Annotated in this window: 52 protein-coding genes, 1 tRNA gene and 4 pseudogenes (2 of these 57 running past the window's edge); 32 read left to right on the top strand and 25 right to left on the bottom strand. The window is 54.3% G+C overall.

Features of this window, described 5'->3' with window-relative positions; all coding sequences use genetic code 11:
• Positions 1 to 1,030: the 3' portion of a cell division protein gene (locus tag DAQ1742_RS06045; protein ID WP_035343202.1), read on the top strand. The gene continues 221 nt to the left of window position 1, outside the view; 1,030 of the gene's 1,251 nt are visible here — the last part of the coding sequence; its start codon lies beyond the left edge, outside the window; its stop codon occupies positions 1,028 to 1,030.
• Positions 1,031 to 1,125: 95 nt separating this feature from the next.
• Here DAQ1742_RS06045 and fabB read toward each other — a convergent pair whose 3' ends face one another.
• Positions 1,126 to 2,346: a beta-ketoacyl-ACP synthase I gene (gene fabB, locus DAQ1742_RS06040; RefSeq protein ID WP_035343205.1), complete on the bottom strand. Its 1,221-nt coding sequence runs from the start codon at positions 2,344 to 2,346 to the stop codon at positions 1,126 to 1,128.
• A gap of 159 nt (positions 2,347 to 2,505) precedes the next feature.
• On the opposite strand from fabB, the gene mnmC reads away from it, so the two are divergent.
• Positions 2,506 to 4,524 (top strand): bifunctional tRNA (5-methylaminomethyl-2-thiouridine)(34)-methyltransferase MnmD/FAD-dependent 5-carboxymethylaminomethyl-2-thiouridine(34) oxidoreductase MnmC, encoded by a 2,019-nt coding sequence (mnmC, locus tag DAQ1742_RS06035; RefSeq protein WP_035343206.1) that lies wholly within the window; start codon positions 2,506 to 2,508, stop codon positions 4,522 to 4,524.
• Positions 4,525 to 4,611: 87 nt separating this feature from the next.
• On the top strand, positions 4,612 to 4,818 hold the full coding sequence (locus tag DAQ1742_RS06030) for an AzlD domain-containing protein (RefSeq protein WP_051124095.1): 207 nt from the start codon (positions 4,612 to 4,614) through the stop codon (positions 4,816 to 4,818).
• Between the two features lie 115 nt (positions 4,819 to 4,933).
• Here DAQ1742_RS06030 and DAQ1742_RS06025 read toward each other — a convergent pair whose 3' ends face one another.
• The 4 genes from DAQ1742_RS06025 to DAQ1742_RS06010 all read right to left on the bottom strand — a co-directional run bounded on the left by DAQ1742_RS06025 (position 4,934) and on the right by DAQ1742_RS06010 (position 8,221).
• Positions 4,934 to 5,359, bottom strand: a complete 426-nt coding sequence (locus DAQ1742_RS06025; RefSeq protein WP_035343208.1) for an organic hydroperoxide resistance protein — start codon at positions 5,357 to 5,359, stop codon at positions 4,934 to 4,936.
• Positions 5,360 to 5,428: 69 nt separating this feature from the next.
• Positions 5,429 to 6,058 (bottom strand): glutathione S-transferase family protein, encoded by a 630-nt coding sequence (locus DAQ1742_RS06020; RefSeq protein ID WP_035343210.1) that lies wholly within the window; start codon positions 6,056 to 6,058, stop codon positions 5,429 to 5,431.
• Between the two features lie 26 nt (positions 6,059 to 6,084).
• Positions 6,085 to 6,762 carry a type 1 glutamine amidotransferase domain-containing protein gene (locus DAQ1742_RS06015; RefSeq protein ID WP_035343212.1) on the bottom strand — a complete coding sequence of 226 codons (678 nt, stop codon included), beginning with the start codon at positions 6,760 to 6,762 and terminating at the stop codon, positions 6,085 to 6,087.
• 40 nt (positions 6,763 to 6,802) lie between these two features.
• Entirely contained in the window at positions 6,803 to 8,221 is a 1,419-nt protein-coding gene (locus DAQ1742_RS06010; protein ID WP_035343214.1) for a coniferyl aldehyde dehydrogenase, read from the bottom strand.
• A gap of 316 nt (positions 8,222 to 8,537) precedes the next feature.
• Here DAQ1742_RS06010 and DAQ1742_RS06005 point away from each other — a divergent pair, with 316 nt between their 5' ends.
• The gene (locus tag DAQ1742_RS06005) at positions 8,538 to 9,443 is read left to right on the top strand and encodes a LysR family transcriptional regulator (protein WP_035343216.1); all 906 of its coding nucleotides are present in this window, start codon (positions 8,538 to 8,540) and stop codon (positions 9,441 to 9,443) included.
• A gap of 104 nt (positions 9,444 to 9,547) precedes the next feature.
• Here the strand turns inward: DAQ1742_RS06005 and DAQ1742_RS06000 are convergent, their stop codons facing one another.
• The 6 genes from DAQ1742_RS06000 to prmB all read right to left on the bottom strand — a co-directional run bounded on the left by DAQ1742_RS06000 (position 9,548) and on the right by prmB (position 14,323).
• A complete protein-coding gene (locus DAQ1742_RS06000; RefSeq protein ID WP_035343218.1) occupies positions 9,548 to 9,823 on the bottom strand; it encodes a YfcL family protein in 276 nt (91 codons plus the stop codon).
• Positions 9,824 to 9,876: 53 nt separating this feature from the next.
• The gene (locus DAQ1742_RS05995) at positions 9,877 to 10,455 is read right to left on the bottom strand and encodes an elongation factor P hydroxylase (RefSeq protein ID WP_035343220.1); all 579 of its coding nucleotides are present in this window, start codon (positions 10,453 to 10,455) and stop codon (positions 9,877 to 9,879) included.
• A complete protein-coding gene (locus DAQ1742_RS05990) occupies positions 10,455 to 11,255 on the bottom strand; it encodes a sulfite exporter TauE/SafE family protein (protein WP_035343222.1) in 801 nt (266 codons plus the stop codon). Before DAQ1742_RS05990 ends, DAQ1742_RS05995 begins: the two co-directional genes overlap by 1 nt.
• Positions 11,256 to 11,258: 3 nt before the next feature.
• Positions 11,259 to 12,089, bottom strand: coding sequence for a penicillin-insensitive murein endopeptidase (gene mepA / locus DAQ1742_RS05985; protein WP_035343224.1), 831 nt, complete (start codon positions 12,087 to 12,089; stop codon positions 11,259 to 11,261).
• 97 nt (positions 12,090 to 12,186) lie between these two features.
• Entirely contained in the window at positions 12,187 to 13,272 is a 1,086-nt protein-coding gene (gene aroC / locus DAQ1742_RS05980; RefSeq protein WP_035343225.1) for a chorismate synthase, read from the bottom strand.
• Between the two features lie 118 nt (positions 13,273 to 13,390).
• Positions 13,391 to 14,323 (bottom strand): 50S ribosomal protein L3 N(5)-glutamine methyltransferase, encoded by a 933-nt coding sequence (prmB, locus tag DAQ1742_RS05975; protein WP_035343227.1) that lies wholly within the window; start codon positions 14,321 to 14,323, stop codon positions 13,391 to 13,393.
• 188 nt (positions 14,324 to 14,511) lie between these two features.
• Between prmB and smrB the strand changes: the two genes are divergently transcribed.
• Entirely contained in the window at positions 14,512 to 15,057 is a 546-nt protein-coding gene (smrB, locus tag DAQ1742_RS05970; protein WP_035343229.1) for an endonuclease SmrB, read from the top strand.
• Positions 15,058 to 15,116: 59 nt separating this feature from the next.
• Here smrB and sixA read toward each other — a convergent pair whose 3' ends face one another.
• From sixA to DAQ1742_RS05950, 4 genes are all read right to left on the bottom strand, one after another.
• Positions 15,117 to 15,599: a phosphohistidine phosphatase SixA gene (gene sixA, locus DAQ1742_RS05965; RefSeq protein ID WP_035343231.1), complete on the bottom strand. Its 483-nt coding sequence runs from the start codon at positions 15,597 to 15,599 to the stop codon at positions 15,117 to 15,119.
• Positions 15,600 to 16,291: 692 nt separating this feature from the next.
• The gene (fadJ, locus tag DAQ1742_RS05960) at positions 16,292 to 18,502 is read right to left on the bottom strand and encodes a fatty acid oxidation complex subunit alpha FadJ (protein ID WP_035343233.1); all 2,211 of its coding nucleotides are present in this window, start codon (positions 18,500 to 18,502) and stop codon (positions 16,292 to 16,294) included.
• Positions 18,499 to 19,818: an acetyl-CoA C-acyltransferase FadI gene (gene fadI / locus DAQ1742_RS05955; RefSeq protein ID WP_035343235.1), complete on the bottom strand. Its 1,320-nt coding sequence runs from the start codon at positions 19,816 to 19,818 to the stop codon at positions 18,499 to 18,501. Before fadI ends, fadJ begins: the two co-directional genes overlap by 4 nt.
• Positions 19,819 to 20,023: 205 nt before the next feature.
• A complete protein-coding gene (locus tag DAQ1742_RS05950) occupies positions 20,024 to 20,320 on the bottom strand; it encodes a YfcZ/YiiS family protein (RefSeq protein ID WP_074384648.1) in 297 nt (98 codons plus the stop codon).
• 379 nt (positions 20,321 to 20,699) lie between these two features.
• On the opposite strand from DAQ1742_RS05950, the gene fadL reads away from it, so the two are divergent.
• Positions 20,700 to 21,965, top strand: coding sequence for a long-chain fatty acid transporter FadL (gene fadL / locus DAQ1742_RS05945; RefSeq protein WP_035343237.1), 1,266 nt, complete (start codon positions 20,700 to 20,702; stop codon positions 21,963 to 21,965).
• Between the two features lie 183 nt (positions 21,966 to 22,148).
• Here fadL and mlaA read toward each other — a convergent pair whose 3' ends face one another.
• Entirely contained in the window at positions 22,149 to 22,910 is a 762-nt protein-coding gene (gene mlaA / locus DAQ1742_RS05940; protein WP_180706253.1) for a phospholipid-binding lipoprotein MlaA, read from the bottom strand.
• Positions 22,911 to 23,232: 322 nt separating this feature from the next.
• Here mlaA and DAQ1742_RS05935 point away from each other — a divergent pair.
• The 20 genes and pseudogenes from DAQ1742_RS05935 to DAQ1742_RS05855 all read left to right on the top strand — a co-directional run.
• Positions 23,233 to 23,307, top strand: a tRNA-Arg gene (locus tag DAQ1742_RS05935).
• A 164-nt stretch (positions 23,308 to 23,471) separates the two neighbouring features.
• Positions 23,472 to 24,686, top strand: a complete 1,215-nt coding sequence (locus DAQ1742_RS05930; RefSeq protein ID WP_035343240.1) for a tyrosine-type recombinase/integrase — start codon at positions 23,472 to 23,474, stop codon at positions 24,684 to 24,686.
• Positions 24,687 to 24,833: 147 nt separating this feature from the next.
• A complete protein-coding gene (locus DAQ1742_RS05925; protein ID WP_027711506.1) occupies positions 24,834 to 25,670 on the top strand; it encodes a DUF6387 family protein in 837 nt (278 codons plus the stop codon).
• Between the two features lie 207 nt (positions 25,671 to 25,877).
• Complete coding sequence (locus DAQ1742_RS05920) at positions 25,878 to 26,075, top strand: helix-turn-helix transcriptional regulator (protein WP_035343246.1); 198 nt, start codon at positions 25,878 to 25,880, stop codon at positions 26,073 to 26,075.
• The gene (locus DAQ1742_RS05915; RefSeq protein WP_067487180.1) at positions 26,072 to 26,518 is read left to right on the top strand and encodes a hypothetical protein; all 447 of its coding nucleotides are present in this window, start codon (positions 26,072 to 26,074) and stop codon (positions 26,516 to 26,518) included. Before DAQ1742_RS05920 ends, DAQ1742_RS05915 begins: the two co-directional genes overlap by 4 nt.
• A 14-nt stretch (positions 26,519 to 26,532) precedes the next feature.
• Positions 26,533 to 27,375, top strand: coding sequence for an antA/AntB antirepressor family protein (locus DAQ1742_RS05910; protein ID WP_035343249.1), 843 nt, complete (start codon positions 26,533 to 26,535; stop codon positions 27,373 to 27,375).
• Positions 27,368 to 27,706: pseudogene (locus DAQ1742_RS20775) on the top strand (ash family protein); the annotation flags it as partial. The gene DAQ1742_RS05910 and the pseudogene DAQ1742_RS20775, both read left to right, overlap by 8 nt.
• A 23-nt stretch (positions 27,707 to 27,729) precedes the next feature.
• Positions 27,730 to 27,927 carry a host cell division inhibitor Icd-like protein gene (locus tag DAQ1742_RS20480; protein WP_035343254.1) on the top strand — a complete coding sequence of 66 codons (198 nt, stop codon included), beginning with the start codon at positions 27,730 to 27,732 and terminating at the stop codon, positions 27,925 to 27,927.
• Positions 27,920 to 28,108, top strand: coding sequence for a hypothetical protein (locus tag DAQ1742_RS05900; RefSeq protein ID WP_035343257.1), 189 nt, complete (start codon positions 27,920 to 27,922; stop codon positions 28,106 to 28,108). The genes DAQ1742_RS20480 and DAQ1742_RS05900 overlap by 8 nt, the downstream gene beginning before the upstream one ends.
• Complete coding sequence (locus tag DAQ1742_RS05895; RefSeq protein WP_035343260.1) at positions 28,101 to 28,304, top strand: hypothetical protein; 204 nt, start codon at positions 28,101 to 28,103, stop codon at positions 28,302 to 28,304. The genes DAQ1742_RS05900 and DAQ1742_RS05895 overlap by 8 nt, the downstream gene beginning before the upstream one ends.
• Entirely contained in the window at positions 28,301 to 28,930 is a 630-nt protein-coding gene (locus DAQ1742_RS05890) for a hypothetical protein (protein ID WP_035343262.1), read from the top strand. The genes DAQ1742_RS05895 and DAQ1742_RS05890 overlap by 4 nt, the downstream gene beginning before the upstream one ends.
• A gap of 10 nt (positions 28,931 to 28,940) precedes the next feature.
• Complete coding sequence (locus DAQ1742_RS20850; RefSeq protein WP_408609431.1) at positions 28,941 to 29,165, top strand: hypothetical protein; 225 nt, start codon at positions 28,941 to 28,943, stop codon at positions 29,163 to 29,165.
• On the top strand, positions 29,063 to 31,624 hold the full coding sequence (locus DAQ1742_RS05885) for a TOPRIM and DUF927 domain-containing protein (protein WP_408609430.1): 2,562 nt from the start codon (positions 29,063 to 29,065) through the stop codon (positions 31,622 to 31,624). Before DAQ1742_RS20850 ends, DAQ1742_RS05885 begins: the two co-directional genes overlap by 103 nt.
• A 444-nt stretch (positions 31,625 to 32,068) precedes the next feature.
• Positions 32,069 to 32,494, top strand: a complete 426-nt coding sequence (locus DAQ1742_RS05880; protein WP_035343264.1) for a single-stranded DNA-binding protein — start codon at positions 32,069 to 32,071, stop codon at positions 32,492 to 32,494.
• A 160-nt stretch (positions 32,495 to 32,654) separates the two neighbouring features.
• Positions 32,655 to 33,568, top strand: a pseudogene (locus DAQ1742_RS05875) (helix-turn-helix domain-containing protein).
• Positions 33,569 to 33,611: 43 nt separating this feature from the next.
• Positions 33,612 to 34,271 carry a hypothetical protein gene (locus DAQ1742_RS20475; RefSeq protein WP_035343266.1) on the top strand — a complete coding sequence of 220 codons (660 nt, stop codon included), beginning with the start codon at positions 33,612 to 33,614 and terminating at the stop codon, positions 34,269 to 34,271.
• A gap of 57 nt (positions 34,272 to 34,328) precedes the next feature.
• Positions 34,329 to 35,399 (top strand): hypothetical protein, encoded by a 1,071-nt coding sequence (locus tag DAQ1742_RS05865; protein ID WP_232046596.1) that lies wholly within the window; start codon positions 34,329 to 34,331, stop codon positions 35,397 to 35,399.
• Positions 35,400 to 35,669: 270 nt separating this feature from the next.
• Entirely contained in the window at positions 35,670 to 36,062 is a 393-nt protein-coding gene (locus tag DAQ1742_RS05860; RefSeq protein WP_051124096.1) for a hypothetical protein, read from the top strand.
• Positions 36,063 to 36,125: 63 nt separating this feature from the next.
• Positions 36,126 to 36,212 (top strand): annotated as a pseudogene (locus DAQ1742_RS20470) (putative metallopeptidase); the annotation flags it as partial.
• 31 nt (positions 36,213 to 36,243) lie between these two features.
• Positions 36,244 to 36,363, top strand: a pseudogene (locus tag DAQ1742_RS05855) (DUF2280 domain-containing protein); the annotation flags it as partial.
• 328 nt (positions 36,364 to 36,691) lie between these two features.
• Here DAQ1742_RS05855 and DAQ1742_RS05850 read toward each other — a convergent pair.
• Positions 36,692 to 37,132 (bottom strand): toxin YdaT family protein, encoded by a 441-nt coding sequence (locus DAQ1742_RS05850; RefSeq protein WP_035346220.1) that lies wholly within the window; start codon positions 37,130 to 37,132, stop codon positions 36,692 to 36,694.
• Positions 37,133 to 37,230: 98 nt separating this feature from the next.
• Between DAQ1742_RS05850 and DAQ1742_RS05845 the strand changes: the two genes are divergently transcribed.
• Positions 37,231 to 37,569 (top strand): DUF4224 domain-containing protein, encoded by a 339-nt coding sequence (locus DAQ1742_RS05845; RefSeq protein ID WP_232046594.1) that lies wholly within the window; start codon positions 37,231 to 37,233, stop codon positions 37,567 to 37,569.
• A 916-nt stretch (positions 37,570 to 38,485) separates the two neighbouring features.
• On the opposite strand, the gene DAQ1742_RS05840 is transcribed toward DAQ1742_RS05845, so the two are convergent.
• Positions 38,486 to 39,277 (bottom strand): NPP1 family protein, encoded by a 792-nt coding sequence (locus tag DAQ1742_RS05840; protein WP_035343270.1) that lies wholly within the window; start codon positions 39,275 to 39,277, stop codon positions 38,486 to 38,488.
• Positions 39,278 to 39,916: 639 nt separating this feature from the next.
• Between DAQ1742_RS05840 and DAQ1742_RS05835 the strand changes: the two genes are divergently transcribed.
• Positions 39,917 to 40,726 carry a 5'-nucleotidase, lipoprotein e(P4) family gene (locus DAQ1742_RS05835; protein ID WP_035343276.1) on the top strand — a complete coding sequence of 270 codons (810 nt, stop codon included), beginning with the start codon at positions 39,917 to 39,919 and terminating at the stop codon, positions 40,724 to 40,726.
• A 121-nt stretch (positions 40,727 to 40,847) separates the two neighbouring features.
• On the opposite strand, the gene DAQ1742_RS05830 is transcribed toward DAQ1742_RS05835, so the two are convergent.
• Together DAQ1742_RS05830 and DAQ1742_RS05825 are read right to left on the bottom strand one after the other, a co-directional pair.
• Positions 40,848 to 42,740: an Svx/AvrXca family virulence/avirulence protein gene (locus DAQ1742_RS05830; protein ID WP_035343278.1), complete on the bottom strand. Its 1,893-nt coding sequence runs from the start codon at positions 42,738 to 42,740 to the stop codon at positions 40,848 to 40,850.
• Positions 42,741 to 42,881: 141 nt separating this feature from the next.
• Complete coding sequence (locus DAQ1742_RS05825; RefSeq protein ID WP_035343279.1) at positions 42,882 to 44,738, bottom strand: Svx/AvrXca family virulence/avirulence protein; 1,857 nt, start codon at positions 44,736 to 44,738, stop codon at positions 42,882 to 42,884.
• Positions 44,739 to 45,203: 465 nt separating this feature from the next.
• On the opposite strand from DAQ1742_RS05825, the gene fepB reads away from it, so the two are divergent.
• Positions 45,204 to 46,265 (top strand): Fe2+-enterobactin ABC transporter substrate-binding protein, encoded by a 1,062-nt coding sequence (fepB, locus tag DAQ1742_RS05820; RefSeq protein ID WP_371327834.1) that lies wholly within the window; start codon positions 45,204 to 45,206, stop codon positions 46,263 to 46,265.
• 19 nt (positions 46,266 to 46,284) lie between these two features.
• On the opposite strand, the gene entS is transcribed toward fepB, so the two are convergent.
• Entirely contained in the window at positions 46,285 to 47,556 is a 1,272-nt protein-coding gene (entS, locus tag DAQ1742_RS05815; RefSeq protein WP_035343282.1) for an enterobactin transporter EntS, read from the bottom strand.
• Between the two features lie 220 nt (positions 47,557 to 47,776).
• On the opposite strand from entS, the gene fepD reads away from it, so the two are divergent.
• The 3 genes from fepD to DAQ1742_RS05800 all read left to right on the top strand — a co-directional run bounded on the left by fepD (position 47,777) and on the right by DAQ1742_RS05800 (position 50,734).
• Entirely contained in the window at positions 47,777 to 48,805 is a 1,029-nt protein-coding gene (fepD, locus tag DAQ1742_RS05810; protein ID WP_051124097.1) for a Fe(3+)-siderophore ABC transporter permease, read from the top strand.
• A 9-nt stretch (positions 48,806 to 48,814) separates the two neighbouring features.
• On the top strand, positions 48,815 to 49,864 hold the full coding sequence (gene fepG / locus DAQ1742_RS05805) for an iron-enterobactin ABC transporter permease (RefSeq protein WP_035343284.1): 1,050 nt from the start codon (positions 48,815 to 48,817) through the stop codon (positions 49,862 to 49,864).
• Positions 49,865 to 49,936: 72 nt separating this feature from the next.
• Positions 49,937 to 50,734 carry an ABC transporter ATP-binding protein gene (locus DAQ1742_RS05800; protein WP_035343286.1) on the top strand — a complete coding sequence of 266 codons (798 nt, stop codon included), beginning with the start codon at positions 49,937 to 49,939 and terminating at the stop codon, positions 50,732 to 50,734.
• A 107-nt stretch (positions 50,735 to 50,841) separates the two neighbouring features.
• Here DAQ1742_RS05800 and DAQ1742_RS05795 read toward each other — a convergent pair whose 3' ends face one another.
• The 4 genes from DAQ1742_RS05795 to DAQ1742_RS05780 form a co-directional block, all read right to left on the bottom strand.
• Positions 50,842 to 51,516 (bottom strand): hypothetical protein, encoded by a 675-nt coding sequence (locus tag DAQ1742_RS05795; RefSeq protein WP_035343288.1) that lies wholly within the window; start codon positions 51,514 to 51,516, stop codon positions 50,842 to 50,844.
• Positions 51,517 to 51,665: 149 nt separating this feature from the next.
• Complete coding sequence (locus DAQ1742_RS20935) at positions 51,666 to 51,806, bottom strand: 2Fe-2S iron-sulfur cluster-binding protein (RefSeq protein WP_456298323.1); 141 nt, start codon at positions 51,804 to 51,806, stop codon at positions 51,666 to 51,668.
• An 877-nt stretch (positions 51,807 to 52,683) separates the two neighbouring features.
• Entirely contained in the window at positions 52,684 to 52,926 is a 243-nt protein-coding gene (locus DAQ1742_RS05785; protein WP_035343290.1) for a hypothetical protein, read from the bottom strand.
• Positions 52,927 to 53,248: 322 nt separating this feature from the next.
• Positions 53,249 to 57,671 carry the 3' portion of an amino acid adenylation domain-containing protein gene (locus DAQ1742_RS05780; protein ID WP_035343297.1) on the bottom strand. 4,112 nt of this gene lie beyond the right edge of the window, so the window shows 4,423 of its 8,535 coding nt (coding positions 4,113-8,535); the start codon falls outside the window, past its right edge; it ends in the stop codon at positions 53,249 to 53,251.

The raw sequence follows: 57,671 nt of genomic DNA, 5'->3' as shown, positions 1-57,671 counted from the left end.
GGAACTGCGCGCCAGCCAGTTTACCGCCGCAGAACAAGGGTTGCAGAACCGCCTGTCTGGCGCACAAGGTGCTCAGGATACCCGGCAACTGTTACAACAGCTTACCGGGTTACTGGCCCAGGGGAATAACCGTCAGGCTGCCAGCGATTTTATCCGCCAGCAATTTGGCCACACGGTACTCAGTTCGCTAACACCGTCACAGCTCAGGCTGGTGGTGACGTTATTGCAAAACGGGTCATTACCGCAGGCCAGCACGCTAGTTTCCGGCACGCCGCTGGCGGACTCGCGCAACGCGCTGACGGGAAATACAGGCCCTGCCACCGGGGTATCCAACCCGCTGCTACCGCTTGAAACGCTCACCAACGGGACTTCGCCTGCCGGAACACAAAGCGCCTCACTACTCCCGCCGCCATTGCCGCAAAACCTGCAACAACTGGCGGCAGGGCTACAAAACAGCGCCCTGCCAGATGCACGCTATAGCACACAGAGCGCGGCATCAGGCCGGGTCTTGTTGCCTGCTGAACATAACCTGCTCAACCAACAGGTCGCGCGGCTGGTCGCGCTTACTGGCGAATCACCGGCAAAAGTCTGGCAAACGTTAATGGCGATGCAGGGATTAAAAACCGGTGAGCCTATGCCTGCCAAAAACTTTCAGACATTGAGTCAGTTTCTGACTACCCAGAGTTTTCTATTGCAACAACACACACCGCAAACCCTGCATAATATACAGGCCGCGCTAAAACACCCGGCCGACCCACAGGAACAGCAACTGTTGCAGGATTTCACCCGCACCCTGAGCATCACGCCACAAGCGCCGCTGACGCCAACACAAATGACCGAGGTTGTCACTTTTCTCTACCGCCGCCGCCTCCAGCAGCTTCAGGACTCAGCCGCAACACCCGCGCAGCCGTTCATCAACCCATTGATAGCTGCACTGCCGTTCGAATGGCATAAATTTGCGACCAAACCTATCGGCCTGGCGCTCAGTGCCCTATTGATCGTCGCATTGCTGTTGTGGATTTTGCTGTAAAGGATGGGGAATGACGCGAGGCATGCCTGATACCAGGGCAAAAAAATACCGGAGACAGGCTCCGGTATTCTGATAACTCGGGTGAGTCGTTTTCGTTACTGTGCGTATTTACGCATTACCAGTACGGCGTTAGTGCCACCAAAGCCGAAACCGTTAGACATCACTGTCGTCAGCTCGCGCTCGGTCGGCTCCGTCACCACGTTCATGCCCACGGCTTGCTCGTCGAGTGTCTCGACGTTGATGCTCGGTGCAATGAAGCCATGCTCCAGCATCAGCAGCGAGTAAATCGCTTCCTGAACACCGGCTGCGCCAAGGGAGTGGCCAGTCATCGCTTTGGTAGAAGAAATAGGCGGAACATTGTCACCAAACACCTGACGAATCGCCCACAGCTCTTTTACGTCACCGACCGGCGTTGAGGTGCCGTGGGTGTTGATGTAATCAACCGGCGTATCCACGTCTTGCAGCGCCAGCTTCATGCAGCGCACCGCGCCTTCGCCGGACGGAGCCACCATGTCCGCGCCATCAGAGGTCGCGCCATAGCCAACCACTTCCGCGTAGATGTGCGCGCCGCGCGCCAGCGCGTGCTCCAGCTCTTCCACCACCACCATACCGCCGCCGCCTGCGATGACGAAACCGTCGCGATCGGCATCATAGGTACGGGAAGCCCGCTCTGGCGTGTCGTTGTATTTGGTCGATAACGCGCCCATGGCGTCAAATTCACACGCCAGCTCCCAGCACAGCTCTTCGCCGCCACCGGCAAACACGATGTCCTGTTTGCCCATCTGGATTTGCTCGACCGCATTACCGATACAGTGTGCAGACGTCGCGCAAGCTGAACTGATGGAGTAGTTAACACCATGAATTTTGAACGGCGTCGCCAGACAGGCAGAAACACCCGATGCCATCGCCTTTGTCACCACATACGGGCCGACGGCTTTGAGGCCACGCGGGCTGCGCATCGCATCAGCGCCAAACACCTGAAAGCGTGGGGAACCGCCGCCAGAGCCGACAATCAACCCGACGCGCGGGTTGTTCTGGTAAGTTTCCTCTGCCAGCCCGGAATCTTTGACGGCTTCTTCCATACACAGATAGGCGTAGATAGAGGCATCGCTCATGAAACGTACCACTTTACGCTCAATCAGACCTGCTGTATCCAGCTTGACGTTACCCCAGACGTGGCTACGCATACCGGAATCTTTCAGCTCTTCCGAGAAAGTAATGCCTGAGCGTCCTTCACGCAGGGATGCCAGCACTTCCTCTTTGTTATTACCGATACTGGACAGGATCCCCAGACCCGTAATCACCGCACGTTTCATTCAATACCTCATTGCGCTTATAGACGTTGTATTTAGCACCGCACTTTAGCGTACAGATGTAAGCTGAACAAGTCCGATCAGACTAACTTTTCTCAAATTTGCGACTTAATAAACCGCCCGCTAAAATCGCGCCACCGCCTGAATAATGAGTTATTTGCCGTGACAACCCCCTCTATCCAGCACGCAGCACTGAGCTGGAACGCTCAGGGTACACCTGTATCGCAACAGTTTGATGACGTTTATTTCTCCAATCAGGACGGTATGGCGGAAACCCGCTATGTCTTCCTGCAAGGAAATAACCTGCCTGAGCGTTTTACCCATCACGATGCCGCCGTCTTCACCGTCGCGGAAACGGGCTTTGGCACCGGGTTGAATTTCCTGATTTTGTGGCAGGCATTCGAGCAATTTCACCAGCAACAGCCGGATGCCAGCCTGCAACGCCTGCATTTCATCAGCTTTGAAAAATTCCCGCTGTGCCAGCGCGATCTGGCGGCGGCACACGCACAGTGGCCAATGCTGTCGGCCGAGGCCGAAGAATTGCGCCAGCAATGGCCACAGCCGCTGCCGGGCTGCCATCGACTGATTCTGGCGCACGGGCGCATCACGCTGGATATCTGGTTTGGTGATATCAATGCGCTGCTGCCAACGCTCGACCCGAGCCTGAACCGACGCATTGATGCCTGGTTTCTCGATGGCTTTGCCCCGGCCAAAAACCCGGATATGTGGTCTGAGGCGCTCTTTGAGGCGATGGTGCGGCTATGTCGCCCCGGCGGCACCTTCGCCACCTTCACCGCCGCGGGTTTTGTGCGCCGGGGGTTGCAACAGGCTGGTTTTGAGGTCAGAAAAAGCAAAGGATTTGGGCAGAAGCGGGAAATGTTATGCGGCACCGTGCGCCCCGGCGCAAAACCGGCGCATCCCTCGCCCTGGTATGCCCGCGGGCCAGCCAGTCAGCCACAGGACATTGCGATTATCGGCGGAGGGATTGCCGCGGTGCTCACGGCTCTGGCATTACTCCGGCGCGGGGCTCACGTCACGCTGTATTGTGGCGATGATAACGTCGGTCAGGGCGCATCGGGCAACCGGCAAGGCGCGCTATACCCGTTACTCAATGACCGGCATGATGCGCTGTCTGGTTTTTTCGCCACCGCCTTTGATTTCGCCCGCCGCTACTATCATGCGCTCGGTGCCCAAGGCGTCGTGTTCGAGCATGACTGGTGCGGCGTCAGCCAATTAGCCTTTGATGACAAAAGTGCGCGCAAAATAGCCCAGATCCTGGCAGGCAACTGGCCGCACTCGCTGGTTTACCCGGCCGATGGGGCGCAGCTAAGCGCGCACTGTGGCATCGCGTTGCATACCGCCGGGGTGGTTTACCCGCAAGGCGGCTGGCTATGCCCGGCCGAGCTGTGCACCTCGGCGCTGGCGCTCGCCTGCCAGCAGGGGCTTCAGGCCCACCTATCCACGCCGATTGTTGCACTGGATGCCAGCGATAAAGGCTGGTTACTCACACAGGCCGATGGCACGGTCACACGTCATGCCACGGTGGTTTTGGCTAATGGCCATCAGATTAATCACTGGAAACAAACCAGCCACTTGCCAACCTATGCGGTACGCGGGCAGGTCAGCCATGTGCCAGAGAGCGCGGCATTATCGTCACTGCGTCAGGTATTGTGCTACGACGGCTACCTGACACCCGCCAGCCCGCGCCATCGCACGCATTGTATCGGTGCCAGCTATCACCGGGGCGATACCGCGACCGATTACCGCGACGCTGACCAACAGCAAAATCGCCAGCGCCTGATAGACTGCCTGCCGCAGAGCGACTGGCCTGCCGGTATCGACATTAGTGCGCAGCAAGCACGCTGTGGCGTGCGCTGTGCTATTCGCGATCACCTGCCATTAATTGGTCAGGTGCCGGATTACGCACAGACCGTGGCCTGCTATCAAGACCTGCCCGCCCAGCGTGATGCAGGCCTTGAGGTGGCAAGCGCCCCGGCGTGGCCAAACCTGTACCTGATTGGCGCATTAGGGTCACGCGGCCTGTGCTCTGCGCCGCTGGCGGCGGAGATTCTGGCATCACAGATTTTCTCGGAGCCCTTACCGCTGGATGCCAGTACGCTGGCCGCGCTGCATCCGCACCGGTTTTGGGTAAGAAAATGGCTCAAAGGTAAAGCACTATAAAGGTAAAGCACCATAGTGAAATACCGTATGACGTAACGCTGTTCAGATTAAGACCGGGCGGATGAATACCGCCCTGGTACCACAGCAATGTTCTACCAACGCATGTTCAGGAGCGCACCCGGCATCACTCCGGGGGATTTGCTACAGCAGCAGACGCTGCGGCCTTTTCCTAAAACCCCCTATTTATGGGGTGCCATCGCCAGTGTGGTGATAGCGTGGTGGATTCGCCAGACCTTGCTGGCGGTGGTGACAAGCCTGGGCGTCTTTTACCTGCTTTGCCTGGGCTTGCTGTAGCGGGAAGGCAGACGGCGAGCGCGTTAAAACGCTATACCCAGTGGCAGACAAACGCCCGGGATGTACTGAAACATCACCGGGCGTTGTTGCCGATAACGGGTTATCCGGCTGCGGCTTACAGCACCGTCAACGTCACGTCGATATTGCCGCGAGTCGCGTTGGAATAAGGGCAAACCTGATGCGCTTTTTCAACCAGCGCTTCGGCCTGCGCCTTGTCCATACCCGGAATGGTAATACGCAATTCGACTTCAATACCATAACCACTACCTGACTGGCCGATCCCCACCAGGCCTTCTACCACCGTCGCGGCGGGCACCAGCACTTTCTCTTTCGATGCCACCAGCTTCAGCGCGCCAGTAAAACAAGCGGCATAACCGGCTGCAAATAACTGTTCGGGGTTAGTGCCCGACCCACCTAGCCCACCCAGTTCACGCGGTGTGCTAAATTTTAAATCCAGATGCGTGTCATCTGAGGTCGCATGTCCGTCACGACCACCGGTTACCGAGGCCTGTGCGCGATAAAGCACTTTTTCAACCGCCATACTGTGACTCCTTCAATAGGGTTAGATACCGCATGTATATCATCTGACATCAATCAAACCGGGCTCCCGTTATGCGGGAAGGGCATCCAGTTGTTGTGCCTTTTGCCAGCTTGGGATAGCGGCCATCCGCTGTGCATAACGCAGAATATGCGGATACTGTAGCCCGGGGTTAAACCGCTCTGTCACCAGGCTGACCACGAAACCGAGCATAAAATCGGCTCCTGTCAGGTGCTGGCCCACCATAAATTCCCGTGTAGCCAGGTAGTCATTAAGGTAGGTAAACACCTTGTCGAACTCCACCTCGGCATAGGTATCGAGGAAATTCAGCGTCTGACCGGTATTTTTCTCAAACTGGTTAAATATTTTCAGCAAGGCAGGCAACATGGCCGAGCTTTCTGCAAAATGGATCCATTGCAGATATTCCATGTAACACGCATCCTGCTCATCGGGTGCCAAATGCGGCGCATATTTTTTGATGATGTACTCAACAATCGCGCCTGATTCAGCAATCACCTTGCCATCAATCTCCACCACCGGCGATTTTCCCAGCGGGTGAATCGCCTTGAGCGCGGCTGGAGCCAAATGCGTGCTCGCATCACGCTGATAACGCACTATCTCGTAAGGTAACTGCGCTTCTTCCAGCAACCAGAGAATGCGCATAGAACGCGAGTCATTCAGGTGATGTAGTCTGATGCCCATTGTGCCTGTTTCCTTTTCTCAGCCGATTAAGCCAGTTGTTTTAACAATGCCTTGGCAACCACTTCCGAACTGGCCGGGTTCTGGCCAGTAACCAGTTTGCCATCTTCAACCAGGTACGGGTGCCAGTCCGGGCCTTTCGAGTACACGCCACCGAGTTTCTGGAACTCGTCTTCAATCAGGAACGGCACCACATCGGTTAACTCCACGGCAGCTTCTTCCGAGTTGGTGAAGCCGGTCACACGACGGCCTTTAATCAACGGCTCGCCATTGGCCGCTTTCACATGGCGCAAGACACCCGGTGCGTGGCAAACGAAACCAATCGGTTTTCCGGCGCGCTCAAAGGCTTCAATCAGTGCAATAGAAATCGGTGATTCCGCCAGATCCCACAGCGGGCCATGCCCACCCGGATAAAACACCGTGTCAAAATCTTCCATACGCACGCTATCGAGTTTCACGGTGGTCGCCAGCGCCTGTTGGGCAGCCAGGTCAGCCTTGAAGCGATGGGTCAGCTCGGTTTGAAAGTCGGGCAAATCGCTTTTCGGGTCTAACGGCGGCTGGCCGCCAGCCGGTGATGCCAACACCACCTCAGCGCCTGCATCAGTAAACACATAATACGGGGCCGCGAACTCTTCCAGCCAAAAACCGGTTTTCTTGCCTGTGTTGCCCAACTGGTCGTGAGATGTTAATACCATTAATACTTTCATTGTCATTCTCCTCGAGTCACCCCTGTCGGGTGACGTCACATTAGCCGTTAAGAAACGCTTCAAGCTGGGATAATTTGTCATTATAGGGCGCACGCAAACGCAGGTTTAACGTTCCCTCTTCATTTTGCACCACCACTGGTTTGGCATGGCTGAAACGGCGGAAACCGTGAATGCCGTGATAAGCGCCCATACCGGATGCGCCAACCCCACCAAAGGGCAGTGCTTCAATACTGGCGTGGGTCATCACATCATTGATGACCAGCGCACCGGATGTGGTGCGTTCAGCAAACGCCGTTTGCTGCGCCGCTTGTTGGCCAAAGTAGTACGCGGCCAGCGGGCGCGGATGCGCATTGATATAGGCAATCGCTTCATCCAGTGAGGCCGTGGTGCGCACCGGCAGTAACGGGCCAAAAATCTCTTCCTGCATAATCTGCATATCATCGCTGACATTCAGCACCAGATGCGGCGCAATTTTGCGTGAACCCGCATCAAAATCCGGCTCGCCTTGAGGGGCCAGGCTCACCAGCGTCGCGCCACGGCTGGCGGCATCATTGAGCAGGCCGATTAAGCGTTCATAGTGGCGCGCGGTAATAATCGATGTGTAGTCCGGGTTACGCTGCAACGTCGGGAACGCCCCGGCCATAAAGGTTTTGCTGGCATGAATAAAGTCATCGATTTTTTCCTGCGCCAGCATCACGTAGTCTGGCGACAGGCAAATCTGCCCGGCATTGAAGGTTTTCACCGTTAACGTCCGTTGTGCCGCCAGGCCAATATCGGCATCGTTATCGATAACCACCGGCGATTTACCGCCCAGTTCCAGTGTGACCGGTACCAGGTTCTCAGCGGCAGCGCGCATCACATGGCGACCAACGCCGGAGCTACCGGTAAACACCAGATGATCAAACGGCAGGCTACTGAACGCGGCACCGATAGCGGCATCGCCCAACACCACTTCCAGTTCGAGCGGGTCAAAATAACGGGCAATCAGCTCGGCCAGCAGTTCTGAGGTAGCGGGCGTTAACTCAGAAGGTTTCAGCATTGCCGTATTACCGGCGGCAAACACCCCCGCCAGCGGCGCAAAGGCCAGATTAATCGGGAAATTCCAAGGGCTTATCACCCCAACCACGCCAAGCGGCTGTTGCTGAATCCAGGCCTGCATTCCCGGCACCGGGCTCTCAACCTGTTCTGGCTGCATCCACTGCGCAACGTGCTCGGCTGAATGCTCAAGCGCCCGCACGGTAGTCGCCATATCGGCCACCAGCGACTGGTACACGCTACGATGACCAAAATCCGCATCCATCGCCTGGCTCAGTGAGACATAATTTTCACGAATCAGCCGGGCACTACGCAGCAGCCTGTCACGGCGCAGTGCCGCATCAGCCGGGCCATGTGCAACGTGGGCATTTTTCATGGTCTGCAATATCGCTTTTAAATCATTGTGCGTTTGCGCTAATGGCATGGTGATGACTCCTCAAATATCGTATGACGTCTTTCATCGCTAACGCGAAAGTGGAAAGCGCATCGCTACATTCATTGCCCACAATCATCTCAGCACAGGCGAACAATGTCGTTTTCGCCCTGATGATGGCATCATCCTATGGTGTGCAATGCCCTGTGAGATCAGTATTATTCGATATAAATTTTCTTTATATCCTGCAATCGACTTTTCTCGTCGCAAGCAGTTATGCTTTGATGGAGTGCACTTTACTCGTGTTAATTGGTTGTGACCAACTAGCATACTTAGGTATAGATATAAAAATAATTATGGGTAAGCTATGTCTATTGCCAGACTGAGAACCTTTATTGAGGTATACCGCCAGCGCTCTATCAGCGGCGCTGCGCGAACGCTAAACCTGACCCAACCGGCGGTATCGCAGCACATAGCCGGTCTGGAGATGTCAATTGGCCGTCCGTTGTTTGAGCGCCAAACGCGCGGTGTCACGCCGACCTCGGTGGCCGATGAACTGGCGGCGGATATCGGCGACAGGCTGGATGAAGCGGAAAATGCCCTGGCGTCGGCAAAAGCCCGTTCACTGGAGCTGGCTGGTGCGCTGCAAATCATCGGGCATGCCGATTTTCTTGCCGAAGTGGTGGCCAAACAGTTACTGCCGCTGCTGGAGGTGGGCGTACGTGTCAGGATGCAAACCGGTGATTACGACGCCATCGCCCAGGGCCTGATTGAAGGATATTGCGATCTGGGGATTTCGGCTGCGCCTTCGCAAGATAAACGCCTGAAAAGCGAGTTGATGCTCACCGACGAAATCATGGCTGTTGCCGCCCCTTCGGTCGTCACCCGGCTCATCAACACCCCCGATATGCTGACTGCGATGCAAACCGAACCGGTTCTGGCCTACAGCCTGACAATGCCGCTGATTGATAACTGGTTTAGCACCAACCGCGTTCAGGCCCCCACGCTACTCCCGGCGATGGTCGGTCAGGATTTACGCGCGCTATGCAGCCTGTTACGCGAAGGGTTTGGCTGGAGTGCGCTGCCGGCCTATCTCTGCACGCCTTACATTGAACGGGGGGAATTGCGTGAGATCCCGGCACCTGTTGCGCGCGCCAGTCGCAGTTATTACCTGCTCTGGCAACCCAGTGCGTTACGCCAGCCTCGCGTCGCCCATGCCCGCCAGGCATTGTTGTTCCGGTTGCGTAAACAGGCCTCGTTACCCGCGCCATAATGCCCAACGCTCGGTCTGAGCGCGACGGGTGATGCCAGACACCGCCCGAAAACGGCGCTTATCAGAATGACCGGCAAAAAAACACCCCTGAGCGGGGTGTTATCTTACGGCTGTGCCTGCTGGTATAGCGAATCCCACACCTGCGTGACCAGCACTTGATCCGGCGGTGACAGTTCGCCGTTGTCGATGGCCTGACGCACGCTCTCCTGCACCCGGTCATAGAGTGCCTGCGCCGTCTGCTCGCCGTGCGCTTCGACTTGTGCGACGGCAAGCGTCAGGTGGCCGCGCAGGTAGCCGCTGGCAAACAGCTCATCATCGCTGGCGTGCTCGACCATGTTGTCAATCAGCGTCAGGATACGCGCCTCAAAATCTGCGATCATTGGTGATCCTTAAGTTAAATTGCCGGTTTTTGTTATCGTCTTACTGCCCGTCATCACAGGTCTTCGGGGTAAGGAAAATCTGCTGCCGTCTGCGGCGCGGTGTGATAGAAATCCTGCAACGCCTTGATGAAACGCGCCGGGCGCTCAGGCACGCCCTGTTGCAGATAGATAATCACCTGCGCATGAACCCGGCGCTGAAAATCGATGCGGTCGGGCTCGACATCCCCCTCAAGGTTGTCGCAACTGACATTAAAAGGAAACCCCGCCGCAACACAGAACATCCACTCCAGCGCCTGCGGTTTTATCTCCACCACTTCAAACTGAGACTGCGTTTGTGCATCACGGCCATCGGGGCAGTACCAGTAGCCGAAATCCACCTGTTGACGCCGCGCGTCACCCGCAATACACCAGTGTGAAATTTCGTGCATTGCGCTGGCGTAAAACCCGTGGGCAAACACAATGCGGTGATAGGGCGTCCCGGCATCCGCCGGCAGATAAATCGGCTCATCATCGCCTTTTACCAGCCGGGTGTTATAAGCGCCGCTAAAACAGTGGTTAAACAGCGTGATCAGTTGTTCGTAATGGTGCGGTGTTGTGGTTTGCACCACGGAATCTTTCGTCAAGGTTGTCATCAGAATAGCTGTCCCAGCCAGCGGGCAATCTCGCTGCCGTGATTATCGTGGATCAATTTAATACTCATCAGGGCGGACATGATAACCAGCATCGGGCGAATCAGTTTTTGGCCGCGTGTCAGCACCATCCTGGCTCCCAGCCGGGCACCAATAATCTGCCCGATCAGCATCACCAGCCCCACGCCCCAAACCACCTGCCCGCCCAGCATGAAGAATAACAGACTGCCGAAGTTCGAGGTAAAGTTGAGCACTTTGGCGTGAGCGGTCGCTTTTGACAGGTTAAAACCCAGCAGCGTGACATACGCCAGCGCGTAGAATGAACCGGCACCCGGCCCGAAGAAACCGTCATAAAAGCCAACGCACGCTCCGCCCAGCACAGAGAACGTCAACATCCCGACCCGCGCGTGGCGATCGCCTTCACCAATTTTTGGCATCAGCAAAAAATAGAGTCCGATCCCAATCACCAGCACGGGCAGCAGTTTACGCAAAAAATCGGCATGGATTTGCTGAATCAGCCAGGCACCGAATACGGCACCGATAAAGGTCAGCGGCACCGCCAGTCGCAACACGTCCATATCTACGGCACGGCGACGAATAAAATAGAGGCTGGCAGAAAACGAACCGCCCACCGCCTGTAGTTTATTGGTCGCCAGCACCTGTGCCGGTGATAACCCGGCGGCCAGCAATACGGGAATCGACAACAAACCGCCGCCGCCAGCAATCGAATCAACAAAACCGGCAATCACGCTGGCGAGAAACAACAGGGCCAGAACATCTGACCCGACAACAAACCATTCCATGAATTATTCCGCGCTGAAGTGTCTGTTAAGTAACGCCTGACATGATGGAGGCAGTGGTGGCGGCGTGGTTTTAGCCGGTGCCTGCGCACCCGGTTTATGCGGCTGGAACCAACTGTTTAATTCTGCGCCGCAGCCATCTCCGGCCGGTGGTGCGTCTTGCTCCTGACACTCAAGACTATCTGCCGGGCAACGCAGCCGAACATGCATGTGCGCGCGGTGCGCAAACCAGGGGCGCACCTTGTGTAACCAGTTACGATCGCTGCCGGCATCCAGACACAGTTGCTTCTTAATAGCAGGGTTAACAAAAATGCGCGTTACGTCATTATCCTGCGCCGCCGTCTTCACCAGTTTCATCACATCGGGCGACCACAGGCGCGGGTTAACATTTTTACCATCCGCCAGTACCAAATCGAGCGGTTGCGGCTCCAGCAGTTGCTGCTGACTCCAGCGCTGACGCGGCAATTGCAGCCAGATATCCACATCCAGTCCCGATTGATGGCTGGCATGGCCGCTGCTAAAACGCCCGCCCGCAGGCATGCCCATATCCCCAATCAATACCGTTCCACCGGTACTACGGCGCACATTTTCACTTAAGCGTTTGATGAATAAAAGCAAATCCGGGTGACCAAAATAGCGCCGTTGATCGACGCGCATCACCTGATAATCCGGTGACTGCAACGCCAGCGGCTGTGCGCCAATAATGCAGCCATTGGCAAATGCCCCTATCGACTGTGGCGAACCGGCCACCGGGTGCGTTATCTCCTGCCACGGTGTTTTCGCCAGCGCCACGCTGCTCAATAGCCAGGCGGCCATCCCAATCCAGTGTATTTTCATTGATATTGACTATGCCTACTCTGTCTGTGAGTTCACCGGTGATAATTCAGATGCGCAACGCGCCTGTCAGCCCCGTTGCGCTCTGTCACACAAAGGATTACCAACGCGGCACCGATGAGTTTACATCCCCGCACTGTGCCCGCTGGCGCAGCAAATGATCCATCAACACGATGGCCATCATCGCTTCCGCTATCGGCACCGCACGAATCCCGACACAGGGGTCGTGACGACCACGCGTTATCATCTCTGTCGCGTCGCCATCTCGAGTAATGGTGCGCCCCGGCACGGTAATGCTGGAGGTCGGTTTGAGCGCCAGATGCGCCACAATCGACTGACCGCTGCTGATGCCGCCTAAAATGCCGCCCGCATGGTTGCTCAAAAAGCCTTGCGGGGTAATTTCATCGCGGTTTTCACTGCCGCGCTTATTGACCACCGCGAACCCATCGCCAATTTCAACCCCTTTCACCGCGTTGATACTCATCAGCGCATGGGCAATATCGGCATCGAGACGGTCAAATACCGGCTCACCCAGCCCCGGTGGCACGGCATCAGCCACAACAGTAACCCTGGCACCGACAGAATCCCCCTCTTTTTTCAACGCCCGCATCAGTTCATCCAGCGCGTCGATTTTCTCCGGGTCAGGGCAAAAAAACGGGTTCTGCTCAACCTGAGCCCAGTCTTTCAGGGTACAAACGACATCCCCCATCTGCGACAGATAACCGCGAATTTGCACGCCATGCCGCTGTTGCAGGTACTTTTTGGCAATGGCACCGGCCGCCACTCGCATCGCGGTTTCACGGGCGGAAGAACGCCCGCCGCCACGGTAATCGCGCAAGCCATATTTTTGCTCATAGGTATAGTCGGCATGACCCGGGCGAAACAGGTCTTTAATCGCGCTGTAATCCTGAGAGCGCTGATCGGTATTTTCAATCAGCAGGCCGATACTGGTACCGGTTGTCACCCCTTCAAACACGCCAGACAGGATCCGCACCTGATCCGGTTCACGGCGCTGCGTCGTGTAGCGCGAGGTGCCTGGACGGCGACGGTCTAAATCGTGCTGCAAATCGGCTTCAGTCAGGGCTATGCCCGGCGGTACACCATCTACCACACATCCCAGCGCAACACCGTGGGATTCACCAAAAGTGGTGACACGGAAAAACTGACCAATACTGTTTCCTGCCATCACGGCTCCTTAGCATTCAAAAACTTAGTGCCGGGCCACACAGGCTTGTGCACCCGTTAACACGGTCATCGGCGGTGACACCGTTAACGGCAACGATGCCGTATAACGGTGATATCGGTTAATTACGGTACAAGCGGAAGTGCTCGGCACACTCCAGCAGTTGGCTGCGAGTCAGCATAAATACCCCGTCGCCACCGTTATCAAATTCAAGCCAGGTAAACGGAATATCCGGGTACTGATCCATCAGGTGCACCATGCTGTTGCCCACTTCGCAAATCAGCACGCCGTCATCACTCAGGTAATCCGGTGCATAAGCCAGAATACGGCGCACCAGTTTCAGCCCATCGCTGCCTGCCGCCAGCCCAAGCTCCGGCTCAAAGCGGTACTCTTGCGGCAAATCGGCCATGTCTTCTTCATCCACATACGGCGGATTGGTAACAATCAGGTCATAATGCAATGCAGGCAGTGAGCTGAACAGATCAGAACGGATCGGTGTCACGTTATATTCCATGCCATGCTGCTGGATGTTCTGCTCGGTTACCGCCAGCGCATCCGCTGAGATATCAACAGCATCCACTTCCGCTTCGGGAAAAGCCTGAGCACAGGCAATCGCAATACAACCGCTACCGGTGCACAAATCGAGAATATGGCGAGGCTCAATCGCTATCAGCGACTCAAAGCGCTGATGAATCAGCTCACCAATCGGTGAGCGCGGCACCAGCACCCGCTCATCCACGTAGAATTCCAGTCCGCAGAACCAGGCTTTATTCGTCAGATAGGCGACCGGAATACGCTCATTCACACGGCGAATCACCCGCTCGACAATACGATGCCGCTCGCTGGCAGTGAGCCGGGCACCGTACATATCCTCTGGAATATCAATAGGTAAAAACAAACTGGGTAACACCAGTTGCAACGCTTCATCCCAGGGGTTGTCGGTGCCATGTCCGTAGTAAATACCGGCCGCGTTAAAACGGCTTACAGCCCAGCGCAGCATATCCTGCATGGTGTGCAGATCGTTGACTGCCTCATCGACGAAAATTTTGTCCAAGTTTGTCCTCCGCAGACAGCTCTCTGTGTGAGAGCCGTAGTTTGCCATGAAGACGGCGACAAATCAGCAGATATCACCACCGCCGGGCGCACGCCGACAGGGCATAAACGAGGTTTTTTTTAGTAACCGGCAGGGAAAAAGGTAGACTATTGCGACAAGACACCACGACATGACAGAGTGATGCACGCATGAAAAAGAAATTTATGCTGGATGAGGAGGCTCAGGCGCTGTTTCGCACCTCGGTATCGGGAGCCAGCCGACTACGTCAGGATACTTACGTCCATCGCCCGGTGCGCCATAAAGCCGGGACACTACCGCCCCGGCGCATGCTTCAGGAGCAGGTGGATGCCAGTTTCTATTTTTCTGACGAATTTCAGCCGCAACTGGAGAGCGATGGCCCGATGCGCTATATGCGCCCCGGTGCCAACCATTATGAACTCAAGAAACTGCGCCGGGGCGATTACTCACCCGAGCTTTTTCTCGATTTGCATGGGTTAACACAACTGGAAGCAAAACAGGAACTGGGCGCGCTGCTGGCTGCCTGTCAGCGGGAGCATGTTTACTGTGCCTGCGTGATGCATGGTCATGGCAAGCACATACTTAAACAGCAAACTCCGTTGTGGCTGGCACAACATCCTGATGTATTGGCGTTTCATCAGGCACCCAAAGAGTTTGGTGGCGATGCCGCCTTGCTGGTATTGGTTGCACAAGCACAAGACGATGAGGCCGACTGAGTGCAGCCACGCTGCCACATACCGCTCAGCCACGCCATTGATTTAGCCGTATTGCTGGTTCAGGTGTGTTTGGCAGCCAGTTGCGTTGGGCTAACCTGCCAGCAATATTCCCCCGCCCCCGCTTGCCCATCGAATTGAATATTGGCAACGGCAGAAGTGGCAAACATCGGGGCAGTTTCTCCAGGGCAGAGTTCGGCCACCAGATAGCCGACCAGCGGCAGGTGGGAAATCAGCAAAACCCCATGCAAGCCTTGTTGCTCGAGTGCATATAAATAATCACGCACCTGCCCGGCATCACCTCCCGGCGTCAGTTCGGGCACGCATTCGCTTTGCGGCAACGGGAACTGCTCTGCCACCACCGCTAACGTCTGTTGCGCCCGCATGTAAGGGCTTACCAGCACTTTATCAATCGTAATCGACTGACTGTGAAGCCAGGCGGCCATCAGACGGGATTCTTCTTCCCCCCGGTGACTCAGAGGTCGCAAAGCATCACTGGCTGCGTCAGGTACAGCATCACCATGGCGCATGATCAAAACTTGCATATTACACCGCTATCTTGATGAAAAAAGGGTAATGAAACCCTGAGGATAACTTCAGATTAACCGAACCGGCTCAATGCCGTTTTGCGGCAAGTCACAACCTGATATCAGGTATTGATTTCTACAGCTGATGGTGTTTTAACCAGCGCAAAGCGCATGTTTTTACCCCAAATGCTGTCGAATCGCAACCTGACAGGCGGCGGCTCATCAGTATAACGACGCTAACGAGAACATTCTTTCAGCCCGCAGCGCCTGTTTTTCAGCATATTACCGTTAAGAAAGGCAAGGATACATCAATACAGCCTCATCATAATGTGCTGTTTACCCCATGATGGCACCGTAGCAACCATAGTTTAAACCAATAAAAAATCGTTTTATGGGTTAAAACAACACCATTAATTCCAATACAGCATAAAACAGCCCTGATTTTATTTTGCGGCTACATTTCCACTCTTTCGTCGTTTCGCACCGGGAAAGGATGGAAAAAAATATCACGCCCATTATAGTGAAAGAGGCTTATCCATCAGGGTAATCACCGCTGAAAAGCAGCGAATAAAAATAGTTTACCGCGTTATTATGCCCAACATTCAGGGAAACAGCACTTGGGCCCGATCAAAAGGATGTGATGTTGCTGTAAAAAGATAAGCCCGGCGGCATATCTCTATTACCGACCTGTCGTTCTACCGCCCAGCCTTTCAGCGCGCTGTCTTGCGGGTATCATCATCAAACACGGCTCCCTGCTCGGCACGACTCAGTAACCCTTGCGCCGGGGTAAAACGCTCGCCGTATCTTGCCTGTAATGCCCGTAATGTTGCGACAACCGTCTTTGTGCCCAACTGATTGATATAATGAAACGGGCCGCCCAGAAATGGCGGAAAACCGATTCCCATTACCGCCCCGATATCCCCGTCACCGGGATGACGTATCACCTGTTCATCCAGGCAATGTACCGCTTCATTGAGCATCATCATCACGCATCGCTGTACAATCAAAGCCGGGTCAAGGTGCTCTGTTGGCGTAATGCCAAGCAATGGGTAAATTTGCGGGTCAGCCTTTCGCGGACGATGACGCCACGCAGGCCGTAATCGAGCATAGCGCGACGGAGTATAGCCGTAAAAACCACGTTTATTCTTACGGCCGTGGCGATTGTCCCGGGCCATCGCCGCCAGTACCGGTGGCGCAGAAAAGCGCGCCCCCAGTTCGGCAACCAGTACCGGGACAATGTTCATTGCCACATCAATGCCAACCTCATCGAGCAAGGCAAACGGCCCGAGTGGGAAGCCAAAACGCACCAGCACCCGGTCTATCGATTCAACCGGCTCGCCTTCCAGCAAACAGTACGCCGCTTCGTTCAGATACGGAGCCAGAATACGGTTAACGTAAAAACCGGCGCTATCTGCCACGACAATCGCTGTTTTCCCCTGTTTTTTTGCCAGAGACAGCACGCTGGCAACGGTTTGCTCACGGGTGTGTGCTGCAACAATAACCTCTACCAGCGGCATTTTCGCCACCGGGCTGAAATAATGCAGGCCCACAACCTGTGCAGGCCGCGTCGATGCCGCAGCAATCTGATGAATCGGCAGCGATGACGTATTCGTTGCGAACACTGTATTGGGTGAGGTGATAGCCTCAATGTCACGCACCATCTGCTGCTTCAGCGCCAGCACCTCCGGTACGGCTTCGATGACGATATCAGCCTGCTCAAAGCCCCGGTAATCGGTACTGCCGCTAAGAAGACTCATTTGGCGGCGCTGGTGTGCGGGGGTGATTTGCCGCCGCGCGACCTGACGTTGCAGGTGCTGCCAGCCATCGCGTAGCACCTGGGTGATACCATGCAGGTGGATATCTTTAATCCGCACAGGCAATTGCGCCTTAAAGGCAGTGACGATAGCTATACCGCTCCCCATCAACCCGCCGCCCACAATCCCAATCAGCCTTAATGGCTCGGGGCTGATAGCATCGTCATGTGCTTTTTTCAGTCGATTATTAATAAAAAACAGCCGTCGTAAGGCACGAGACTCCGGCGACATCACCAGTTGCCCGAAGGCCGTCGCTTCAGCCTGATAACCCGCCGCCTCCCCGTGCTCCAGACCGGTGCGCACCGCCGTCAGGATCCGTTCAATCGCCGGATAGTGGCCCTGCGCCTTGGCCTGCGCGATGCGCTCAACCCGCCGGAAAAACAGGGGGCGCAGGTACGGCAACATCAATAAACGCTGCCGCCAGACGGGGGGCTGGATGGGCCGCTTCCCCAGATTAACCCTGCGAACTGCCGCCGCGATTAACACGTCAGCCGGCACCACCTCATCGACCACACCAAGCCGACGCGCCTGTGCCGGACGTAATTGACGACCACTCAGAATCAGCTCCAGCGCACGGTCTACGCCAATCAGGCGCGCCAGACGCTGTGTTCCTCCGGCTCCCGGTAACAGGCCCAGTTGCACTTCAGGCAAGCCAAGACGGGTGACGTCATCCTCGCTGCACACGCGATAATCACAGGCCAGTGCCAGCTCAAGCCCGCCACCGAGACAGTTACCATGAATCGCTGCCACCACCGCAAAGGGCATAGCCGCCAGCGCCGCCAGCACCTGCTGCCCGGTTCGTGCCAATTGTTCTGCTGCACGGGCATCTTCGCACGCAGCCAGCATACTGATATCAGCTCCGGCAATAAAAGAAGCCGGTTTACCCGAGAGGATAATCGCCCCTTGCACTCCTTGATGAGACTGGATCTGTGCCAGAATGGCCCTCATCTGTGCGGCAAATTCGGCTTTTAAGGTGTTCACTTTTTCACCCGGCACATCTATCGTGATGACGGCGATATTGTCCGGGCGCATGGTCAATGTGAATGCCTGCGTTGGGTGGTTTTCGGCACCATCCTGAACATGACTTAAGGTATCGTCTTCTTTCATGGCTGGCTCTCCAGTACCATCGCTGCGCCTAATCCGCCTGCGGCACACGCCGTTACCAGGCCGAGCCCACCGCCGCGACGGCGCAGTTCCTGCAAGGTTTGCGTGATCATCCGTGCCCCTGTTGCAGCAAACGGGTGGCCGTAAGCTATCGACCCGCCCCGCACATTGAACCGGCGCATATCGATGTCACCGAGAGGCGTGTCGCGCTGCAAAACATCCCGTGCAAAGCGGCGGCTGGCAAACAGTTGCACATTCGCCAGCGTCTGGGCCGCAAAGGCTTCGTGCATATCAATCAACGCCAGATCGCCCAGCCCGATACCGGCGCTGTCGAGCGCCAGCGGCGTCGCATAGGCCGGGCCGGCTAACATATCCTGATGAACGTCGATGGCGCAGAACGCATAACTGCGCAAAAAACCAAGGGGCGTCAGGCCAAGCTCTGCGGCGCGAGACTCATTCATCAGCAATACCGCGGCCGCACCGTCGGTTAAAGGGGAGCTGTTAGCCGGTGTGATACTGCCATAACGGCGGTCAAACGCGGGTTTCAGGCGCGAATAAAGCGCGGGGTCACTATCACGACGGAAGGTATTATCTTCACTGATGGCCTGCTGATAAGGCGGCACCCAGGCGGTCATGACCTCATCATGCAGCACGCCGTCATCCCACGCCGCGGCCACCAACTGGTGCGAGCGGTGGGCAAATTCATCCTGGCTCTCCCGGCTGATGCCATAGCGCCGGGCCATTTGCTCTGCGCAATCGCCCATGCGAAGCCCGGTAGAATATTCGGCAACAGACGGGGCCACCGGCAGTAAATCCTTTGGCCGAAGGCGCGCCAATAGCAGCAGCCGCTCACGCAGCGTTTTCGCCCGTGACACATCCAGCAAGGTGCGTGCCAGCGCTTTGCTCACCCCGACAGGCAGCACGGAAGCGGAATCCGCGCCACCGGCTATTCCCGTGTGGATGGCTCCGGTCAGGATACTTTGCGCCACATTGGCAACCGCCTGAAAACTGGTGGCACAAGCGCGCGACACACTGTAGGCATCGGTGTGCACACTCATGTTGCTGGCGAGTACAATTTCGCGGGCGATATTCGGTGCTTCCGGCATTTGAATCACCTGACCGAATACCAGTTGCTCAACCTGCTCTGATGCTATGCTGCTTCGGGTAAGCAGTTCATTGACCACCAGCTTGCCAAGCTCTAATGCCGGTACGCCGTGAAAGGCCGTTGCCTGACGGACAAACGGGGTGCGCAGCCCCGAGACAATCGCAACGCGCTCGCCGCGCCGGGTCAACAGCGGCATGGCATTTTGCCTTACCATAAGTTCATCTCGTTTTCCGTTGTGTTCAGCCAGCGAACAGATTTGAACTTATTGTTAACCCCGAAATTACATTATGCAAACAACAGAAGCGGGAATAGCGAGCTGCGCCACACTGAGCGTGTGCGCCAACAGAAAGCTGAGGCATGATGCGGCTGACAAGGCACCTCAGCCGCAAAGACAAAATGACAGGAGCGCTACGAGGTAACTAGCGCAGTCCCAACTGGAAAATCAGGGTTTCAGCCTGGCAACTAAAGGTAAAATCCATATCAAGTTGAATGCCACCGTCAACATCGGTAAGACGGGCACTTATCTCACAGGGTTCAGACTCCACCGCACGGGCTTTTTGCGTCAATTGCGCCTGCATGTGTGCGGCACTGTCACTGTCGCTAAATACGTGACGGTAAGATGCCGTACAATCGGTATTGTCCATCACCGTTCCCACATCCACACAGCAACAGGCTGCGGTTTCTTCTGCGCTACATTTGTTTATCGCGTTTGTCATGGCAAAACTCCTCTGCAACGACAGCGACTCCCGCTAAGAAGTACACCATCTATTTTGTTCTTCACACATTTTACCTCTCCCGGCCATCGCTCACTAGCACTTACTGATTTAAGGGTTTTCGCGTGACAAGAGTCACATTTTAATGTTTATTTTCAATAAAATAAGCTAATGCGAACGATGTAAATCACGATATTTGTTAACCAGATCTAATTTTTGAATCATTTACGCAACATTGCGAAAACCAGACGGAAACATTTTCTTGTTTTACTTTTATACTTTTTGAAACTGGTCTGATTTGTCAGCCCCCTAACCCCCCCTACAATGCGCGTCCCTTGTTACACGCTTAACAAAAACACAAACGTTCAGTGAGGTCTTGGTCATGAGCCAGAAAGTCCTGTTAAAGAAAACATCACTTGCTGTGGCGCTGGCGCTGATGGCATCAAATGTGAACGCTGCGGGTTTCCAGTTGAATGAGTTTTCCTCATCCGGCCTGGGGCGCGCTTTCTCTGGTGAAAGTGCCATCGCCGATAACGCCACGTCCGGTAGCCGTAACCCGGCCACCATGACCCTGTTCGATCGCCCGGTGTTCTCTGGCGGTGTTACATATATCAATCCCGGTATTAACCTGCACGGTGCCAGTTCCAGCGGCAATGATGCCAGTGCCGATAATATCGCGCCACATGCCTGGGTGCCGAACCTGCATTTCATCATGCCGCTCAATGAGCGTTGGGCCGTGGGTGCATCGGCCACCACCAACTTTGGCCTGGCAACCGAGTTTAGCGATAACTTCAGCGCCGGTTCTATCGGCGGCAAAACAGACCTGAAAACCTCCAACCTGAACCTGAGCGCCGCTTATCGGCTCAATGAGCAGTTTAGCGTTGGGCTGGGTGTGAATGCCGTCTACGCTGATGCCAAAATTGTGCGTACCGCAGGGGAATTAGCTCCGGCACTGAACGTAAGCCGCAGCGCTGAAATTACCCATTTGGACGGCAAAGAGTGGGGTTATGGCTGGAACGCCGGTATTTTGTATGAGCTGGATAAAAACAACCGTTTTGGCCTGAGCTATCGCTCCAGGGTCGATATTGATTTCAAAGGTTCTTTTCGCAGCGCCATGGCCGTACCGCGCGGCACCAGCGGCGTCACCGTCCCCGGTGACCTGACGCTGAACCTGCCGGAAATGTGGGAGTTATCGGCTTATCACCGTGTCGCGCCTAAATGGGCGGTGCACTACAGCCTTGCCTATACCGGCTGGAGCGCGTTTCAGGAGCTGCGGGCCACCGGCAGCAACGGCCAGCAGTTATTCCAAAAAGATGAGCATTTCCGCGATGCTTACCGCATCGCACTGGGCACCACCTATTACTATGACGATAACTGGACGTTCCGCACCGGTATCGCCTTTGACGACAGCCCGGTCCCCGCTGACAAACGCACCATTTCGATTCCCGATCAGGACCGGTTATGGCTGAGTGCCGGTACCACCTATGCCTTTAACAAGGATGCCTCTGTCGATGTGGGTGTCTCTTATATGCATGGGCAAAAAGTCACTATCCATGAAGCCGGTGTCGCCGCCAATGTACCAAGCTATAGCTTCACCTCAAAAGGTCAGGCATGGCTGTATGGTGTGAACGTCAACTACCGTTTCTAAACCGAACGGACAGTGAACGGATAGTGCAAAAAGGGCTGCCATAATGCAGCCCTTCTTTATTGAGTGCAGCGATTCAGTTCCAGCGTATCCCACGGTAATAGCGTGTAAGCGTCTAAAACACACCGCGGGACAAGAGAGACACAACACGGGCGTCGGAAAACGCCCTGACCGCATCACCCTTCCTTATTTACCGGCGTCAATCTCATCCAGGCTGCTTTCAATCGCCTTGGCATTCGGGTTTTTCACCGCAGTGGACCTGGCATCGTTAGCGAGAAAATCGTGACGCTGGAAGTAAGCATCACGCACCATCAGATAAGGATCTGAGGAGTTACGCAACAGGCTATCTGAGTCCAGCAAACGCGAGCGGGTTTCCAGCCCTTCCACCATCCACTTGCCTGCTGTCATCCAGAAAGTCAGGTAACTTAGCGGCGGATAGAGTGTATCAACCCATCCCCCCCCATCTTCACGCAGCGTGGCACTCCCATAGGCAGGCAACACCAGATAAGGCCCATACCCCATGCCATAGTGACCGAGTGTGCTGCCAAAGCGATGCGGATCTTCCTTCGCAAGCTTAGGATTGGCCATGGTGGCAACATCTATCAGACCGCCCATCCCTAACACGGTGTTAAGGAAAAACCGGTTGAAATGGATCATCGCCTGATAGGGTTTCCCCTCAGCAAAGTAATTCACCATAGTGGCAGGCTCAGACAGGTTGACAAAAAAATTGGTCAAGCCATTACGCGCCGGCTGTGGCATGTAGTCACGCCAGACTACCGCTGCCGGGCGTACCACGTAAGGGTCCAGCACGTTGTAGTTAACGCTGAACATGGTGCGGTTGAACCCTTCCAGCGGATCTGACCGTTGCGCCGGTGGTGAAGTTTTTGAACTGGCGCAACCGACAAGCAGTACACTCACCAGAGCAATACTACCCAGACGAACATTCATAACCTCTCTCCCTGCTGAACTTTCATGCAGTCTCATGCAGTCTGCGCAGACTGCCGCTCGGCCGCCAACGAACACCACCACATGCTATCATTTTAATACATCGGCATGATTATACCGGATGCGGATCCTGCGACAATTCACAGCAGAACGCCAGTACCAATTGTGCGCCATATTTAGCTATCATCACTGACGAATCCGGCGATATCTCACCCGGCACAGCGGGCTGATACAACGATTTCAAGACTAACTGGTGTTAGATTGAGCAAACGCACCAGTCAGTGCTTATAGCAGCGGCTAAATCAGGTATAATCCCCGGCGCGCTGTCCCCATAGTTAAATGGATATAACGAGCCCCTCCTAAGGGCTAGTTGCAGGTTCGATTCCTGCTGGGGGCGCCAATCACACTTCTCTCAGCGTCTACTCAAGTCAACAAACCTCAGCAATACCAAGGCTTCACGATAAATCTCACTCTCTCAACGTCCACTACAATCTATTGCAATCAACATATTTCAGGGGTACATTTGGGGGTATTCCGTGTTCGGTCTAAAACTGATACCCCCAAATGAAACTAAATGCACGGCAGGTTGATACCGCCAAACCTAAAGATAAGCCGTATAAATTGGCAGACGGCGGCGGCTTATACCTGCTCGTCAACACCAACGGCGCACGTTATTGGCGTCTAAAGTATCGGATTGCGGGTAAAGAAAAGCTCCTGGCACTGGGGGTATATCCTGATGTCTCGCTTGCCGATGCCAGAACGCTGCGTGATAAGGCGAAAAAGGCTCTCGCTGCTGGCGCTGATCCATCCGAGAATAAAAAGGATGAAAAAGACGCCCGCAAGGCTCAAGTAAAAAATAGTTTTAAGGACATCGCGCTGGAATGGCTCGCCAGCAAAGCCAAAAAGTGGTCGGCCGGGTATGCCAATGAAAATATGGTGCTACTCACTAATAATGTTTTCCCTCGCCTGGGGGATCGCCCGATCGCAGAAATTAAACCGCTGGAGCTATTGGAAATACTCAAAAAAATAGAAAATCGCGGCGCTACTGAGCAAGCCAGAAAGGTGCGGATGCGCTGCTCTGAGGTTTTCCGTTATGCCATTGTCACCGGGCGAGCATCGTATAACCCTGCGCCAGACCTGATAAGCGCTATGCAAGGGCATGAATCGAAACATCACCCTTTCCTAATCGCTAAAGAGCTACCGGATTTCTTTACGGCGCTATCCGGCTACTCTGGTAGCACGCTGGTGGTGTTGGCCGCACGGCTGCTTATCCTGACCGGGTTGCGTAACGGTGAATTGCGCGGCGCCACCTGGCAGGAAATAGATATCGAAAATGCTCTATGGGATGTCCCTGCGGAACGGATGAAGATGCGCCGCCCTCACCTTGTACCGCTATCACGTCAGGCTCTTGCTATCGTAGAGCAGATAAGAGAGATAACGGGTAACTATCCGCTGATGTTCCCGGGCCGGAATGACCCTCGCAAAACAATGAGTGAAGCCAGCATTAACCAGGTATTTAAACGCAGCGGTTATGCCGGAAAGGTCACATGCCACGGTTTCCGCCACACCATGAGCACCATTCTCCACGAACAGGGCTACAACACGGCATGGATTGAAACCCAGCTTGCCCACGTCGATAAAAACTCAATTCGTGGCACCTATAACCATGCCCAATATCTGGATGGCAGGCGTGAAATGCTCCAGTGGTATGCGGACTATATGGACTCGCTGGAGAACGGCGAAAATGTGGTTCACGGCTCGTTTGGGAAACGTGCATAACTGGATGAATAGACGGTAACAATTGGTGGTAGTAGACTTCCTTAGACGAATAAAGAATAGGCTATGTCTAGGCTGATCCCCGAAAACCCGTACACCTCTGCGGGCTGGCATAGCCGCCAAAATTAGAGGGCGTGAGGTGATGGCATAATGGTTGAGGATGTGTTCGAAGCGCTCAAATGGTTTAGCATTGATAAATATGATGAGGCCTCAAAAGCACTTACCTACGGTGAATGGATTTATTTGCTATGGATCCGCTGTGATTTTTGGGATTTCAATCCCGAAAATCCGCCTGTTTGGAATAAAAAATTTGCTGCCATACAAAAAAATATGTGGGAGCAAAAGAAAAGTGATTATTGGCAATTTATTGATAAAATCACCAATGGCGATGCCATCAATCCCTCTAGTCTAAAAATCAACGAATCAGGATATGATGATTCCGTTGAAGATTATTGCCCCGGTATTTTTAAAATTAATGCGTCATATCTACAGTTTTTAGCTGGAAATAATCTTATTGATGGGATGTCTAATGATGAATATTTAGATAGAATTCATAGCAATGATCCTAAATACATAGACACTAAAAATAGGCGAGTCATTGATATTGAGATAGAAAATGAAGATAAACAATCTGATTTTTATGTCGAGATTGATTTGAATGCTAAGGATGATGTTATTTTCGACGCCCTGAGGAAATTAATTTCTATAGAAAGGCGTAAGCGGGGGATAACTCCGGTTAAATACATTACTGAGAGTGATATAAAAAAATTCTCTAATCTAAGGTTGCTTCATTACTTAGATGTGATGCTCTTTTGCAAGGCAAAATCATTAAATATCAATAACGTAATCTTATCTAAGGTACTTTATCCTGATGAGTATGAGGCTAACCCTGTGGAGCGAGTGCGAAAAACAATGCCAGAACTGGCAAAAACAGTCATGAACGGAAATTTATTGCGAGCATCTGAGTATAAGTTTTCGTTAAAATGACTCGTTCACCTGGATTGAGTTTAATTGACAACCAATCCAGGTGAGTTTTCATTAGCCTTACTCCATTCAGATGCTTTCCCTTCACACTCCACTCGCTTATTTTTTAGAATTAATCCAGATGATATTTTTTGTTACCCATTCTGCGACACAAGATATTTTCAAGTATTTAATTAACTCGTAAATCGCAATAGACGTTACGAGGTAAACATGTCTAATAATCTTATTCGGCTCCCCGAAGTCCAGCGCCGTACCGGCTATAGCAAGGCATGGCTCTATCGCCTTATTAGCCAAGATCGCTTCCCGCAGCCGGTAAAGATCGGCTCTCGTTCAATAGCTTTCGTTGAAAGTGAAATTGATGACTGGATTAATCAGCGTATCGCCGAGTCTCGCGGGGAGGTTGCATAATGCAAACAAAAAACGCCCGTGCTACCGGGCGTCAATGTGAACAAAATAAACCTGCTGCGCAAACTCATATTGCTGGCGGACATAATAACCAGCCAGCGCGGATAAGGCCAGTCCCTAAGAAGCATCGCGCACGGGTTTTCATGCTGCGTTCCGGTGCGGGTGGTTTTACTGAGAATGACATTCTCCACCACTGCCGCCTTTCTTCTGGCCGGAATTACGCCACGGAATTAGAGCGCCTGCTTGATATTCGGTTAGTGCGTATTGACGAACCTAACGCCGACGGGATCGGCAGTCATTACCGCTATCGGTTTGCAACGCGTGATGATATTTCCCGCGTCATTCGACTGGTCAATAGCAACGCCGGGATTAACGGACACCCGCCGCTTACCCGGCAGGAAATTAACCATATCCTGAGCCTGTACCCGGATTACGCCGCCCGCTAACGGAGCCTGATTTTATGACATCAAAAAATAATGACCTTCACGGTCAGGGACTCCCTCACCCTGAAAACCGCCAGAGCAATATTTCCAGTAATGGCTTTGCCGAATTAATCCCGGTGATTTCTGGCCGGATAGGCGAACGCGAAACCAATATTGTGAGCGCCAAATCCCTGCATATTGCGTTAGGGGTGGGGCGTGATTTCTCCACCTGGATTAAAAGCCGTATTGAAGAATATGGCTTTATCGATAATGTTGATTTTTTGACCTTTGATTCCCCCATTCCGGTGAATCAATACACTGAAAACGGCCAGCCAGCCCGGCAATGGAAAACAAGCCGGGGTGGTGATCGCCGCAGTAAAGATTATGTGCTGTCACTTAACATGGCAAAAGAGCTGGCAATGGTTGAGCGCAACGAGCAGGGCCGTGCCGTTCGTCGTTACTTCATCCAGTGCGAGGAAGCCTTACACCGCAGTGCGCCGGAAGTGGCCGCCCGTTTTCGCCGCCAGTTGAAGGCCCGCCTGACCGCCGCGAATTACTTCAAACCGATGTGCGCCGCACTGGAAATCGCCCGTTCGGAACAGGGCAAGAAAACTCAACCCCACCACTACACCACTGAAAGCAACATGATCGCCCGCCTGGTACTGGGCGGCCTGACGGCAAAAGGCTGGGCACAGGTCAATGGTGTAACCGGCGAACCCCGCGACAGCATGAGCGCCGACCAACTGGAGCACCTTTCCTACCTTGAGCAGACCAACATCACGCTGATTGAACTGGGGCAAGACTACCCCCAGCGCAAAGCCGAATTAACCCGGCTGTCTCAGCGCTGGATGGCAAAACGGCTGGGGGTGAACCATGCGTAACTTACGCGACGTTGCCCACAGGGTACGCAAAAACCGCTTGCCGTTTGCTTTACAGATGGGCTATTTTCAACAGGCACCAGCAAAATCTGGTGCCGGGATTGGCGTCCCGGTAATGCATGCGGCGACATATGACGCGCCAAGCGTCTTTTTTTGTGTCGTAAGCTCAGTACACCCTTTTTTCAGCGTTGCGGGTATAATCCGCACCGCTCACAAAATTATGGTGGGCTGGGCAGGGGCATCGAAAGATGCGCCGGATTCCGTATGCTCCGGTTACGCCAACCCTGTTCAGTCCACCACCAGTGAAATTGGCGTTTCCGGTGGTGGATCCATTCCATTGCATACGGAGGCTGCCACATGCTGGCTACTACCCCTACCCCAAAACCGCAATTTATCTGGCTTATTGCCGCAATCCGCCGTGACTGTCTTACACAAAAACCGGTCATTCACCGTATCCCTGCCGTTTCTGAACACGAAGCCCGCCGCACACTGGCTGGCGATCACCTCTGCTTTTTCGCGGGCCGCCTGCCGGTTAAGGCGGTGCGCCATGTTTGATAACACCCCGTTAGAACTGGATGAAATTATCGACCAGTGCCGGGCACTGGCCTATGCCGCCGTCAACACGGATGAACCGCAGGCGCGTGAAATCCTGCTGTTTGTCCTGCAGGAGCGTATCGACCACCTGTATCGCGCCAGCCAGAAAGAGCCTGAACAAGCGGAGGTGTCCCATGCATGACCAGCTCCCCACTCTCAACGCCACACTGAGCGTGCCGCCTGACTTTACCGGGCGCGTGCTGGTGTATGTGGAGAACGGCATCGCCACCAGCGACCGCCGGTTATTCGATGACGAACATGTTGCTTGTCTGGATGCGTTTCTGGAGCTGGCACGGCAAGCGGGCTGGCAGGTTGCGCCAGCGGGAGAACCACAGTGAATAAACAACGCCCAATTTCCATGCTGGCGGCGCAATGCGCCGGTAGTCACGTTGACCTGTGGCCCGACGGTATCCGAATCACACACGAGAACGCCGCCGTACAGGATGAAACCCGTTTACTGACCTTTGATGAAGCCGTTTCCCGTCTGGACAGCACCGAGTATGACCGGGCGTTATTGACCGGCATTCAGGTGGTGCGGGCGCTGACTGATGCCATGCTACAGGGCCATTTCAGGCCGGATGACCGGCAGAAACTGATCCTGTTCCGCTGGTTTGTGTCGGTGAAATTCGTGCTTGAACAGGAAGCAATAAACGGCTGCGTCACCGTGACGGACGACAGCGGCCACCCGATACCCGCCGCGCTGTATCGCAGCCAGTACGGCGAATTACCCGTTTTCCCTGCCGCAGAGCGTGCAACCCTTGCCGGTGCGGTCGAAGGGGCCATGACAGCCACATACGGGGAGGAAGACGGGCGGCGCAACGCGCTGGCGCTCTATGTCGCGATGGTGGGGCCGGTGGCCGGTGAGCTGACCGAAACCGGGCGCAGTGTGATGGCTACCCTGCATGACCAGGCGTTACAGCTCTTCGCGCTGGATAGCGTGCTGCCGCCACCGGCAACGCACTGAGGGCAATGGAATGCGCAATATCGATTTTATCCGTGAAGTGACCCGCTCGGCGGTGGGCTGCTGGCCTGATGTGCTGGCCCTGCTGGGTATTGAGGTTCCCCGCCACCCCACCACGCTCACCCCCTGCCCGGCGTGCGGGGTAAAGACCGCTTCCAGTTCGATAATCTGGACGGGCGCGGCACCTGGCATTGCCGCCACTGTGAGCCGGAAGCCGGTGACGGGCTGGCGCTGGTGATGAACGTTCGCCAGTGTAATGCGGCAGACGCCGCCCGCCTGGTGGCCGACGTGCTGGGAATGGCAGCCGATGCGCCAGCGCCGGACACGCGCCAGCATGATACCCGGCAATCACCGTCTGCCGACGAGCAGGCCCGTACCGCAGAAAAAGCCCGGCGCTTTGCCGCACGGCTGAAAAAGCTGACCGCACAGGCACAGCCGGGGGAATCCGTCTATCTGGCCGGAAAAGGCTTAACCGGGTTGTCGTATCCGCTGCTGCCCGATGGCACCCTGCTGCTGACGTTACAGGACGCCAGCGGCACCACCGCCGCCGCACAGACGATAACCCCCGATGGCCGCAAGCGACAGGTGGCGGACTCGGCGAAACGCGGCGCGTATCACGCGGTGAATGCGCCCGCACAGCCCGATACGGTGATTATCGCCGAAGGGCTGGCGACGGCATTAAGCGTTCACCAGATGCGCCCGGAGGCGCTGACCCTCGCCGCTATCGACGCGGGCAACATGGTGCCAGTGGCAAAGGCCATGCGTACCCGGTATGCCAGCGCCCGTATCATTCTGGCCGCTGATAACGACATCAAACCGGATGCGCCGAACGCAGGGAAAGACTGGGCGGAGAAAGCCGCCCGTGCGGTCAACGGCCAGGTGGCACTGCCGCCGACTGATGAAAAGGCTGACTGGGACGATTACCGCCAGCAATACGGGCTGATGGCCGCGACGCAGGCGTTTGCCGCCTCGCTGTATTCGCCGCCAGCGGATGAACCGGACAGCAGCAAGCCAACGCATAGCGACCCATTAAAACCGCATGTGCAGAGTCGCCGGGATGGGGTGTTCTGGGTAACCCCCAAAGTGGACAAAGACAGCGGCGAGATTATCAACAATGAAAGCTGGCTGTGCTCCCCGCTGGCAGTGGTGGGCATTGGCCGGGACGACAAAGACCAGTACCTGATAATGCGCTGGCGACCCATCGGCGCGACGGCTGACACCACACAGGCCATTCCGCTGGCGGATATCGGCGAGCGCGAGGGCTGGCGAACGCTGAAAAACGGCGGTGTCAACGTCACCACCAAAAACAGCCTGCGCGCCATTCTGGCCGACTGGCTCCAGCGCAGTGCCGCACGGGATATCTGGCATATCGCGCACGCGACCGGCTGGCAGTGCGGGGCTTACCTCATGCCGGACGGGGAAATCATCGGCACCCCTGACAGGCCGGTACTGTTCAGCGGGCGCAGCGCAGCCGCCGCAGGCTACACCGTCAGCGGCACGGCAGAAGGCTGGCGCGACAACGTGGCCCGCCTTGCCGGGGGCAACTACGCCATGATGACCGGTATGGCGGCGGCGCTGGCGGCCCCGTTAATCGGGCTGGTGGGGGCTGACGGATTCGGCATCCATTTCTATGAGCAATCGAGCGCCGGGAAAACCACCACCGCCAGCGTTGCCACCAGCCTGTACGGTAACCCGGAGTTACTGCGCCTGACGTGGTACGGCACCGCGCTGGGGCTGGCGAACGAAGCCGCCGCCCACAACGACGCGCTGATGCCACTCGATGAAGTCGGTCAGGGCGCTGACCCGGTGAGCGTGGCGCAGGCCGCCTATGCGCTGTTTAACGGTGTCGGCAAATTGCAGGGGGCCAAAGAAGGCGGCAACCGGGAGCTCAAGCGCTGGCGCACGGTGGCAATCAGCACTGGCGAAATGGATTTGGAAACGTTCATTGCCAGCGTGGGCAGAAAAACCAAGGCGGGCCAGTTGGTTCGGCTGCTGAACATCCCCTTAAGCAAAACGACGCGCTTTCATGAACACGCCAACGGCAAACAGCACGCCGACGCACTGAAAGACGCCTGCCAGCAGTACCACGGTGCCGCAGGCCGGGCGTGGATTAAGCACCTTGCCGACCACCCGCAACAGGCTATCGAGGCGGTGAGAGCCGCTGAAACACGCTGGCGCAGTCTCATTCCTGCCGACTATGGCGAGCAGGTTCACCGGGTAGCCGCCCGCTTTGCCGTGATGGACGCAGCGCTGTCGCTGGGCCGGGTCATTACCGGCTGGGATGAACAGACGGGCCGGGATGCGATACAGCACAGCTTTAATGCCTGGGTGCGCGAATTCGGTACCGGCAACAAGGAGCACCAGCAGATTGTCGAGCAGTGCGAAGCGTTCCTGAACGCCCACGGCCTGAGCCGGTTTGCCCCGCTGCCCTACAACCCGCAAGACCTGCCTATACGTGACCTTGCCGGATACCGGGACAGGGGCAAGCACGATGCCGCCCCGATGATGTTCTACACCTTCCCGGCCACCTTTGAGGGCGAAATCGCCAGGGGGTTTAACGTCAGGCAGTTTGCGAAAGTGCTGGCCGATGCGGGGATGTTAGAGCCGGGGAAAGACCGGTTTAAAAAGAAGGCGGTACGTGTGGAAGGGCGTCAGCCGGTTTTCTATGTCCTGATGTATGCCCCGGATACGGAGTAACAGCCCCTTGTGTGACTCACACACGAATAAAACGTAACGGTTCAGCGGGTTCAACGGGTTCACTCTGTAAAAAGGTCTGTTTTATAAGGGAAACAGGTTTCCTGTTGAACCCGTCTTGAACCCGTTTTGCCGCACTCTGAACCCGTTTCCTTTTGGGCCTCATTTTCTGGCGGGCGACGTGAACCCGTGGCGACACCCTATCAAACGGGTTCAGCGCACAGCTTTACGGGTTCAATTTTTAGCGCAAAAAGCGAGCGATATTTTTTAACCCAATGTTTGAAAAGACAAAAAAATAGTAACGGTACGCAACTGAACCCGTGAACCCGCTGAACCCGTGATGTTTTGTGTCTGTATATCGTCGTCACGCCAACGTTTCAGCACCAGCCAGAGGACGACCAGCCAGAACAGGATGCTTTCACACACGTAAAAAGGAGAAAAACAACCATGACAGCACAGATTTCAGCTTATGGCCGTCTGGTCGCCGATGTGCAGAACAGCACCACCCGCACCGGCAACGCCATGAGTTTCACCCGGATAGCCGTCCCGCTGCCCTGTCAGAAGGCAGAGAACGGCGAAGCCACGTTCTGGCTGGCGGTGACAGCCTTTGGTAAACAGGCTGACGCACTGGCAAAACATCAGAAAGGCGACCGGGTGAGCGTATCGGGCAACATGCAGATCACCCAGTGGACTGACAGCACCGGCACGATGCAAACCGGTTATCAGGTGATTGCCGACAGCGTGGTGAGCGCCAGAACGGTGCGCCCCGGCGGGCGTAAAGGCGCTGCCGGTCAGCCAACCGATGCGCTACGACGGGCACAGGAGGCAAGCGCCCCTGATATGGCCGATTTCCGTGATGACACGCCATTTTGAGGAACGCCGACATGACAGAGAGCACACATACCGTATTGCGCCTGGAATGTGAAACAGGCTTGCACACAGTGGGGGCAACATGCGACTGACACCGGAACAAAAAGCGGAGATTATCCGCCTCAAGCGCGGCGGAATGGGTTATCGCACAATCGCTGCCCGCATGGAGATAAAGCACGCTACCGTGCGCAGTGTCTGCCAGCGAAGCGGACTGTTTGCGGACAACCCGGCGCATGTGGCGATGTTCTCCATTCCAGAGGCTCGCTATGGCACTGCGCTGGCGGGCATTAAACCGTTACCCCGCAGCGGGTGATCACCGGCCACCACCAGACAGATGCATACCTGTGGGTGCTGGAGGTGATCAAGCTGGACGAGCCTGCACACCTGCCAGCGGCAGAAATGGCCCTGCAAAAACTCACCATCACCCCGCAGGAGGCTGAACAGCGTTACCGTCACTGGCTGATGGCACAAGGCCATGAGCCGTTTATCGTGGCATTCAGCACCATCGGCATGGACAACCCACAGAACTGTATCGAGAACGCGCGGCGGGCTATTAGCAAAGCCAGTCAGGTGCGGGCGCACTTTGGCAGTTACGCCGCTGCGATGGAGCCAACCGAACCGGAGCGACTCATTGCGCAATCCGTTTTTCAGGTGGATGAACACTACGGCATGACGCCAGAAGAGGCAGACAGTGGCGAGCTGAAGGGGTGGCGCATCATGGAGGTACAGGATGCCCGCTCAGTGGCTCACCGGGGCTTTTGCGACGTGCTGCCCGACCCGCACACGCTGTCTGATGTGGTGCGTGAAGTCGAATACTGGGACTGGCTTTATGTGATGCGCAGCGCCGCCAGCAAAGCGCTGGGGGATGGGTTTTACGAACATCACCAGTGTATCTGTGACCGGGAAGCGTGGCTGGATGGCAAGCTCTCCACAATAGGGCCGGTTCACCAGCGGGAAGCGCTGGCGATACTGAAATGGTTCCTCAGGAGCGAACGGCACCAGGAGCGTGGCGAGGATAACGATGCGGTGTACCTGAACTTAATAGGATCCGACGGCAAGGCAAACCAGTTTTATTAAGCAAGCACTACTTGATGACAACAATTCATTATGAGGATTGGCTATGAGCACACAGGGGACAATCATTGAGATCGGCGGTTATCGCTGGCCCAGACACCTCGCCATACATGAAGCCGGACACGGCATAGCAGCGTGGTTTTTAGGTAACTCACGTGTAGAAATTGCCTTGGCTGGTAAGGGAAGAGTAGCGAAAACGTACCTTGCCGGTGATGCTGATGAATGTAATGCTGTCGCCGTCTGGCACATCAATTATCCGCGCAAAATAGATGATATTAGGACCTATCATTTATCCTCTGCTGAGACAAAGTCTGAACTGAAGAATCAGGTTTGTGGTGCGATGATCTGCTCTCTGGCTGGCATTGTCGCACAATCGCGGTATACCGGGGAAAGTGTTAACGCACTGATGGGAACGTCTGGCAAATATGACATGCGTGACGTTCGGGATCTGATTGAGGTGTATCACGCTGTTGGTGGAGAAGATGAGCATATACAGAGCAAATCCCTTTCCCGAACTCAGTCATTGATCGCCTTGAAGTGGTGGGACGTTATTGCTCTGGCGAAGATACTGGAGAATCGCAACCACATGCCAGCCAGTAGCTTTCAGGCCGTCATGGGCAGCATTGATAGTCTTAGCCCAAAGGTTTGGACGCTGGATGAACTGGATAATTTAGGTTACGCCCAGAATAAAGTAACTTCCGGTTGAAACTTGATAAGGAGTAAATTGTGATCGCTTACTTTGAAATTAATTATAGGCATTAGGATGATGAAAAAATTTTTAACTGTAACTATTAGACTCATTATTTTTTCTTTGCTATCCCTTCCTCTTGGGGCGTGTACGAATGGGAAAATCGATCCCGCCAAAACATTAACACAGATGCATATCGTTAAAAGCGATGATTATAAGGAGCGCCCGGGGTGGCCTGCATTAATTCGTTTAGGCATAGATGATTGCGAGACATACAAAAACGGTGGTAAAAGCCTCTTTCAATGGGATGGACTTGCATGTGACGATAAAAGCATTGTCCATGCTGTTAATGGCAAACCACAGACAATTCCTCTGTTCTATGCTGCCTACCATGAATATGGAAGTTATGAGGTTGGCGCGCTATCAACTTTTGACAGTAGCAATCACGCTGGCGAGGAAGCAGTTAAGATCTTGGTTAATTTGACCTCGGTGCTGGACAATCCAGCAAAGGTTGATGCCATCTATACCGATTACGAAAAAGACCGCTGGAGTATGGGGCTAAATAAGGTCAGTGAAAGCGACTTTAAAAAAAGTGTAGCCTCGTTCACCAAGGAAAAGGGGGAAATTGCCAACTATTACCGGAAAATTCAGGCTGATAATCAGCAGAAGTATAAGGCTGAAAACGAAGCCAGGGATAAACTGCACAGAGAAAATCTGTTGGCATCAGATAGGCCTGTCCGCCTTATTTTATGGGCAAAGCCCACGCCAGAGCAGCAACTGATTATTGACGCGTTGAACACAATTAAATTCACCGTAAGAAGTGACGATGTGGTTTATGCCAATAATCGCCAGTTTATGTCTGCTGGTGGGCTAGAGTATTTCAGAAATAGCCTTGATATGACTATGTCGTCATGTTCAGACGTTGGGGCATATGTTGGTGAAAAAGTATTAAGGCTCTCATGTGTACAGGGTATGGCAAGGGATATTGTGAAATGGGGGGAAACAGCTAAAGATCGCTCTATTTCTGATAGAGCATGGCGCTACGCGGCAGCCAATGGAAGCATTAACTACAACCCCATAAAGTACGAAATCCTTTTCTCTCACTGGGCTGGAATGGCTCGCGTTTACGCTTCTCGCGGTTACTAAAACGGTTATGGTGCTGTATTCATCTGTCCACGGCAGCATGAGCGATGTTTCGTAGTACGCAGACGATGCGATACAAACCGATACATGCACACTGCGAATTCGCAGTGAATTAGACAAAGCAAATTGCGAATTCGCAAAATAGCTGATAAGCCTGATATTTCTGGATTTGATGGTCAGATGGTTACGGGCCATATCGCCATTGAGATGTTAAGGTTTGTTAAGATAAAAACACGCAGTCTGCATGCGCATTTGCGTACAACGAGGCGTTAAATGAAAAAAACTCGCCAACAATCAAGATCGGGATGGGGAGGCAGGCGTAAAGGTGCTGGCGCACCTCCGGGTAATACCAACGCGGTGAAGCATGGCGAACGCAGTCGACGGGCATTCTTTCCACTGGAAGGTGACGATGACCTTTCCCCGCTGTTGAGAAACCGGGTGCGAAATCTTTTGCTGGCGGAACGCTTTGGACAATTGCTAAAGGCTAACCCGGAGCCGGGAACGGAACAATGGCGTGAGATGACACTGATTCATGGGCTGATGGGACTGCATACCGATGAGATAATGAGGCTTGAGCTGATGCAGGCAAAGACCGGCTTAAAGCAGGTAAGGCACGTAAAACGGGATTTGAGGCGTATTAAAAAACAGGATACTGAAAATCGGTAATCCCAAGAATTTCTTGAGTCCATAAAAAAGGGAGAACTGCGCAATGACGGCGACATACAGTAATTGGTTGATGCCGCAAATCAACCTGCGGAGGTTGCCCACCTTGATGTTGCCAGAGCGTTCGGGACATGCATGTTGAGGCTGGCGTAAATATTGGACTGTATTGGACGGATAGTGAAACATGGCTGCTCTAAAACCAGAGGTGAAAGCCTTCATCATTCAATCTCTTGCGTGCTTCGATTCCCTTTCTCAGGTGGTAGAGTCCGTCCAAAAAGAATTCGGTATCAAATTGACCAAGCAAAACGATCGATTATGTAGCGTAAATTCAGGACTGGTTAGGACGGATTGATTATGCCAACTCACCACAGAGCCTTATTCAGATTGGCTTACAGCGTAACTTCTCAAAAACCCTGTCTTAAATTCCTCTCCCGTCTTGCACGACCTATGTCACCAAGAATTTGGAATAGTTTGGAAGAATTGGGGTAACGAAAAACGGCTAACGCCTTATCTGACAAGAGATGCGGGCCAACTGCTATAGCCCCCAATCCAATGTACGTGAGTGTTAACACTGCAGGAGTTACAGGTGCGGGAAAATTCCCCCTGGCGAGCAAAATTCCTTACACAATTTGTTATCTGTGATTGGTGACGTTGCGAAGTATCGCATCAAAGGAATTCTGCACCCTACCGATACGCTCTACCATTTCGACATCTTTCAGGACTATGGAAATAAGCGCTTTCGATATGTCACGTAACAGCACTGATACCAGATAATCATGTTGATCGCCATTAATGTGCGCCCGCCGTTCAGCGGGTAGAGCTGCGATAATGGCGGGCTTCAATGCTTCTACCTTGACTCGCGATGCGCGGGAATCAGAACGCAGCCAGCGAAATATCTTTTGCCGATTATTGTTGATTGACCGCCAGTCCGCGTCACCGTCACTTTCTATTGGGTGCAATCTCACTGAATCACTGCCACCCAATAGAAAAAACTGCTTAGTTATCTCTATCGTCACATGTTCCTGGCTGGCTTCCAGCGCCCAATCCTCAACTTCAGCCTTTAAACGTTCCATCGCGTCCCTCTTATAAATTGATTCTTCGTAATCAGACTTAAACCATCCTTTGCTGTACCAGTATCGAAATAGTGTAAAAATGGCCCACATAGTGTGACATGTCACTCTATATCGGTATTGGCTCTGTTCAGAAGGCTGATTGGCAAAAGCATAAAGGGGATAAGGTGGAATCACGCGATCCAAATATGACGCTCATCACCGATGAGGAAATGATTGAAATCACTGGGGCGCGCTATCCGGGTGTGCAATGTCAGATACTGCAGGAGCATTGTATCGCGTTCGTGCGACGCCGCGATGGGCGCCCACGTACAACCTGGTACAACTTCAATCACCCGTTGAACACGCGCAACCAACTGCCTGAGCCAGAGCCCCAAATAGAGCCTAATTTTGCTGCTTTGGATCTTCCTTCTCCGAGGAGAGGAAAGAAATTTGCGTGATGTGTGGTAAATTCCTGTGCATGAGAAAAATTACTTATTCAGAACTCACGTTAAGGCGGTCATGCGAAGGTGTGGCCGCTCCATTTAATACGGTGGAGTTCTCGTATGAAGAAAAGAAATCGCTCATGGCGCAAGCATCATGAGTCTCGTCTGAAGAAAAAACGTACTCATTACCATAATGCAGGGGATGGAAGCGCCATTGCCGTCGGATCATGCTATCAAACCCCGTGTTCGTGCTCATGCTGGATGTGTGGTAACCGGCGTAAACATCATGGTATGAATATGCAGGAAAGAAGAGCCCGAACGCGCAACACTGATTAGAACACTCACCCGCCCCTGGCGGGTTTTCTGTAGATCAATCTTTGAAACCTTTCTTCGCCTTACTGCCCATGTTGGTTCTGAGGGGCATTAGGATAAGAAAACCATTTTTAGTGGCGAGAAAACCATCAATGATTGAGTACGAAAAACCATGTGGGGGTATTTTTGGGGGTATCCATTAAAACAAAACAGAAATAAAATCATTAAAATCAAATAAATATAAATTTAATTTCACTCCTGCTGGGGCCATCGACCCGTCTCACACCTTCTCAGCAAGTCTAAAAACCCTTTAAAAACAAGCAAAAAGAAAAAACCCCTGTCCTATACCATCCAACCAAAGCCTATAGAAGCCCGGCCATTGTGTGTATAAAATTGTGTATATGACAGGTTCGATCTTTTTTCTATACACATATGTTGCTGACTGACATCAAAAAGGCGGTGCCTGGTGCCGCACTACGGTAATAGCGATATCGGTTCATTCTTCTTAAAAACGCGATGTGAAGAATGTCTGGCAGCAATTCGTGAATATAAAGACCAATAATTTTAGAGAGAAAAGAAGATGGAGATAGCCGGGCTCAGCCCGGCAGATAAAGTGTAATTATTTAGAACTATCTACACTGGCTTGTGTAAAGGCGGGGTAATCACCGGGTTTACCGGCATTCAGATTAGAAAGAAAGTTACTGTCTTTCATCGGAATATCTGCCGATTCATAATTAAAGGTATTCAGCTTGTTACGCATATCCTGATTGCTGATACCATCGCCATGCACCGAGTACCAGCTAATAATATCGGGGGTGACAAAGGTATTGTAAGGGTTTTCCGCCTGCTCGCCTGAATCTGCAAAACGAAATGCATGGGTTAATGCACCATCTTTATGATAAACAAATTTCAGATGCCCGCTTTGCTTATCAATATTTGCTGCCGCTGTCGTGGTGAGCTTACCATGAGCACTGAAACTGCCGTGTGTTACGGCACCATTTTTTGTCCAGACGGCAGCATATTCCCAGTCATGGCGATGGCCACTATTTACGCCAGCCAAAATCTGGTCTTTCAAAAAATATAAAGCATAGAAATGGCCACAATAGCGGTTGCCACCGTTGTTAATACACGCATACCGGTGAAGGGTATTCGATTTATCCAGAAAAGTCTTCCAGCGGCATCCACCGGTCAGGCTCCCCGTCGGTTTTTGCCCACCATTTTGCTGGCCGCTACGGCTGATACCGGCACTGGGCAGGCAGCCATCGGTATCAAAATCAAACACCGGCGCAATAGAGGCAGCATTCACCCCCGCTGGCAGCGCCTGATCCAATTTATCAAAATCATCAGCATTGGCAGAAAAAACCACCCAGAGAGGAAGGGTGGCCAGAACAGCTGTTTTCTTTAAAAACATATCATCTCCTGTTTCTGTTTTACTTACATTGGGCGTCATTGCCCATAAGTGCTTTTAACGGCAAAGAAAAACGACTTCACTCGCTTTACGAATAAATGAAGAAATCAAAACAACATAATGACAAAGCCAAAAAAAAATTCAAAAAACCATGACATTACACGCCTGTAAAATAAAACATCATAACGACAGTTTTAATAAAAAAACAATCATCATTTCAGAGCGAAAAAGCATGAGCAGTATCACAATATGGCACTTTAAAAATAAGCAAGAGTAACAAGAAAAAAGTAATGCAAATTTGCATCACCAACATCCACATCACAATATCGACAGAAGGAAAAACCTCAATTTATTTCATTGAAATTATTTTTATATTAATAATAAATTATGCGGACATTCTCTTTTCCCTGCATGACAGAAAAAACAAATACACGATATTTTCATCAATGATGCACAGCTCAAAACATCATGAATTCGTGACAGACATTAAAAAAGTGCGAGCAAATTAAACCAACGTATTTACTCCTCGGATCATTCCTGATTCGATGACGAGCCTGACAGCTCAGCATGACGCATCACATCGCCCAGACAGGCACAACCATAACGGCCGGCACACATTACCCGGCCCATTAAGGAAACTTCATGAAAAAATTCACTTTTGCTGCCAGCGCCTTGATAGCCGCTCTGGCGCTAACCGGATGTACCACCGTTCATCAACAAGATGCACAGGCCACCCTGTCTCATCAATCGGTTTTGGCGCTGAACTGGTTCCAGCAGTCCGGTGAATATCAGGCATTGTGTTATCAAGCCTTTAACTCAGCCCGGGTAGCGTTTGATGCTGTCCAGAGCACGGCAGGCAAGAAAAAAGTGGTGGTGGTCGATATAGATGAAACCATGCTGGATAACAGCGCATACAGCGGCTGGCAGGCTAAACAAGGCCAACCGTTTAGCCCGGCAAGCTGGAGCCGCTGGTCACATGCAAGCCAGGCGCGGGCTGTCCCCGGTGCGGTAGAGTTCGCCCGCTACGTGAATAGCCACGGCGGCCAGGTGCTGTATGTGTCCAACCGGCTGGAAAGCGAAGCGGCTGATACCCGGGAAAATATGCTCAAACTCGGCTTCCCAGACGTGAATGACCAGACGCTGTGGCTGAGCAAGGGAAATAGCAACAAACAGGCGCGATTTGATGAAATCAGTGCCAAAGGCAACCAGATTGTGCTGTATATCGGCGATAACCTGAACGATTTTGGCGCAGCGACTTACCACAAATTGAACGAGGAACGTCGGGCATTCGTCAGCGCTAACCGGGCCAAATTCGGCACCCAGTTCATTGTGTTACCTAACCCGCTCTACGGTGACTGGGAAAGCGGGCTGGACAAAGACTACAACAAGCTGTCGCCAGAGCAGAAACTGCGGGTGCGTGAACAGCAGTTGCGCGCCTGGAGCGGGCAATAATTGACGCTTCACCGCCCCTCTGCCACAGACAACACCGCTCGGCCATAAACAACGGGGCTTGCGCCCCGTTGTTTATACCCCGATTGTCAGCCGATAAACGGCGACCAGCCCTGCATGCCGCCTATTTTGCGTAAGCCGGGCGTTCGGTGACTTCCGGTACGGCCTCGGTCAGGTCAGCACCGGCCTGTTTGTCTCGGCTCTCTGCATTGGTCAGATAGCCATAGAACACCCCACGCGATATCGCCATATTCGCTTCTTGCGCATCGATATCTCCGCGTAGTTGCGCATTCCCGGACACCACCAGCCCGGGAACCGTTAACCCGAGCGGCCAGAGTGCGGTATTGGCCTGCGCGTTATCTTTAATCACCGCATCACCCTGAACCACCGTCAGGCCGCTGATGCGTGCATTATCCGATACCGTGCCACCGATAACCGTTGCATGGTCTTCAATGCGGGCGTTACCTAACACGCTGCCGCCCAGCACTTTGGCATACGGCCCGACATACGCGGTGTCATCCACCTGTGCGCCTTCGGCAACCCAGCCGCCACCGTTACGATGGCGGTGGCCATTGGCCGTCGGCGTTGGTGCATTCGGTTGACTGCCATCGGCCCAGGCATTGGTCAGATCCACCGTCCAAGGATAGCGATACACGCCGTAGTAAGCCTGATCCCATTTAATTTTGTGCATCTCTGTCGGTGTCCCCATCACCACCAGATAGAGGCTTTCACCTTTCTTGATAGAGAAATTATTAACGGTGTTACTGGCACCACGCTGTAACGCACTGTAACGCACCTTACCTGATGCATTGACCGCAACCAGACCCCAGCGCCAGTCGGGATCCGGCGACACGAGTGCAACCGGATCGTTTTTAAGGCCGGGGAAGCGATTGACCGCCGCCACGTTCTGGATAACACCGTTGAATTTCACGCTGATCCGGCTGGCACCACTGTCTGGTATTAGCCGCACCACGTTGTAACCCCAGCGCTGCGGTGCCTGCTCGTAGAGTACGCCAAAACGACGTGCGCCTGAGGTATTGCTGATAGGATCAAGCGTCGCGACACGCAGAAGTCGATGCGAGTTGCCGCCATTTGGCTCGAAGGCGTCATAGCCGCCCACGATGCGACGATAAACCGCGCCCTGGTTATAGCCATCCGGGTCAGTATAGTCCCAGCCGACATTACGCAATGCCCAGTCACCAAAGAAATCGTTCAGCTCAGACTGACTCCAGCCCATGTTGCTTTTCAGCACACTAAACGGATCGGCCGTCGCCTGCCCGGGATCGCCTGATTTCGGCGCTTTCGCCCACAAATCATTGACGGCTTTATAGCCGTAACGGTTTTTCAGGTTTTCCAGGAACATCCAGCCGCCATAGCGGGTACGCGTGTTGCCAAGATACAAATGCGGCGTATTAATCGCTTCTTCCACCCGGTCAGTCTGAGTGTGGTGAAGGTCATCCAGTTGGTGAGTCATCCAGTCGGCGTGGGCCTCCCAGAACCAGCCCATATAATTGATACTGTCCGGCGCAGTAGCCTGAAAACCGCCGGTCTGACCTTGCAGCGCATGTGCCAGCTCATGAGCCATCGCCCAACTGATCGACCATGTGTTCTTCAGCTCTTCCGTGCCAATCCACATTGCCATACTGCCATTCGACGCCAAACCACCGGTCAACGCAAACGTCGGGTCGAGGTGGACGTTAGCTTTGAGTTTCACCTTGCTGTTGCAATAAGGCTCTGGGAACTTAATCTGATTAACGTACTTGTCCCAGGCTTGCTCTAACCGCTTTGCCGCCGCCTCGACGTCTTGCGTATTCAGTTTGCCCGCATCGCTGTCTTTCCAGCGAAAAGCAAAATGCGTGCTCTGATATTTCACGGCGGGCATACCTGTCACCGAGGTATCGGCCTGCCAGTTACCTGCGATACAGGTTTCATCGGCGAACGCCGGAGTCAATGTAAACAAGCCACCGATAATCAACGCACCTTTGACCATCCGGGCCACAGTCCTGATATGTACCATCACGTCATCCTTTAACTGAGTTCTTCACGTATGCTGAGCGCGCGTTGATCCTGATTTACGCCGCCGCTCACGATGTCCCTGACGAAAAGGGAACCCGCTACCCGGTTCCCTTTTCATGTTGATACCGTCTTCAGCCGGTTATCATTTGGCGTAAGCCGGACGTTCGGTGACTTCCGGTACCGCCTCGGTCAGGCTGGCACCGGATTGCGTATCCTTCACCGCATCGGCATCAATGAAACCGTAGAACACGCCGCGCGATGCCGAAGCGCCACGGATTTCCGCATCGCCCCGGAATTGCGCCGTACCCGAGACCACCACACCCGTTTCAAACGCTCCCGGCCCTTTAAAGATGGTATTGACCTGGGCGTTGTCTTTGATGACTGTGTCACCCTGAACCACCGTCAGGCCACTGACGCGGGCATTGCCAGACACCGTGCCGCTTAATACCGTGGCATGGTCTTCAATACGGGCATAGTCGAGCACTTTGCCGCCAATCACGCGTGCATAAGGGCCGACATACGCCGTAGACGCCACTTCCGCGCCAGCGGCTACCCAACCACCGCCATTACTGTGACGACGCCCACTGGTGGTCGGGGTTGGTGCGTTTGGCTGCGCGCCTTCCGGCCAGGCATTGGTCACATCCACCGTCCAGGGGTAGCGATACAGCGAGTAATAAGGCTGATCCCAGGTTATCTGATGCATTTGCGACGGAGTTCCCATCACCACCAGATACAGCCCTTTGTCGTTAGACTTCACCGCGAAATTGCTGATTTTGGCAGTTGAGCCACGCTGTAATGCGCTGTAGCGCGTTTTACCGGCCGAGTCGATTGCCACCAATCCCCAGCGCCAGTCAGAATCTGGCTGCGTCAGGGATGCCGGTTCATTTTTCAGGCCCGGCAATCGGTTAACCGCAGGCGCACTTTGCACAATGCCCTGCAACGACACGGTGACTTTGGTGGCTCCGCTGTCTGGCAGCAGGCGCACGATGTTATAGCCCCAGCGCTGAGGCGCTTGATCAAACGGCACAGCAAAACGACGAACGCCAGAAGCGCTCACCGGCTCCAGCGACGTGGTGCGCAGCAATTGGTCGGCCGTTTGCTGTGACGGTGTTACCGCACCATATCCGCCATAGGTCCGGCGATAAAAACTTCCGCGATCATAACCATCCGGGTCGGTGTAATCCCAGTTCACATTGCGCAGCGCCCACTCGCCAAAGAAGTCATTCAACTGCGACTGGCTCCAGCCCATGTTGTTTTTCAGCACACTAAACGGATCGGTGGTGTTCTGCTCTGCGCTGCCGGCTTTCGGTGCCTTGGCCCAGAGATCGTTAACGGCGCTATAACCGTAACGGTTTTTCAAATGCTCCATGAACTGCCAGTTGCAGTAACGATCGCGGGTCGAGCCGAGATACATATGCGGGTAGTTGACCAGCATGTCGGAGCAATGTGCCGACGTGCCGCGGTATTCCTCTAGCTGATGCGCCATCCAGTTAGCGTGGGATTCCCAGATCCAGCCCACGAAATTTTGCTCGCCAGAAGACTGGAAACTGCCGGTTTGCCCCTGTAATGCATGGGTAAACTCATGCGCCAGTCCCCAGTGATCCAACAGCGTATCGGGGCCAATCCACATCCCCATCGTGTTACCATCAGCCACCCCGCCGGTAAGGCCAAAAGAGGGGTCGATGTGAATATTCGCTTTGTACTTGGTGGTGGCATTGCAGTAGGGTTGCGGGAATTTTATCTGGTTAATGAACTTATCCCAGATCAGCTCCAGTTGCTTACCCGCCGCCACCACGTCAGCCTGTTTAACCTGATTACTGTTCCAGCGAAAGGCAAAATGTTCGGTCTGGTACTGCACGGCGGGCATATCTCTGACATTACTGGCTTGCCAGTTCCCGGCCACGCAGGTTTCATCCGCATACGCAATGTTCGCCGCCAGCAGGCTACCTGCCGCCAGCAAACAGCGCCCCAGAGATATCGATTTTTTTATCTGCGACATAAATCCGTTTTCCGAGCATGATAATAATAGGTAACGCCTTCTTACGACCTAATGAAAGGAACACCCTCCCCGCATCAGCGCACAAAGGCAGCCAGAGGTCTTCATGACCATTCAGCTATCTCCCTGTTTCTTTGCGGTTACTGCCGCACCGTTTTGTCACGTTTGCGGGGGATAGTCGATCCATCTTGCGAGATAGATTCATTAATATTATTACACTTTTAAATAGGGTGATACAGACTCACCGCACATCACTGACAAAACGTATCAAACCGTACTCATTTGTTTTGGCTAAAAAAATGAATGAAATTAACCAAACAAAAAAAACCAGCACATCCCGCTAATAATTTATGATTAAAAGAATCATTAGTACGAATTCATAATTTCATCGCCAGTGTTGTTTATGAGACGCATTATCGATAACCTTATGGTCACGTATTTATCTTCCATTCATTAAAAGGTCATCGTATGCAGGCATCAGACTGGCGTATGCCGGGAACCGGCTTTACATCATGGAAATCCGGCCGATTTCATAACGGGTGGCAGGTTGTGTTCCTGCTGGCGCTGTTTGCCCTCACCGGATGCGACACGCCGCCCGCCCCCGCCACATCGCATACCGCCAGCACCGCCTCTGCGGGCTGGCCGCGCACGCTGCAAACGCCGAAAGGCCCGCTCACGCTGACACAACCACCGCGCCGCATTGTCTCAACCAGTGTGACCCTGAGCGGTACCTTGCTGGCCATCAACGCGCCGCTGGCTGGCTCAGGAGCCACCAGTCCCAACACCGCCGTTTCTGATGATCACGGTTTTTTTCGCCAATGGAGCGCGCAGGCGAAAGCCCAGGGCGTGAAAGCGCTGTATATCACCGAGCCAAATGCAGAAGCGATTGCCGCCACCGCCCCGGACTTGATAATCATTGCAGCAACGGGGGGCGATTCAGCATTGAAATTGTATGACCAGCTTGTCAGCGTTGCGCCAACGCTGGTGGTGGATTATGGCGACAAGAGCTGGCAGCAGTTAGCCGAATACCTTGGCTATGCCACCGGCCATGACAGCGATGCCTCGCAGGTGATAGCCCGTTTTGAACAGCGGGTGTTAGAGGTTAAACAGGCGATTGTGTTACCGCCTCAGCCAGTATCGGCGCTGGTGTATTACGAAGATGGCCGGGGCGTTAACCTGTGGACGCGGGCATCCGCTCAGGGGCAATTACTCTCTGAACTGGGCTTTCAACTGGCGACCCTGCCGGATAACCTGCCCACCGAAACCCGGATGGGAAAACGGCAGGACATTGTGCAAATTTCCGGTGAAAACATGGCCGGTAGCCTCAACGGCCAATCACTGTTGCTGTTTGCCAACGATGAGCACACCGTTAACCGGCTTACCGCCAACCCGTTCCTCAGCCATCTTGAGCCAGTCGTGCAACATCGGGTCTGGGCGATGGGGGCAGATACCTTCCGGCTCGATTACTACAGCGCCAGCAATATGCTGGCGCAAATTGAGCGATTTTTTGCCCGCCAGCCCGCCGGTTAACCTGGCCGGGCTTTACCCGCTATGCGGTGGTATCGGTAGTCGGCTGAGGCTCTTCCCCCTCGGCCTGACCAAAGCCGCTCTGGCGCAACGGCCGCACCAGCAGCGCCAACACCGCCGTCAGCGCCACAGCGGCACTGGCGAAAGACAGGATGCTGAGCGCCGGAGCCAGAAACTTACCCATTGCCCCCAGCACCAGCGCGCCGGCTGAGTCACCGCACACATCTTGTGCACTGCCAAGACTGTTGACCCTGCCGAGCAGCGCATCCGGCGTATGCGTCTGGATAAGGGTAAACTGCAACAGCGAAGCGATGGCGTTGCAATAGCCATAACAGACCAATACCAGCAATGCCGGTAACAGGTGGTTAAACAGCCCCAATGAGGCAACCGCCAGAAACGCGCCTAGCGCACAGCCCAGCAAGACTTTACCGGGCCGCTTTACGTGCGGCACCCAACCGCTGGTGAACGCCCCCAGCATGGCACCGAGCGGTACGGCTGAATACATCAACCCCACCGCCGATGGCCCGGCCTGATAGGCCTCAGCCGCCAGAGCAGGAAACAGCACGCGCATCGCTCCCACCATACTCAGCAGCATACCCACGCACACCACACTCCCCACCACCGGATGTGAGCAGACGAAACGCAAGCCGCCCATCAACGCCTCGACCGGGTGCTCGGGTTTCCCCGGTGCCGGGCGCATCACCGGCAGGCGCACCAGTGGGATCAGGGTCGCCAGCGTCCCCGCCGCTGCCACCGCAAAATTCCAGCCAACGCCACCGGCAACAATAATCACCCCGCCCAGCGCAGGAGAGAGGATGGCCCCGAGTCGCACCGTCAGCATGGTCAACGCGCCAGCAGCAGGCAGATTTTCCCGGCCAACCAATTGCGGGATCACCGCCATGAGCGCCGTCATCCCCAGTGCACCAAAAAAACCATCCCAGGCAGACAGCACATAAAGCGCCAGCAGCGATGGGCTGTCATAAAACGCATTCAGGCTCAGGGCGACAAAACCGATGCCGCACGTCCCGCGGGCAAACAGAATGAGCTTGCGACGATCAAAGCGATCGGCCAATACCCCGCCACACATCAGCCCGATAAACATCCCCACGCCATCCAGCGCGACAGCCACGCCGACCTGCAACGTTGATCCGGTTAATGCCTGAATTTGTACCGGTACACCGACCGTCAGCATACCCAGCGCAAACACCGACAGCAGGCGGGCGAAAAAAATGGCGCGAAAGTGCGCATTGTGCCGAAGCAAACTGAAATCGAGTAAGAAGGAGGATTTAGCCATGAATAGTTGTCGAATCCCTGTTTTTGATGAAACATGCGTGGTTGTCCGTCCTCCTGCCATGAATGGCCAAGGGAGGGCGGACATGAGAGCAGAGGGTGGCGTTATCCGGCGTCAGATCAATCTGTTTGCCAATAAGGAGATATCAGTCTAGCCATGCCACCCCATTAATGATAATAATAATCATATGCATTTTTAAATAAAGTATTTCTTATCAATCTCTATGTCTGAACACGATTCGACGGCGATAATCCCAGGCAGATCCACTGCCCGCTTGCGCCGTGCTACCGGAATATTTCCCGGCCTGCTGTTGCTGGTTTTCATCTGTTTTGCCAGCCTGATGATCGGTGCCCGCGCCATTGCGCCCGAGGTCGTCTGGCACAGCCTGACCGGCCATCTTCAGGGGCCGGACAGCACCATTATTTTGCAGGCTCGCTTGCCGCGCACGCTGGCGGGCGTGCTGGTCGGCATGGCGCTCGGCGCTGCCGGTGCCGTCATGCAGGCCCTCACTCGTAATCCGCTTGCCGACCCCGGCATCCTCGGGGTCAACGCCGGAGCCAGCTTTGCCATTGTGCTGGGTATCAGCGTTTTTGGCATCACGAGCATGGCGTCATGGCTCGGTTTTGCCTGGCTTGGGGTACTGGCCGCCGGTTCGATGGTGTGGATAATAGGCACACTGTGCGGCGGGCGCGTTAATCCGGCACGCCTGACGCTCGCAGGCGTCGCCATCAGCGCGGTGCTGTCGGGTTTTACCTCATCACTGACATTGCTTAACCCGCTGGCCTTCGATCAACTGCGCCAGTGGGAAGCGGGCACGCTGGATATTCGTTCACTCGTCAACGTCGCCTGGGTGACTCCTGCCATTGTGCTGGGTTGCGCACTGGCGTTTTTTACGGCGCGCTCGCTCAATGCGCTGAGCATGGGGGATGACCTTGCCAGCGCGCTGGGCACCCAGGTAGGACGGGTTCGCCTGCTGGCAATGCTGGCGGTGATGCTCCTGTGCGGTTCGGCAACCGCGCTGACAGGCCCGATCGGGTTTGTCGGCTTGATGGTGCCCCACCTTGCCCGCCGTATGGCAGGGTCAGACCAGCGCTGGATCCTGCTCTATTCACTGATTTTTGCTCCGTTGCTGCTGCTCAGTGCCGATATCGTCGGTCGTCTTCTCGTGGCCGGAGAGCTGCGCGTGTCTATCGTCACCGCCTTTATCGGTGCGCCGGTATTGATCTGGCTGGTTCGTCGGCGTTCGTCATAGGAAAAGAGAATGTTCACCCGGATACGCTCAAACCACACCCTGCTGCTGGGCTCGCCCGGCGGCGTTATCAACGCCCGCCTGTCACTGCGCACGCTGTGGGTGGGATTGCTGCTGTTGGTTGGCTGCATGGTATTACTCACGCTGGCTATCAGCCTTGGTGCGCTGCCACTATCGGCGCTCACGGTGTGGCAAGCGCTGGCGGGTCATGGTGATGCAGCCACGGTGACTATCGTCACCCAGTGGCGCGCGCCGCGTGCGCTGATGGCGCTGCTGCTTGGCGCAGGCTTAGGCGTGAGCGGTGCCATATTTCAGTCGCTGACCCGCAACCCGCTCGGCAGCCCGGATGTGGTGGGGTTTAATACCGGCGCACATACCGGTGCACTCATCACGCTGATTCTGTTACAAGGCAGCGGCTATCAGGTCGCGGCCGGTGCGGTGTTAGGCGGGCTTGCCAGCGCACTGGCGGTCTACCTGCTGGCGTGGCGGCGTGGCATCAACGGCTTTCGCTTGATCATTATCGGCATCGCCATCAGTGCCGTGCTCTCCGCGTTTAATACCTGGCTGATGATAACCGGCGCGCTGGAAACGGTGATGTCGGCCGCCCTCTGGGGAGCCGGTTCACTCAACGGCATGACCTGGGGTAAAGCGGCTCCGGGGCTGTGGTTCATCCCGGTTACGCTACTGGCGGTACAATTTCTGGCCGGCCGCCTGCGGTTACTGGAAATGGGGGATGACAGTGCCCGGGCCCTCGGTGTGCCTGCCGAAGCCAGCCGGTTATGGCTGATGCTGTGCGGCATCGTGCTGATTGCCATCGTCACTGCCTGCGCCGGGCCGGTGTCGTTTATTGCGCTGGCGGCCCCGCAAATTGCCCGTCGGCTCAGCCGGGCCAGCGCCGTTCCGCTGTGCATCAGCGCGCTGACCGGCGGGCTGCTCTTGCTGGCGGCCGATATCACCGCCCAGCACCTGTTTACCGCCCGACAATTACCGGTGGGTTCGGTCACGGTATGTGTCGGCGGGTTGTATCTTATCTGGCTGCTTATCCGCGAAGCTCGCCGGTAATCAGCCAGATGATGCCGGTTGGTTGCGATTTTTAATGTCCGAAACATTTAACGCCTGTAAAGAGTAATGCAGATGACACACCTTTTGTGCGCCGAACACCTGACACTGGGTTATGAGCACCGTATTATCGCCCGCGACCTGAATGTGGCGATCCCGAGCGGTAAATTTAGCGTCATTATCGGCCCTAATGCCTGTGGCAAATCGACCTTGCTGCGTGCGCTGTGCCGGTTATTAAAGCCGCTGGCCGGAGATGTGCTGCTTGATGGCACCAGCATCCACCGTATTGCCACCAAAGCGCTGGCCCGCCAGCTAGGGTTGCTGCCCCAGCAGGCGATTGTGCCGGATAACATCACGGTGATGGAGCTGGTTGCCCGCGGGCGTTACCCGCACCAGACGCTACTGCGTCAGTGGAGTGAGGCCGACCAGACCGCCGTTACCGCCGCAATGGCCGCCACCCACGTCAGCGAGCTGGCTGATTGTCATGTCGATACCTTGTCCGGCGGGCAGCGCCAGCGTGTCTGGATAGCGATGGTGCTGGCCCAGCAGACGCCGCTGCTCCTGCTCGATGAACCCACCACCTGGCTGGATATCGCCCATCAAATCGAGTTGCTGGATCTGTTTCGTGAGCTGAATCAACAACACGATCGCACGCTGGTGGCGGTACTGCATGACCTCAATCAGGCCTGCCGTTACGCCGACCATTTGATTGTGATGCGCGCAGGCACCGTGATGGCACAAGGCGCTCCGGCTGACATCATGACCCCTGAACTGGTGCAGGCGGTCTTTGGCATGGCCTCCATCATTATTGATGACCCGGTTTCCCACACCCCGCTGATCGTACCCTGTGGCCGTTACCATCCCGCGCCCTGACGATTCGCATATGATAAGAAGCAGGGATTTCAATTAGAGCAAAAAATGAGAAATCCCTTCTCTAACTCAATACTGCTTCAAACGAAGAGGACAATTATTAACGATCGTTAAACATCATCCAGGATAAAGGTTATCGGTACCCTATAAAACCCATCAACAAATTCAGGCCTTAATTCTACAATTGAATTTTTTGATTTTTGATCATACAACTCGATTGCTTTATCTGTCAGAGTTTTAGCGGTTACAGCCTCTTTTGCATTTGATTGGTACACTGCTACCGAGGACAAATAATCCAGAGGAAAATTGAAGCGATGTATACTAAATTTATTGTCCTTTCTAATAACAATATCCATCGGATTCATAACCTTATTTCCTTTCAATGCCAATTTAGGAATATAAGTTTTGAACTCAATAGGGATTTCATCTTTAATTTCTGCCCATGCTACATTACAAGTCTGATTAGCAGAAGTGATTTTTCCTTTGGCTTTAAAGGCATCTGAAAGGCATAACCCAACTTTGCACCCTGTTAAAGACTGCATAGTAGACTTACTAATAACACTAACAAAAACTTTTACGGCATTCTGCTGAGATGATTTATCGTCACCACATCGATTTCTGCTAAATATAAACTTATCCAAACGTTCATTAATATTTTTTTCATCATTGACCAAAGTCGCATTTATTATTATCTCACTCCCATCCACTTCACTATTTGCGCGACAATTCAAGCCATATAAGCTAAATGCCACGCCAGATAAAATAAAGCCCCTCCTGCTAATCATTCATATATTTCCTTTTCAATATGAGACATTATCGTCATATCTGATGAAGGGTATGTTACACAAGATAATATACATGTCCCCCTCTGGTTATTATCAAGGAAAGACTGGTCTTTATCATCATACCTTCCAAATATAACTCTACATGCACATCATGAACATGCGCCAGAACGGCAACTATAAGGAAGAGTTATTCCAGCAGACTCAGCCGCATCAAGTATATATTCATCATCGCTGCATTTTATTGTTTGACTGCTATTGCAATTTAAAATTCGTATATTGTACAAAGCCATTCTTTGCATTACCCCTTAAAATTATGAATAACATTAAGTTAGCTGACTATACCCAAAATAACTCGAGTTGCAGGACAACTCGCAGGCATGTTGAATAACGGCACGCGTTGGCCCTTCAGAGCAAGACTCATTAGTGCCTTGTAACGGGTCAAGTGAGCGAATACCGATGAGCTTACTCAATTAATTGATTTTAATTAGAAAATAAAGCCAACACACCTGCAAATTTCAGTATAACGGGTATACATAGTTTATGAAGACCAAAAAATAGTATAAGAAATTGATAAATTAATTAAATATGGAATAGATAACTAACTCTGAATTATTTTTACAAATATGAATTTTATAAAAAGTCAGATATCACACGAGGAGATCTCCCCCTTACATTTCGCCATACAACTATGAAAATTTGTACCTCCATAATCACCGGGAATATCCAGAAGATATGAACACTCCGCTATACATCGATCAGTTTCGGATAGTGAATATTTTTTATTTATAACATTGGAATCAGTTTTTTCTTTTAAAAAACACAAACACCGCCTACCTCTAAAGTATTCTTATTTTTTTGAAATCTCCAATGGAATGATATTCACTATCTGAACCAATTGCTTTGCCATAAAAAAAGCATGCGGTAAATAATAAAACCAATACTGATGGCATGGGTGGTTTTAGCAAGATTAAATCCTTTTAATAAACTTAATTAATAGGCTTTGGGTTTTACTGCCCATAGCTAAATCTCTTTCATAACACTTAGCTTACACATTGAATTTGAATTTCACTAAGATATCTAAAAAACGAATCAGTCTACTTTCGCCATTCATTGTGTTAATTAAAGAGAATTTCAATAAAATAAATTACATCAAAAACGCCTACGTATTCATGTCTTTTTTACATAAACCGTGAAGCCTTCTGGTTTTAAATCTGGATAATCAATCGAAATATCATTAATAATTTTCCCTGTCAACGTATAAACCAAATGCCCGGCGATATGTTGGCACTGCTCATACTCTTCCGCTGGCAACACAGATTTCAACACTGCTAGCTCATTTTTAATTTGTTCAATAAGAACAATCGACTTTTCAATAAGACCTTCAGCTATTTTCTTGTCTGAAATAAACATATTATACCCCCAATTATTTTACTGATTAAAATAGCACATTTTCTACATACTATCCGCTGACAATTTAACAGTCAACAAGCACCATTATCATCAGATATCGTATAATTAAAAAATCACGCACAGGTGGGGAGAGGGGGTGATATATTAGCACTTACCACTACCCTTCATCTTTAAATGAACAACTCATAGAAAAATATAAAATATATCAAACGGTATTATCTCCTGTCGTGAGTTTCACCGTAAATTAAGTTTCGCATGTAACATTTCATCAGCATGCTTATGCACGATAATATTGGCCGACTATCGTCGGCCAATATTCCGATTACCTGCGCAGCAGTTTATTCAACAACGGCCCCAGTTCCACCAGCGATGCCGGGGAGAGGATATCGGCATGTTCACACGGCTGGGGATATTGCACCAGCGAGCTGACATACGGAGCCCAGGTCGCGGGAATATCCATTCCCTGCGGCACCGTGCGCGTTGCCACAAACAGCGTGGCTTCGCCGTCATAGCGCCACGAGCGTGCCGTTGACAGTAAACGCACCGCATCCTGATAGTTGGCGACGATATTGCCAAACATGGCGGCTCGCTCCGCACGCAATTGCGGGTCGTCCTCTGTCTCGGTGTCGGCCATAAAACCGGCCTGTTCGCGTTCAACCTCCTCACGGGCGTCGGCTTCATCCGGTGTACGCCAGTCCTGCCCTTCCGGCGGGTAGGTATCCAGCAAGCCGAGGAACGATACCGTTTCACCCGCCTGCTGCAACCGCGCGGCAATGCCATGCGCCAGCGTACCGCCCAGCGAGTACCCCAGCAGATAATAAGGCCCTTGCGGCTGGTGATGCCGGATGGTCGCCAGATGGCGCTCACACATGGCATCAAGATTGTCACACTGCGCTATCACCCCTTCTGGCCGGGGGGACTGCAACCCGACAATCGGGTAATCGCCGTTCAGGTAACGCAACAGGCCGCTATATTGCCAGGCAAAACCAGACGCCGGATGCAGGCAGAACAGCACCGGCCCCTGCCCGGCTCGCAACGGCAGGGTTTCACCGTTGCCATCCGAGAGGGTCTGCTCCGGGTTATCCTCCAGCAACAGCGCAATGCGCTCAACCGTGCGGGCGGCGATAATTTGCCCGACAGACACCGTGCGCTGCACCTGGCGGCGAATATCCGCCGCCAGACGCATCGCCAGCAGCGAATGGCCGCCCAGCGCGAAGAAGTCATCTTCCAGAGAAACGGCGTCGCAGGCCAGCAGCGCGCAAAACAGCGCGGCAACCGCACGCTGTGACGGCGTATTCGGAGCCTGCCCCTGAGCCTGACGGGCAACCGGCGCAGGCAGCGCTTTACGGTCAAGCTTGCCGTTTGCACTGAGCGGGAAGGCGTCCATCACCACATAATGCGCGGGCACCATGTGCGCCGGTAACTGCTGCGCCAGCGCCTGTTGTATGCGCTCAGGCTCAAGCGTTGTGTCCGCTTGTGCCACCAGCCAGGCCACCAGTTGACGGGCATCCGCGCCGTGCCATTGCCCGGCATCCCCCAGCGCACAGGCCCCGACGACAGCCTGCGCCACGCCGGGTTGCGCCAGCAACACCTGCTCAATTTCGCCCAGTTCGATACGCTGCCCGCGAATTTTCAACTGGTCATCGCTGCGCCCAAGGTATTCCACCGCGCCATCGTCCAGCCAGCGGGCAATATCGCCGGTGCGATACATGCGCTCGCCGCAGGCGAACGGGTCAGCCACAAAGCGGCTGGCGGTGAGCGACGGGCGGCGTAAGTAGCCCTGCGCCAGCTGCACACCGCACAGGTACAAGTCACCCGGTACGCCGGGCGGCACCGGTCGCAGGGCGCTATCGAGAATGCGCAGGCGGGTGTTCCACACCGGTCGCCCAATCGGGATACCCGGCAAGGCGCAATGCTCCAGCGCCGCACCAAACGCTGGCTGCCAGGTCACATCCACCGCCGCTTCCGTCGGGCCATACAAATTGTGCAGCTCGCTGCCCAGCAGGGACTGATAACTCAACGCCAGCTCACGAGACAAGGCTTCGCCGCTACAGAATACGCGGCGCAGGCTGGCACACCCGATGCTCTCACGCGGCCAGCGCTCCAGCGTACTGACCCAGGCGGCCAGCATCGACGGCACAAAATGCAGCGTGGTGACGCCATAGTCATCAATCAACTGGCGTATTGCCTGCGGGTCGCGGTGCGCCTGCGGCGGGGCCATCACCAGCCGGGCACCGGTCATCAACGGCCAGAAAAACTCCCAGACCGACACATCAAAACTGCATGGCGTTTTCTGCAACACCACATCATCCGCCTGTAGCGGGTACTGATGCTGCATCCACGCTAGCCGGTTAACAATCGCCTGATGCCCGACCACCACGCCTTTTGGCCGCCCGGTCGAGCCGGAGGTGTAAAGCACATACGCCGCCTGCTCAGGTTGTACCACAACCGGTGCATGACGCGGTTGCAGGCGCTCATCGGCAAGCGTGTCTAACAGCAGCAGCGGTGCCAGCGCGCTAAAGCGCGCCTGCTCCGCCTTTTCGGTGATGATAAGCCGGGGCGTGGCATCCTCCACCATCAACGCCAGCCGGTCGTCCGGGTAGCCGGTGTCCAGCGGCAGCCAGGCTGCGCCTATTTCCACGATGGCATACAGCGCCAGGCTCAAACGCACCGAGCGCGGCAACGCCACCGCCACGATATCGCCGGGCTGAACACCCGCGTCTATCAGCCGGTCGGCCAGCAGCCGGGTTTGTAACCGCACCTGCCGGTAGCGCAATTGGTGTTCGGCATCCACCAGCGCAATCAAATCAGGCGTGCGCCCGGCCTGCCCGGCCAGCGCCTGAGGCAATGTACCGGGCGGCAGCGGCCATTCGGTCTGGTTGGTGGCCTCCAGCAGCGCCAGCTCCTGCGGCAATAGCCAGTCCCAGTCCGATAACGCACGCTCTGGCGTCTCAATCAGTTGTGTCAGCAGCAGTAACAGCCGCTGCGCCAGTTGCTGCGGCTGTGCTACGCTTGCGCGATATTCCATCAACAGTTGCAGGCGCTGCCCCGGCAGCACCAAAAGCGTCAGCGGATAGTGGGTATAACCACGGTTAGTGACCGCCTCGCAGCGCAGCGCCTGGCCGGGCTGACTCAACGCCTCACCATCCGGGTAGTTCTCCACCACCAGCAGTGTGTCAAACAGCGTACCTCTACCGGCTATGTGCTGGATCTCGCCAAGCCCGATGTCGTCATGCTCCACCAGTTGAATTTGTTGCGCCTGTAATTCAGCCAGCTGCGCCAGTAGCGGGCGGTCAGCCTCAAAGCGTACCCGCACCGGTAAGGTGTTGCTAAACAGGCCGACATGCTGTTCGATGCCGTCAATCTGGCCAAAACGCCCGGACACCGGTGAGCCAAACACCACATCATCCGCGCCGCTACAGGCACTGAGCAGTAACCCCCAGACGCCTTGCATCACGGTATTGAGCGTGAGGCCAGACTGGCGACACAGCGCCAGCAGCCGTTGTTCCTGCTCCGGCGGCAGCGACAGCGCCAGTTCGCGCACCTCACCGGTGTGCGGGCCATCGCCAAACAGCAAGGTTGGCCGCGCCTCGGCCAGTACCTCGCGCCAGCGCTGGCGCGAGGCCTGCGCATCGCGGGCAGCCAGTTGGTGAATAATGTGGCTGTAAGGCACCGAAGGCGGTGTCAGCGCCGCCGGGCCCTGATACAGCGCGGTAAACAGCGCATGCAGGAAAACCGGCGTAGACCAGCCATCCACCACCAGGTGGTGAGCGTTCAAAAACAGGGTATGGCGCTCGCCGTCGGCATGGCTGACCAGTAACGCATGTAACAGCGAAGACGGCTGACAAAGCAAATCACGCGCCAGCTCCGCCTGCTCCATTTCCCGCAGGCATGCCTGCTCCTCTTCGGCGCTCATGGCCGCGAGCGTGCGGCTTTCCAGCGGCCAGTAGCTCACATCGTGGCGCAACAGCGGCAACAGTTGTAACGGCTGCGGCGTCAGCGTGGTGTCAAAACGCGCCGCCAGTTGTGGATACTGGCGCACCACGGCTTCCAGCGCCTGACGTAATTGCGATGCCGACAGCGGGCCGCGCAGCGACAAGCGGGTGAGTGAGTTATAGCTGCCGCTGTTGTCTGCCACCTGTGTGTGGAACAGCAATCCCTGCTGCAACGGCAACACCGGCAACACGGCTGCAAGCGGCCCGTAGTGCTGGCGCAGCGCATCCAGCGTGTTATCGCTGACCTCCGCCAGCGCCACCTCCGCGGCCACGCAAGTGTCATACTGCGCGTCCTGCCCGGTACGGTCGTGCCACTGAGCCAGCGCCGCTACCATTCCCTGATGCAGCGCGTCGATATCCTCGGGTGTGAACACCGCCTGCGCAAAGCCCCAGTGGATCGCCAGTTGCGGTTCCGCCCCCTGCTCATCAACAAAGATATTGATATCCAGCGGGTGCGACAGCGGCATATCCGGTGACTGGGTAACAGCAAAGGCATCGCGGAAATGGCGTGGGCTTTGCCGGGGTGCCCAGAGGCCGTCTTGTGAGTCGAAACGCCCGAGGTAGTTGAACAGCACCTCCGGCACGGCGTGTTCAAGGCTCGCCAGTGGGTTGCCGTTGTGCTCATCAAGATAGCGCAGAATACCGTAACCGATGCCATAGTCCGGCACGGCGCGCAAGGCGCGTTTTACCTGACGTAACTGCGCCGCCGGTTCATGCGGCGATTGTGCTGCCGGTTCAATCAGCACCGGG

Origin of the sequence: Dickeya aquatica (assembly GCF_900095885.1) — a bacterium.
Taxonomy (GTDB): Bacteria; Pseudomonadota; Gammaproteobacteria; order Enterobacterales; family Enterobacteriaceae; genus Dickeya; species Dickeya aquatica.
This window is presented reverse-complemented; position numbering and strand designations above follow the sequence as displayed.

Bases quoted from the DNA above. Each gene is read 5' to 3' on its own strand.
- DAQ1742_RS05930 (WP_035343240.1), top strand. From the start codon at position 23,472: ATGAAACTAAATGCACGGCAGGTTGATACCGCCAAACCTAAAGATAAG.
- DAQ1742_RS06015 (WP_035343212.1), bottom strand. From the start codon at position 6,762: ATGAAAGTATTAATGGTATTAACATCTCACGACCAGTTGGGCAACACA.
- DAQ1742_RS06005 (WP_035343216.1), top strand. From the start codon at position 8,538: ATGTCTATTGCCAGACTGAGAACCTTTATTGAGGTATACCGCCAGCGC.
- entS (WP_035343282.1), bottom strand. From the start codon at position 47,556: ATGGCTAAATCCTCCTTCTTACTCGATTTCAGTTTGCTTCGGCACAAT.
- DAQ1742_RS06010 (WP_035343214.1), bottom strand. From the start codon at position 8,221: ATGCCATTAGCGCAAACGCACAATGATTTAAAAGCGATATTGCAGACC.
- DAQ1742_RS05785 (WP_035343290.1), bottom strand. From the start codon at position 52,926: ATGTTTATTTCAGACAAGAAAATAGCTGAAGGTCTTATTGAAAAGTCG.
- DAQ1742_RS05835 (WP_035343276.1), top strand. From the start codon at position 39,917: ATGAAAAAATTCACTTTTGCTGCCAGCGCCTTGATAGCCGCTCTGGCG.
- aroC (WP_035343225.1), bottom strand. From the start codon at position 13,272: ATGGCAGGAAACAGTATTGGTCAGTTTTTCCGTGTCACCACTTTTGGT.
- DAQ1742_RS05900 (WP_035343257.1), top strand. From the start codon at position 27,920: ATGTTTGATAACACCCCGTTAGAACTGGATGAAATTATCGACCAGTGC.
- DAQ1742_RS06025 (WP_035343208.1), bottom strand. From the start codon at position 5,359: ATGGCGGTTGAAAAAGTGCTTTATCGCGCACAGGCCTCGGTAACCGGT.
- fabB (WP_035343205.1), bottom strand. From the start codon at position 2,346: ATGAAACGTGCGGTGATTACGGGTCTGGGGATCCTGTCCAGTATCGGT.
- DAQ1742_RS05880 (WP_035343264.1), top strand. From the start codon at position 32,069: ATGACAGCACAGATTTCAGCTTATGGCCGTCTGGTCGCCGATGTGCAG.
- DAQ1742_RS20935 (WP_456298323.1), bottom strand. From the start codon at position 51,806: ATGGCTTTGTACAATATACGAATTTTAAATTGCAATAGCAGTCAAACA.
- DAQ1742_RS20480 (WP_035343254.1), top strand. From the start codon at position 27,730: ATGCTGGCTACTACCCCTACCCCAAAACCGCAATTTATCTGGCTTATT.
- DAQ1742_RS05925 (WP_027711506.1), top strand. From the start codon at position 24,834: ATGGTTGAGGATGTGTTCGAAGCGCTCAAATGGTTTAGCATTGATAAA.
- DAQ1742_RS06020 (WP_035343210.1), bottom strand. From the start codon at position 6,058: ATGGGCATCAGACTACATCACCTGAATGACTCGCGTTCTATGCGCATT.
- DAQ1742_RS05860 (WP_051124096.1), top strand. From the start codon at position 35,670: ATGAAAAAAACTCGCCAACAATCAAGATCGGGATGGGGAGGCAGGCGT.
- DAQ1742_RS05840 (WP_035343270.1), bottom strand. From the start codon at position 39,277: ATGTTTTTAAAGAAAACAGCTGTTCTGGCCACCCTTCCTCTCTGGGTG.
- DAQ1742_RS05845 (WP_232046594.1), top strand. From the start codon at position 37,231: ATGTCACTCTATATCGGTATTGGCTCTGTTCAGAAGGCTGATTGGCAA.
- DAQ1742_RS05830 (WP_035343278.1), bottom strand. From the start codon at position 42,740: ATGGTACATATCAGGACTGTGGCCCGGATGGTCAAAGGTGCGTTGATT.
- mepA (WP_035343224.1), bottom strand. From the start codon at position 12,089: ATGAAAATACACTGGATTGGGATGGCCGCCTGGCTATTGAGCAGCGTG.
- DAQ1742_RS20850 (WP_408609431.1), top strand. From the start codon at position 28,941: ATGCGCAATATCGATTTTATCCGTGAAGTGACCCGCTCGGCGGTGGGC.
- fepB (WP_371327834.1), top strand. From the start codon at position 45,204: ATGCAGGCATCAGACTGGCGTATGCCGGGAACCGGCTTTACATCATGG.
- DAQ1742_RS05895 (WP_035343260.1), top strand. From the start codon at position 28,101: ATGCATGACCAGCTCCCCACTCTCAACGCCACACTGAGCGTGCCGCCT.
- DAQ1742_RS06000 (WP_035343218.1), bottom strand. From the start codon at position 9,823: ATGATCGCAGATTTTGAGGCGCGTATCCTGACGCTGATTGACAACATG.
- DAQ1742_RS05850 (WP_035346220.1), bottom strand. From the start codon at position 37,132: ATGGAACGTTTAAAGGCTGAAGTTGAGGATTGGGCGCTGGAAGCCAGC.
- fepD (WP_051124097.1), top strand. From the start codon at position 47,777: ATGTCTGAACACGATTCGACGGCGATAATCCCAGGCAGATCCACTGCC.
- DAQ1742_RS05865 (WP_232046596.1), top strand. From the start codon at position 34,329: ATGATGAAAAAATTTTTAACTGTAACTATTAGACTCATTATTTTTTCT.
- fadI (WP_035343235.1), bottom strand. From the start codon at position 19,818: ATGGTAAGGCAAAATGCCATGCCGCTGTTGACCCGGCGCGGCGAGCGC.
- DAQ1742_RS05825 (WP_035343279.1), bottom strand. From the start codon at position 44,738: ATGTCGCAGATAAAAAAATCGATATCTCTGGGGCGCTGTTTGCTGGCG.
- DAQ1742_RS05910 (WP_035343249.1), top strand. From the start codon at position 26,533: ATGACATCAAAAAATAATGACCTTCACGGTCAGGGACTCCCTCACCCT.
- DAQ1742_RS05800 (WP_035343286.1), top strand. From the start codon at position 49,937: ATGACACACCTTTTGTGCGCCGAACACCTGACACTGGGTTATGAGCAC.
- smrB (WP_035343229.1), top strand. From the start codon at position 14,512: ATGAAAAAGAAATTTATGCTGGATGAGGAGGCTCAGGCGCTGTTTCGC.
- DAQ1742_RS20475 (WP_035343266.1), top strand. From the start codon at position 33,612: ATGAGCACACAGGGGACAATCATTGAGATCGGCGGTTATCGCTGGCCC.
- fadJ (WP_035343233.1), bottom strand. From the start codon at position 18,502: ATGAAAGAAGACGATACCTTAAGTCATGTTCAGGATGGTGCCGAAAAC.
- fepG (WP_035343284.1), top strand. From the start codon at position 48,815: ATGTTCACCCGGATACGCTCAAACCACACCCTGCTGCTGGGCTCGCCC.
- DAQ1742_RS05795 (WP_035343288.1), bottom strand. From the start codon at position 51,516: ATGATTAGCAGGAGGGGCTTTATTTTATCTGGCGTGGCATTTAGCTTA.
- fadL (WP_035343237.1), top strand. From the start codon at position 20,700: ATGAGCCAGAAAGTCCTGTTAAAGAAAACATCACTTGCTGTGGCGCTG.
- DAQ1742_RS05950 (WP_074384648.1), bottom strand. From the start codon at position 20,320: ATGACAAACGCGATAAACAAATGTAGCGCAGAAGAAACCGCAGCCTGT.
- mlaA (WP_180706253.1), bottom strand. From the start codon at position 22,910: ATGAATGTTCGTCTGGGTAGTATTGCTCTGGTGAGTGTACTGCTTGTC.
- DAQ1742_RS05920 (WP_035343246.1), top strand. From the start codon at position 25,878: ATGTCTAATAATCTTATTCGGCTCCCCGAAGTCCAGCGCCGTACCGGC.
- DAQ1742_RS05990 (WP_035343222.1), bottom strand. From the start codon at position 11,255: ATGGAATGGTTTGTTGTCGGGTCAGATGTTCTGGCCCTGTTGTTTCTC.
- DAQ1742_RS05995 (WP_035343220.1), bottom strand. From the start codon at position 10,455: ATGACAACCTTGACGAAAGATTCCGTGGTGCAAACCACAACACCGCAC.
- DAQ1742_RS06030 (WP_051124095.1), top strand. From the start codon at position 4,612: ATGTTCTACCAACGCATGTTCAGGAGCGCACCCGGCATCACTCCGGGG.
- sixA (WP_035343231.1), bottom strand. From the start codon at position 15,599: ATGCAAGTTTTGATCATGCGCCATGGTGATGCTGTACCTGACGCAGCC.